Origin of the sequence: Pseudarthrobacter sp. L1SW, from assembly GCF_020809045.1 — a bacterium.
Classification (GTDB): domain Bacteria; phylum Actinomycetota; class Actinomycetes; order Actinomycetales; family Micrococcaceae; genus Arthrobacter.
On record NZ_CP078079.1, the window covers coordinates 2,336,401 to 2,391,490 of the forward strand.

Annotated in this window: 53 protein-coding genes, 5 tRNA genes, 1 other RNA gene and 1 pseudogene (2 of these 60 running past the window's edge); 26 read left to right on the forward strand and 34 right to left on the reverse strand. The window is 65.7% G+C overall.

The window, feature by feature from the left end; genetic code table 11:
* Positions 1–512: the 3' end of a valine--tRNA ligase gene (gene valS / locus KTR40_RS10730; RefSeq protein ID WP_228403681.1), read on the forward strand. The gene continues 2,110 nt to the left of window position 1, outside the view; 512 of the gene's 2,622 nt are visible here — the last part of the coding sequence; its start codon lies beyond the left edge, outside the window; its stop codon occupies positions 510–512.
* Between the two features lie 352 nt (positions 513–864).
* Here the strand turns inward: valS and KTR40_RS10735 are convergent, their stop codons facing one another.
* From KTR40_RS10735 to KTR40_RS10760, 6 genes are all read right to left on the reverse strand, one after another.
* Positions 865–1,479 (reverse strand): DsbA family protein, encoded by a 615-nt coding sequence (locus KTR40_RS10735; RefSeq protein WP_228403683.1) that lies wholly within the window; start codon positions 1,477–1,479, stop codon positions 865–867.
* Positions 1,480–1,562: 83 nt separating this feature from the next.
* Positions 1,563–2,843, reverse strand: coding sequence for an ATP-dependent Clp protease ATP-binding subunit ClpX (clpX, locus tag KTR40_RS10740; protein WP_139029456.1), 1,281 nt, complete (start codon positions 2,841–2,843; stop codon positions 1,563–1,565).
* Between the two features lie 175 nt (positions 2,844–3,018).
* The gene (locus tag KTR40_RS10745) at positions 3,019–3,678 is read right to left on the reverse strand and encodes an ATP-dependent Clp protease proteolytic subunit (RefSeq protein ID WP_139029457.1); all 660 of its coding nucleotides are present in this window, start codon (positions 3,676–3,678) and stop codon (positions 3,019–3,021) included.
* Positions 3,679–3,715: 37 nt separating this feature from the next.
* On the reverse strand, positions 3,716–4,339 hold the full coding sequence (locus tag KTR40_RS10750) for an ATP-dependent Clp protease proteolytic subunit (RefSeq protein WP_139029483.1): 624 nt from the start codon (positions 4,337–4,339) through the stop codon (positions 3,716–3,718).
* A gap of 232 nt (positions 4,340–4,571) precedes the next feature.
* Positions 4,572–5,957: a trigger factor gene (tig, locus tag KTR40_RS10755; RefSeq protein ID WP_139029458.1), complete on the reverse strand. Its 1,386-nt coding sequence runs from the start codon at positions 5,955–5,957 to the stop codon at positions 4,572–4,574.
* 81 nt (positions 5,958–6,038) lie between these two features.
* Positions 6,039–6,113: transfer RNA gene (locus KTR40_RS10760), tRNA-Pro, on the reverse strand.
* 141 nt (positions 6,114–6,254) lie between these two features.
* Between KTR40_RS10760 and KTR40_RS10765 the strand changes: the two genes are divergently transcribed.
* Positions 6,255–6,328, forward strand: a tRNA-Gly gene (locus KTR40_RS10765).
* 170 nt (positions 6,329–6,498) lie between these two features.
* On the opposite strand, the gene KTR40_RS10770 is transcribed toward KTR40_RS10765, so the two are convergent.
* From KTR40_RS10770 to KTR40_RS10780, 3 genes are all read right to left on the reverse strand, one after another.
* Positions 6,499–7,467, reverse strand: a complete 969-nt coding sequence (locus tag KTR40_RS10770; protein WP_228403685.1) for an Fpg/Nei family DNA glycosylase — start codon at positions 7,465–7,467, stop codon at positions 6,499–6,501.
* Positions 7,467–7,961, reverse strand: coding sequence for a ribose-5-phosphate isomerase (locus tag KTR40_RS10775; RefSeq protein WP_228403687.1), 495 nt, complete (start codon positions 7,959–7,961; stop codon positions 7,467–7,469). The genes KTR40_RS10770 and KTR40_RS10775 overlap by 1 nt, the downstream gene beginning before the upstream one ends.
* Positions 7,962–8,042: 81 nt before the next feature.
* On the reverse strand, positions 8,043–9,062 hold the full coding sequence (locus KTR40_RS10780; RefSeq protein WP_139029486.1) for a hypothetical protein: 1,020 nt from the start codon (positions 9,060–9,062) through the stop codon (positions 8,043–8,045).
* Positions 9,063–9,229: 167 nt separating this feature from the next.
* Between KTR40_RS10780 and pepN the strand changes: the two genes are divergently transcribed.
* Positions 9,230–11,824 (forward strand): aminopeptidase N, encoded by a 2,595-nt coding sequence (gene pepN / locus KTR40_RS10785; protein ID WP_228403689.1) that lies wholly within the window; start codon positions 9,230–9,232, stop codon positions 11,822–11,824.
* Positions 11,821–12,294, forward strand: a complete 474-nt coding sequence (locus KTR40_RS10790) for an OsmC family protein (RefSeq protein WP_139029488.1) — start codon at positions 11,821–11,823, stop codon at positions 12,292–12,294. The genes pepN and KTR40_RS10790 overlap by 4 nt, the downstream gene beginning before the upstream one ends.
* A gap of 81 nt (positions 12,295–12,375) precedes the next feature.
* Here KTR40_RS10790 and KTR40_RS10795 read toward each other — a convergent pair whose 3' ends face one another.
* Positions 12,376–13,368: an epimerase gene (locus KTR40_RS10795; RefSeq protein ID WP_228403692.1), complete on the reverse strand. Its 993-nt coding sequence runs from the start codon at positions 13,366–13,368 to the stop codon at positions 12,376–12,378.
* 117 nt (positions 13,369–13,485) lie between these two features.
* Here KTR40_RS10795 and KTR40_RS10800 point away from each other — a divergent pair, with 117 nt between their 5' ends.
* Complete coding sequence (locus KTR40_RS10800; RefSeq protein WP_228403694.1) at positions 13,486–14,175, forward strand: mechanosensitive ion channel family protein; 690 nt, start codon at positions 13,486–13,488, stop codon at positions 14,173–14,175.
* 2 nt (positions 14,176–14,177) lie between these two features.
* Positions 14,178–14,621, forward strand: coding sequence for a globin (locus KTR40_RS10805; protein ID WP_304940879.1), 444 nt, complete (start codon positions 14,178–14,180; stop codon positions 14,619–14,621).
* A gap of 13 nt (positions 14,622–14,634) precedes the next feature.
* Here KTR40_RS10805 and KTR40_RS10810 read toward each other — a convergent pair whose 3' ends face one another.
* Positions 14,635–15,294, reverse strand: coding sequence for a hypothetical protein (locus KTR40_RS10810; RefSeq protein ID WP_139029492.1), 660 nt, complete (start codon positions 15,292–15,294; stop codon positions 14,635–14,637).
* A 63-nt stretch (positions 15,295–15,357) separates the two neighbouring features.
* On the opposite strand from KTR40_RS10810, the gene KTR40_RS10815 reads away from it, so the two are divergent.
* Positions 15,358–16,338, forward strand: a complete 981-nt coding sequence (locus KTR40_RS10815) for an acyl-CoA thioesterase II (RefSeq protein WP_228403696.1) — start codon at positions 15,358–15,360, stop codon at positions 16,336–16,338.
* Between the two features lie 87 nt (positions 16,339–16,425).
* Here KTR40_RS10815 and ettA read toward each other — a convergent pair whose 3' ends face one another.
* From ettA to KTR40_RS10830, 3 genes are all read right to left on the reverse strand, one after another.
* Positions 16,426–18,108 (reverse strand): energy-dependent translational throttle protein EttA, encoded by a 1,683-nt coding sequence (gene ettA / locus KTR40_RS10820; RefSeq protein WP_139029494.1) that lies wholly within the window; start codon positions 18,106–18,108, stop codon positions 16,426–16,428.
* 52 nt (positions 18,109–18,160) lie between these two features.
* On the reverse strand, positions 18,161–18,805 hold the full coding sequence (locus tag KTR40_RS10825) for a hypothetical protein (protein ID WP_228403698.1): 645 nt from the start codon (positions 18,803–18,805) through the stop codon (positions 18,161–18,163).
* 131 nt (positions 18,806–18,936) lie between these two features.
* Positions 18,937–19,500, reverse strand: coding sequence for a single-stranded DNA-binding protein (locus KTR40_RS10830; RefSeq protein ID WP_228403700.1), 564 nt, complete (start codon positions 19,498–19,500; stop codon positions 18,937–18,939).
* Positions 19,501–19,714: 214 nt separating this feature from the next.
* Between KTR40_RS10830 and KTR40_RS10835 the strand changes: the two genes are divergently transcribed.
* Positions 19,715–19,790 (forward strand) — tRNA-Arg (locus KTR40_RS10835).
* A 145-nt stretch (positions 19,791–19,935) separates the two neighbouring features.
* Here the strand turns inward: KTR40_RS10835 and KTR40_RS10840 are convergent.
* Complete coding sequence (locus KTR40_RS10840; protein ID WP_228403701.1) at positions 19,936–21,165, reverse strand: ROK family protein; 1,230 nt, start codon at positions 21,163–21,165, stop codon at positions 19,936–19,938.
* A gap of 138 nt (positions 21,166–21,303) precedes the next feature.
* Here KTR40_RS10840 and xylA point away from each other — a divergent pair, with 138 nt between their 5' ends.
* On the forward strand, positions 21,304–22,491 hold the full coding sequence (gene xylA / locus KTR40_RS10845; RefSeq protein ID WP_228403703.1) for a xylose isomerase: 1,188 nt from the start codon (positions 21,304–21,306) through the stop codon (positions 22,489–22,491).
* A gap of 3 nt (positions 22,492–22,494) precedes the next feature.
* Positions 22,495–23,907, forward strand: coding sequence for a xylulokinase (xylB, locus tag KTR40_RS10850; RefSeq protein ID WP_228403705.1), 1,413 nt, complete (start codon positions 22,495–22,497; stop codon positions 23,905–23,907).
* Positions 23,908–24,109: 202 nt separating this feature from the next.
* Here xylB and KTR40_RS10855 read toward each other — a convergent pair.
* Positions 24,110–24,427: pseudogene (locus KTR40_RS10855) on the reverse strand (Gfo/Idh/MocA family oxidoreductase); the annotation flags it as partial.
* Positions 24,428–24,503: 76 nt separating this feature from the next.
* Between KTR40_RS10855 and KTR40_RS10860 the strand changes: the two are divergent.
* Positions 24,504–25,595 (forward strand): LacI family DNA-binding transcriptional regulator, encoded by a 1,092-nt coding sequence (locus tag KTR40_RS10860; RefSeq protein WP_228403707.1) that lies wholly within the window; start codon positions 24,504–24,506, stop codon positions 25,593–25,595.
* A gap of 162 nt (positions 25,596–25,757) precedes the next feature.
* On the opposite strand, the gene KTR40_RS10865 is transcribed toward KTR40_RS10860, so the two are convergent.
* A complete protein-coding gene (locus KTR40_RS10865) occupies positions 25,758–26,660 on the reverse strand; it encodes an aldose 1-epimerase family protein (protein ID WP_228403709.1) in 903 nt (300 codons plus the stop codon).
* A 101-nt stretch (positions 26,661–26,761) separates the two neighbouring features.
* On the opposite strand from KTR40_RS10865, the gene KTR40_RS10870 reads away from it, so the two are divergent.
* Positions 26,762–27,475 carry a DNA alkylation repair protein gene (locus KTR40_RS10870; protein WP_228403711.1) on the forward strand — a complete coding sequence of 238 codons (714 nt, stop codon included), beginning with the start codon at positions 26,762–26,764 and terminating at the stop codon, positions 27,473–27,475.
* 23 nt (positions 27,476–27,498) lie between these two features.
* Here the strand turns inward: KTR40_RS10870 and KTR40_RS10875 are convergent, their stop codons facing one another.
* Positions 27,499–28,179 (reverse strand): hypothetical protein, encoded by a 681-nt coding sequence (locus tag KTR40_RS10875; RefSeq protein WP_228403713.1) that lies wholly within the window; start codon positions 28,177–28,179, stop codon positions 27,499–27,501.
* Between the two features lie 168 nt (positions 28,180–28,347).
* The gene (mptB, locus tag KTR40_RS10880; protein ID WP_139029503.1) at positions 28,348–29,904 is read right to left on the reverse strand and encodes a polyprenol phosphomannose-dependent alpha 1,6 mannosyltransferase MptB; all 1,557 of its coding nucleotides are present in this window, start codon (positions 29,902–29,904) and stop codon (positions 28,348–28,350) included.
* Positions 29,905–30,097: 193 nt separating this feature from the next.
* Between mptB and orn the strand changes: the two genes are divergently transcribed.
* The 3 genes from orn (at position 30,098) to def (ending at position 31,585) form a co-directional block, all read left to right on the forward strand.
* Positions 30,098–30,685: an oligoribonuclease gene (gene orn / locus KTR40_RS10885; RefSeq protein WP_255708899.1), complete on the forward strand. Its 588-nt coding sequence runs from the start codon at positions 30,098–30,100 to the stop codon at positions 30,683–30,685.
* A gap of 128 nt (positions 30,686–30,813) precedes the next feature.
* Positions 30,814–30,886 (forward strand) — tRNA-His (locus KTR40_RS10890).
* Positions 30,887–31,012: 126 nt separating this feature from the next.
* Positions 31,013–31,585, forward strand: a complete 573-nt coding sequence (gene def, locus KTR40_RS10895) for a peptide deformylase (RefSeq protein WP_139029505.1) — start codon at positions 31,013–31,015, stop codon at positions 31,583–31,585.
* Between the two features lie 9 nt (positions 31,586–31,594).
* On the opposite strand, the gene KTR40_RS10900 is transcribed toward def, so the two are convergent.
* From KTR40_RS10900 to rnpB, 5 genes are all read right to left on the reverse strand, one after another.
* On the reverse strand, positions 31,595–32,392 hold the full coding sequence (locus KTR40_RS10900) for an HNH endonuclease family protein (protein ID WP_228403716.1): 798 nt from the start codon (positions 32,390–32,392) through the stop codon (positions 31,595–31,597).
* A 127-nt stretch (positions 32,393–32,519) separates the two neighbouring features.
* The gene (locus tag KTR40_RS10905) at positions 32,520–32,729 is read right to left on the reverse strand and encodes a hypothetical protein (protein WP_104998252.1); all 210 of its coding nucleotides are present in this window, start codon (positions 32,727–32,729) and stop codon (positions 32,520–32,522) included.
* A 75-nt stretch (positions 32,730–32,804) separates the two neighbouring features.
* On the reverse strand, positions 32,805–34,247 hold the full coding sequence (locus tag KTR40_RS10910) for a glyceraldehyde-3-phosphate dehydrogenase (protein ID WP_240793697.1): 1,443 nt from the start codon (positions 34,245–34,247) through the stop codon (positions 32,805–32,807).
* A 293-nt stretch (positions 34,248–34,540) separates the two neighbouring features.
* Complete coding sequence (locus tag KTR40_RS10915; protein WP_228403718.1) at positions 34,541–35,083, reverse strand: TspO/MBR family protein; 543 nt, start codon at positions 35,081–35,083, stop codon at positions 34,541–34,543.
* Positions 35,084–35,128: 45 nt separating this feature from the next.
* Positions 35,129–35,520, reverse strand: an RNA gene (gene rnpB / locus KTR40_RS10920) — RNase P RNA component class A.
* 56 nt (positions 35,521–35,576) lie between these two features.
* Here rnpB and KTR40_RS10925 point away from each other — a divergent pair.
* Positions 35,577–36,341 (forward strand): YaaA family protein, encoded by a 765-nt coding sequence (locus tag KTR40_RS10925; RefSeq protein ID WP_228403720.1) that lies wholly within the window; start codon positions 35,577–35,579, stop codon positions 36,339–36,341.
* A gap of 94 nt (positions 36,342–36,435) precedes the next feature.
* Here KTR40_RS10925 and KTR40_RS10930 read toward each other — a convergent pair whose 3' ends face one another.
* Together KTR40_RS10930 and KTR40_RS10935 are read right to left on the reverse strand one after the other, a co-directional pair.
* Positions 36,436–37,173: a zinc ribbon domain-containing protein gene (locus KTR40_RS10930; RefSeq protein ID WP_139029510.1), complete on the reverse strand. Its 738-nt coding sequence runs from the start codon at positions 37,171–37,173 to the stop codon at positions 36,436–36,438.
* Between the two features lie 121 nt (positions 37,174–37,294).
* Complete coding sequence (locus KTR40_RS10935) at positions 37,295–38,272, reverse strand: Nif3-like dinuclear metal center hexameric protein (RefSeq protein WP_228403722.1); 978 nt, start codon at positions 38,270–38,272, stop codon at positions 37,295–37,297.
* Between the two features lie 102 nt (positions 38,273–38,374).
* Between KTR40_RS10935 and msrA the strand changes: the two genes are divergently transcribed.
* From msrA to epsC, 3 genes are all read left to right on the forward strand, one after another.
* Positions 38,375–38,899, forward strand: coding sequence for a peptide-methionine (S)-S-oxide reductase MsrA (gene msrA / locus KTR40_RS10940; RefSeq protein ID WP_139029512.1), 525 nt, complete (start codon positions 38,375–38,377; stop codon positions 38,897–38,899).
* 64 nt (positions 38,900–38,963) lie between these two features.
* On the forward strand, positions 38,964–39,899 hold the full coding sequence (cysK, locus tag KTR40_RS10945; RefSeq protein ID WP_139029513.1) for a cysteine synthase A: 936 nt from the start codon (positions 38,964–38,966) through the stop codon (positions 39,897–39,899).
* Between the two features lie 39 nt (positions 39,900–39,938).
* Positions 39,939–40,523 (forward strand): serine O-acetyltransferase EpsC, encoded by a 585-nt coding sequence (epsC, locus tag KTR40_RS10950; RefSeq protein WP_139029514.1) that lies wholly within the window; start codon positions 39,939–39,941, stop codon positions 40,521–40,523.
* A gap of 79 nt (positions 40,524–40,602) precedes the next feature.
* Here the strand turns inward: epsC and gndA are convergent, their stop codons facing one another.
* Positions 40,603–42,039, reverse strand: coding sequence for an NADP-dependent phosphogluconate dehydrogenase (gene gndA, locus KTR40_RS10955; protein ID WP_139029515.1), 1,437 nt, complete (start codon positions 42,037–42,039; stop codon positions 40,603–40,605).
* Positions 42,040–42,237: 198 nt separating this feature from the next.
* Between gndA and KTR40_RS10960 the strand changes: the two genes are divergently transcribed.
* Positions 42,238–42,963, forward strand: a complete 726-nt coding sequence (locus tag KTR40_RS10960) for a FadR/GntR family transcriptional regulator (protein ID WP_139029516.1) — start codon at positions 42,238–42,240, stop codon at positions 42,961–42,963.
* Positions 42,964–43,097: 134 nt separating this feature from the next.
* On the opposite strand, the gene KTR40_RS10965 is transcribed toward KTR40_RS10960, so the two are convergent.
* The 5 genes from KTR40_RS10965 to KTR40_RS10985 all read right to left on the reverse strand — a co-directional run bounded on the left by KTR40_RS10965 (position 43,098) and on the right by KTR40_RS10985 (position 45,528).
* Entirely contained in the window at positions 43,098–43,388 is a 291-nt protein-coding gene (locus tag KTR40_RS10965; protein ID WP_139029517.1) for a hypothetical protein, read from the reverse strand.
* Positions 43,389–43,506: 118 nt separating this feature from the next.
* A tRNA-Val gene (locus KTR40_RS10970) sits at positions 43,507–43,579 on the reverse strand.
* A 105-nt stretch (positions 43,580–43,684) separates the two neighbouring features.
* Entirely contained in the window at positions 43,685–44,566 is an 882-nt protein-coding gene (locus tag KTR40_RS10975) for an NAD-dependent protein deacetylase (protein WP_370633123.1), read from the reverse strand.
* A 51-nt stretch (positions 44,567–44,617) separates the two neighbouring features.
* Positions 44,618–45,112 carry a peroxiredoxin gene (locus tag KTR40_RS10980; protein ID WP_228403726.1) on the reverse strand — a complete coding sequence of 165 codons (495 nt, stop codon included), beginning with the start codon at positions 45,110–45,112 and terminating at the stop codon, positions 44,618–44,620.
* Positions 45,109–45,528: a DUF3052 domain-containing protein gene (locus KTR40_RS10985; RefSeq protein ID WP_228403727.1), complete on the reverse strand. Its 420-nt coding sequence runs from the start codon at positions 45,526–45,528 to the stop codon at positions 45,109–45,111. Before KTR40_RS10985 ends, KTR40_RS10980 begins: the two co-directional genes overlap by 4 nt.
* 427 nt (positions 45,529–45,955) lie before the next feature.
* On the opposite strand from KTR40_RS10985, the gene aceE reads away from it, so the two are divergent.
* From aceE to KTR40_RS11015, 6 genes are all read left to right on the forward strand, one after another.
* Positions 45,956–48,697, forward strand: coding sequence for a pyruvate dehydrogenase (acetyl-transferring), homodimeric type (gene aceE / locus KTR40_RS10990; protein WP_228403729.1), 2,742 nt, complete (start codon positions 45,956–45,958; stop codon positions 48,695–48,697).
* Between the two features lie 154 nt (positions 48,698–48,851).
* The gene (locus KTR40_RS10995) at positions 48,852–50,096 is read left to right on the forward strand and encodes a CdaR family transcriptional regulator (RefSeq protein WP_139029522.1); all 1,245 of its coding nucleotides are present in this window, start codon (positions 48,852–48,854) and stop codon (positions 50,094–50,096) included.
* 88 nt (positions 50,097–50,184) lie between these two features.
* Positions 50,185–51,114, forward strand: a complete 930-nt coding sequence (locus KTR40_RS11000; RefSeq protein ID WP_228403731.1) for an ACP S-malonyltransferase — start codon at positions 50,185–50,187, stop codon at positions 51,112–51,114.
* On the forward strand, positions 51,111–52,172 hold the full coding sequence (locus KTR40_RS11005; RefSeq protein WP_228403733.1) for a beta-ketoacyl-ACP synthase III: 1,062 nt from the start codon (positions 51,111–51,113) through the stop codon (positions 52,170–52,172). Before KTR40_RS11000 ends, KTR40_RS11005 begins: the two co-directional genes overlap by 4 nt.
* A 92-nt stretch (positions 52,173–52,264) precedes the next feature.
* Positions 52,265–52,510, forward strand: coding sequence for an acyl carrier protein (locus tag KTR40_RS11010; protein WP_009359314.1), 246 nt, complete (start codon positions 52,265–52,267; stop codon positions 52,508–52,510).
* A gap of 162 nt (positions 52,511–52,672) precedes the next feature.
* On the forward strand, positions 52,673–53,908 hold the full coding sequence (locus KTR40_RS11015; protein WP_139029525.1) for a beta-ketoacyl synthase: 1,236 nt from the start codon (positions 52,673–52,675) through the stop codon (positions 53,906–53,908).
* A gap of 98 nt (positions 53,909–54,006) precedes the next feature.
* Here the strand turns inward: KTR40_RS11015 and KTR40_RS11020 are convergent, their stop codons facing one another.
* Together KTR40_RS11020 and KTR40_RS11025 are read right to left on the reverse strand one after the other, a co-directional pair.
* Positions 54,007–54,510 (reverse strand): DUF3145 domain-containing protein, encoded by a 504-nt coding sequence (locus tag KTR40_RS11020; RefSeq protein WP_041652118.1) that lies wholly within the window; start codon positions 54,508–54,510, stop codon positions 54,007–54,009.
* 242 nt (positions 54,511–54,752) lie between these two features.
* Positions 54,753–55,090 carry the 3' portion of a tyrosine recombinase XerC gene (locus KTR40_RS11025; protein ID WP_228403735.1) on the reverse strand. 589 nt of this gene lie beyond the right edge of the window, so 338 of the gene's 927 nt are visible here — the last part of the coding sequence; its start codon lies beyond the right edge, outside the window; the stop codon is at positions 54,753–54,755.

Below are 55,090 nucleotides of genomic sequence, written 5' to 3' on the forward strand. Positions count from 1 at the left end.
TGCAGATCACGGAGAGCTTCTTCTGGCAGTTCACCGACGACTACGTGGAACTCATCAAGGACAGGGCCTACGGCGCCGCGGGCGAAGCGGAACAGGCCTCGGTGCTTGCAGCACTGGCCACCACCCTGGACGCCCTGCTGCGGCTCTTTGCCCCGTTCCTGCCGTTTGCCACGGAAGAGGTGTGGAGCTGGTGGCGCAAGGGCTCGGTCCACCGCGCCGAGTGGCCGGCCGCCCTGGCGGTGCCGGATGGCGACACCACCATGCTCGCAACCGTCGGTGTTGCCCTCAGCGGTGTCCGCAAGGCCAAGTCCGAAGCCAAGGTGAAGCAGCGCACGGAGGTCCTGTCCGCCACCATCACGGCCCCTGTTGGACTGGCAGGGCAATTGAACGCCGGCCTGGCCGACCTGAAGGCAGCCTCCAATGCCCGCGAAATCTCAGTAGTGGTAGGCGAGGGTGACCTGAGCGTGACCGACGTGGAACTGGCCGCCACGGAGGAACCGGCAAAAGCCTAGCTGTATTAGCCACGCCCTGTTTTTGGGCAAAGGGGAAGCCCCATCAGCGTTTTGCCGTTGGTGGGGCTTCGACTTTTCGGCCATCCGGTGACGACTTGATGGTCTGGCAGAATCCTCGGATCTTCAGGTCTTCCTACGTTCGTCACTTGTAGCTTGCATCCTGACTTTGCCGATGGCTGCGTCGAATGCATATCACTGAATCTTTGGTTTCTACGTCCCACTTCTTTCGAAGTGGGTAAGAACTATTGTTGTCCCGCCCATCCCCATGCGCAAGAGCCCCGGCAGAACTACAAACGAGTAGTTCAGCCGGGGCTCCTGGCACTCCTGTCCGGCCCCGCCGGAGGAACCGGACCTAGTTGAATTCCGGGCGTTCGGTCCTGCTCCGCTTCAGCTCGAAGAAATGCGGGTAGGAAGCGAGCGCGGTGGTGGCATCCCAAAGCTTGCCGGCTTCCTCGCCACGCGGAATCCGGGTGAGTACGGGGCCGAAAAAGGCGGTTCCGTTGAAGGCCACCACCGGCGTTCCAACGTCCTGGCCCACCAAGGCGATGCCTTCCTCATGGCTGGCCCGGAGCTGGGGGTCGTAGGCATCGGTGGTGGCCGACCCGGCCAGTGATGCGGGAAGACCGCATTCAGCGAGTGCTTTGCTGATCACCACGTCGCGGTCCTTTTCGCCCTGTTCATGGATCAGCGTGCCCATGGCGTCGTAGAGTGCCTTGACCGTGCCCTTGCCGTGCTGCTCCTGGGCGGCGGTGATCACACGGACCATGCCCCAGGCGTTGTCCATGGATTCCCGGTAGCCCGGCTCAAGGTCGCGGCCTTCGTTGAGGACGGCCAGGCTCATGACGTGCCATTCAGTCGCGATGTCGCGGACGCTTTCCACCTCGCCGATCCAGCGCGAGGTAATCCAGGCGAAGGGGCACAACGGATCGAACCAAAAGTCGGCCTTGTTCCTTGCGGTTTCAGTCATGGGGAATTCCTTCGCTGGTCTCAGTGGCACAGGACAGCCACGACATGTAAGGGGTACTGCGGGGAACGGCGCTGTGCCAGGAGTCAGGCAGACTTACGGCGTTTGGCGACGTGGGGAATTATGGTTGGCTCGGCGCCCTTCAGGACGACGTCCTCTGTGATGACCACGCTGGCAACGTCCTCCCGGCTGGGGAGATCGAACATGACGGGAAGCAGCACTTCCTCCATGATCGCCCGCAGTCCGCGGGCCCCGGTGCCGCGCTCCAAGGCTTGGTCGGCGATGGCGTTGAGGGCGGTTTCATCAAAAACCAGCTCCACGCCGTCGATCTGGAACATCTTCTGGTACTGCTTCACCAGGGCGTTCTTCGGCGTGGACAGAATCTGGATCAGGGCGTCGCGGTCCAGGTTGGAGACGGTGGTGATCACGGGGAGACGGCCAATGAACTCGGGGATCAGGCCGAATTTCAGCAGGTCCTCGGGCATCACTTCACCGTAGGAGTCCACCTTCTTGCTGGCCTCGTTGAGGGGCGCGCCGAAACCGATGCCCTTCCGGCCGGACCTCGAACCGATGATCTCCTCCAGCCCGGCGAACGCGCCTGCCACGATGAAGAGGACATTGGTGGTGTCGATCTGGATGAATTCCTGGTGCGGGTGCTTCCGGCCGCCCTGCGGCGGGACGGAGGCGACAGTGCCTTCCAGGATTTTCAGGAGCGCCTGCTGGACACCTTCGCCGGACACGTCGCGTGTGATGGAGGGGTTCTCGCTCTTGCGGGAAATCTTGTCGATCTCGTCGATGTAGATGATGCCCTGCTCAGCCTTCTTGACGTCGTAGTCCGCGGCCTGGATGAGCTTAAGGAGGATGTTCTCCACGTCCTCCCCGACGTAGCCGGCCTCGGTCAGGGCAGTTGCATCAGCCACCGCAAAGGGCACATTCAGGCGGCGGGCGAGGGTCTGGGCGAGGTAGGTCTTGCCGCAACCCGTGGGCCCGATAAGGAGGATGTTGGACTTGGCGATCTCAACGTCGTCGTGGTGGCCGCCGTCGGCGAGGCTTCCCGACTTGGGTGCGTGGCCAGCCTGGATCCGCTTGTAGTGGTTGTAGACAGCGACGGCGAGGGAGCGCTTTGCGGGCTCCTGGCCGATGACGTATTCCTGCAGGAAGTCGAAGATTTCGCGGGGCTTGGGCAGTTCGAAGCTGCCCAGGTCGGCGACTTCCGCCAGTTCCTCTTCGATGATCTCGTTGCACAACTCAATGCACTCATCGCAGATGTAGACACCGGGCCCGGCTATGAGCTTGCGCACCTGCTTCTGGCTCTTTCCGCAGAAAGAGCACTTCAGCAGATCCGTGCTCTCGCCAATCCGAGCCATATGTGAACCCCTTAGTATCTTGCTGCCTGGCAGCCTTGCACCGTTGCTGGAATCTCCACCAGCCTGCATGGACCGGTTGTGACAACATCCACTCTAGGTCACATTCGCGTCCGAGGGTGGAAGGAAAAGGCCGGTGGTGCCAAATGATTGGCGCCACCGGCACTTTGCTTTTCGGCTACCTGGTGATTGCCTGCGGTTTGATCTTGCGGGAGTCCAGGACCTGGTCGATCAGGCCGTACGCCTGTGCTTCTTCCGCGGTCAGGATCTTGTCGCGCTCGATGTCGTTGTTGACCTGCTCCGACGTCCGTCCGGAGTGGTGGGCCAGGGTGTCCTCGAGCCAGGAGCGCATGCGCATGACTTCGGCTGCCTGGATCTCAAGGTCTGAGGCCTGTCCGCCCTGGCCGCCGGAAAGGGCCGGCTGGTGGATCAGGACGCGGGCGTTGGGCAGCGCAAGCCGCTTGCCCGGGGTTCCGGCGGCGAGCAGGACGGCGGCGGCGCTGGCCGCCTGGCCCAGGCACACGGTCTGGATCTCGGGGCGGATGTACTGCATGGTGTCGTAGATGGCCGTCATGGCCGTGAAGGAACCGCCGGGCGAGTTGATGTAAAGGGTGATGTCGCGGTCTGGATCCGTGGACTCCAGGACCAGCAGCTGGGCCATGACGTCATCGGCCGAGGCGTCATCCACCTGGACACCGAGGAAGATGATGCGGTCCTCGAAGAGCTTGGTGTACGGGTCCTGGCGCTTGAAGCCGTACGGCGTGCGTTCCTCGAACTGGGGCAGGACGTAGCGGCTGGACGGAAGATTACCGGCAGACCACCCGAAGTTGTAGTTCATGTTCTTTGCTCCTGATCTGAGTGTTCTTGGTGCCGGGTTAGTTCTGTGAAGCTGGCTCGCCGGAGGAGCCGTTGGAGGTTCCGCCACCGCCGGCCACCGAGCCGGCGTGCGCGGCGATCTTGTCGAAGAAGCCGTACTCCAGGGCCTCCTTCGCCGTGAACCACTTGTCACGGTCGTTGTCCTTGAGGATGGTCTCGACGGTCTGGCCGGTCTGCTCGGCGGTCAGTTCCGCCATGACCTTCTTCATGTGCAGGATGAGCTCGGCCTGGATCTTGATGTCCGAGGCGGTGCCGCCGATGCCGCCGGAGGGCTGGTGCATCAGGACGCGGGCGTTGGGGGTGGCGTACCGCTTGCCCTTGGTGCCGGAGGAAAGCAGGAACTGTCCCATGGAGGCGGCCAGGCCGGTGGCTACCGTGACGACGTCGTTGGGGATGAACTGCATGGTGTCGTAGATGGCCATGCCCGCCGTCACCGAGCCGCCCGGGGAGTTGATGTAGAGGTAGATGTCCTTGTCCGGGTTCTCCGCGGACAGCAGGAGCAGCTGCGAGCAGATAGCGTTGGCGTTGTCGTCACGCACCTCTGAGCCCAGCCAGATGATCCGCTCTTTCAGGAGCCGGTTGTAGATGTAATTGTCCTGGGCTGCGGGATCGACAGTCGCCATCCGGGGGGACTCTGGGTTCTGTGACATGTGTATATACCTCTCGCTGGTGACGGTGACATCACTGAAAATCACTACTTGGACACTAACCGGTTTCAGCGTTGTTTTGTTCGCGCATCCGCGGCTGTTCGCTGACGGCGCACGATCGGCCGGACCGGCGCGGAGCGGCAGGATCAAACGCAGACAGCCCCCGGATCGGATGATCCGGGGGCTGTCCACAAAGTGGCTCTGAGGCCTAGGCCTTGGCCTCTGCCTTGTCGTCCTCAACGGCTGCGTCAGCGGTCTCAGCCTCGGCCTCAACAGCTTCGGCCGCGGGAGCTTCCTCTTCGCCGCCGGGACGGACGAAGTCGCTCAGGTCAACGGCCTTGCCCTCGGTGTCGGTGACCTCGGCCTGGCCCAGTACGACGGCCAGTGCCTTGCGGCGGCGGACCTCGGAAACCATCATCGGAACCTGGCCGCTCTGGTCAATGATCTGGGCAAACTGGTTGGGGTCCATGCCGTACTGGCTGGCGGTGGTGACGATGTAGTCGATCAGCTCGTTCTGGCTGACGTTGACTTCTTCCTTCTCGGCAATGGCGTCAAGGATGATTTCGTTCTGGAAGGCACGGGCGGTGTTGGCGCGGACCTCTTCGCGGTGCTCCTCGGTGTCGTGCTCGCCTTCACCGTGTCCGTTGCCCTCCTTGAAGTGGGCCTCGAGCTGCTCTTCAACCACGGAATCCGGAACCGGAACCTCCACCAGCTCAACGAGCTTGTCCAGGACCTTGTCGCGGGCCTCGACGCCCTGCTCCACGATCTTGGAGTCGGCTGCCTGCTTGGCAAGGTCTTCGCGGAGCTCGGCAAGGGTGTCGAACTCGGAAGCAAGCTGGGCGAAGTCGTCGTTCGCCTCCGGGAGTTCGCGCTCCTTGACGGCCTTGACGACAACCTTGACCTGGGCGGCTTCGCCGGCGTGGTCTCCGCCCACAAGGGTGGTCTCGAAGATGGCGTCTTCGTCCGCGCTGAGGCCCGTAACGGCTTCGTCGAGCCCTTCGAGCATGGTGCCTGCGCCCACCTGGTAGGACAGGCCGGAAGCGGAATCAACCTCTTCGCCGTCGATGGTGGCGGTGATGTCGATGGTGAGGAAGTCGCCATCCGCCGCGGGGCGGTCTACGGACTTGAGGGTGCCGAAGCGGCCGCGGAGCTCGTCGAGGGCTTTGTCCACGTCCTCATCGGAGGACTCTGCCGCTGCAACCTCAACCTTGATGCCGGCGTAGTCCGGGAGTTCGATTTCGGGGCGGACGTCCACCTCGGCAGCGAACTTCAGCCCGCCGTCCGTTGCGGAGGGGTCCGGAACCTCGGTGATCTCAACCTCGGGGCGGCTCAGGGGGCGGATGCCGGATTCCTGCACGGCGGCCTGGTACCAGCCATTGAGGCCTTCGTTGATGGCAGTCTCCAGGACGTAGCCGCGGCCGACGCGCTGGTCGATGAGCTTGGCGGGGACTTTGCCCTTACGGAAGCCCGGGACCTGGATCTGCGAAGCAACGGTCTTGTAGGCCGAGTCGATGCTGGGCTTCAATTCCTCAAAGGGGACCTCAACATTGAGCTTGACCCGCGTGGGGGTGAGGTTCTCGACAGCGCTCTTCACGGTCTAAGTACTCCTGGGATTGTGGGATGGGTTTCTGCAAACGCAATGTTTTGTCCAGGCCGAGTGGTCCGGGCCGCAGAGTCGGGGTGACAGGATTTGAACCTGCGACTTCCTGCTCCCAAAGCAGGCGCTCTAGCCAAGCTGAGCTACACCCCGTTAGTGCACAGGCAAGTCTACGGTGATCGGCGCCCTGTTTGCACATTTGACACGTAGCCCATGGATTAGGTTTAGTTGTATCCGGCTTGAACAGCCAGCCCGGAATTGCAGGCCTGCTAATATTGCAGATGCGGTTCTTCCGGGGACGTAGCTTAATGGTAAAGCCTCAGTCTTCCAAACTGATTACGCGGGTTCGATTCCCGTCGTCCCCTCCAATCAAAAAGGCCCCTCAGCGAGGGGCCTTTTTGTGTTAAGGCTTTCGTGCCAACTCAGGGACCAGCGGCAGCACGCCGTGGAACGCCATCCCCAACTGAGTGAGCGTCGCCGCAAAAGCCCCATTAAGTGAGAGAGCGTTGCCAAAAAGCCGCATCAGGTGAGAGAGCGTTCAGGACGGCTGCTGGCAGTACGGGCACCAGTAAAGTTTGCGGCCCACCAGCTCGGCGGTCAGCACCGTGGTACCGCAGACCCGGCACGGCATCCCGTCCCGCTTGTAAACGAAGTGCGCGTTGTCCCGGGCGGGGTAGGTTTCCGACTTAGGCAGCGCCGCGGCCCTTGCAGCCCGGGCCCGGCCTGCCGCCTTGCCATGGTCGGACCAGTACTTGGGCGGGGTAGTAATGATGCGGCCGTCGGCAACGCCGTCGTTCATGACGGCCACGACGTCGCGCCACAGCCTGCGCGCCTCGGCGTCGGGCAGTGCGGTTCCCGGCAGCCAGGGATCGATGCGCCGGCGGAACAGGACCTCGGCGCGGTACACGTTGCCCACTCCGGCAATAATCTTCTGGTCCATCAGGAGCGCACCCACGGCAGTTTTCCTGCCCTTCAGGTTGGCCGCGAACCGTCCGGCGTCGCCCCGCAGGTTCCGCAGCGGATCCGGCCCCAGACGCGCCAGGACCGCATCGGCCTCAGCGGTGGTGATGGTTTCGCAGGTGGTGGCACCCCTCAGGTCAGCCCAGCCGTTGCTGCTTGCCAGCCTGACCCGTACGGCTCCCACGGGGACCGGCGGACCCGCATAGGCTTCGCCGCCGGCACCGTCGCCGCCGTCGTCCCCGTCCGCGAAGGTCTCCCGCTCCCCCACCCGGCGCGGCGCACCGATACTGGAGGAACCGGCGAACGTGCTGTCGCCGCCGAAACTCCAGGCGCCGTACAGTCCCAGGTGCACATGCAGCACCAGCGTGTTGTCGAAGTGCAGGAACAGGTGCTTGCCGTGCGCCTCGGCCACGAGCAGGGTACGCCCGTCCAGGAGCGCGGCGCCCCCGCTGAACCGCCCCTGCGGGCTGGACACAGAGAGCCGCCGCCCGCCGAATACGTCCCCGAACTGCCGCGCCAGGCGGCGGACGGAATGCCCTTCCGGCACTACTCGATGACCTCGCCGGTTGCTTCATAGGCAGCGATTTTTCCGATGCGGCGGACGTGGCGCTCGTCGTTGCTGAAGGGCTCGGCCAGGAAGGCCTCGATCAGCTGGGTGGCTTCCTCCACCGTGTGCTGGCGCCCGCCGACGGCAACAACGTTTGCGTCGTTGTGCTCCCGCGCCAGCTTCGCGGTGGAGAGGTTCCAGGCCAGGGCAGCCCGGACCCCCTTGACCTTGTTGGCGGCGATCTGTTCCCCGTTGCCCGAGCCTCCCAGCACGATGCCCAGGGCGGGCACCCCTGCCTGCTGGTCCGCCACCACGGCAAGGGCCGCGTTGATGCAGAAGGACGGGTAATCGTCCTGGGCGTCATACACCTTGGGACCGTGGTCCACCACGTCGTAGCCCTTGGCGGTCAGGTGGGACACCAGGTGGGCGCTCAGTTCCATGCCCGCATGGTCGGTGGCGATGTGGACCCGCGGGAAGGCAGGGGAAGATGTCACGAGCAGAATCCGTTCGGTTGGGGGCGCCGGCAGCCGGCCGGGACGGCGCAGGCCAGGGTCAGGACAACACGGTCAAGAATACTAGGACTCCGGCTGGCCGGGAGTTGGGGCCGCACCGCCGCCCGGCCGGGCCCGTTCAGCGACGCGGGTCAGGACCTCGGCCAGCCTCGCTGCCGAGGCAGGGCTGCCGCCGCTCACCGCCAGGCGCTGGCCGTCCGTTTTGCTGACGACGACGGCGGGCCCGCTGCTGACGAGCATGGCGGCAGTGCCGCCGTGGTGCCGGTAGCCCCAGCCGCCGTAGTCTGCGGCTTTCACGTCCGCCGCGGTGGCGCCGGAGATGGCTCCCGCCGGGACGTTCATGACCGGCACGATGCCGCCCAGCATGACTTTCAGGCCGCGGCGGTCGGCTTTGATGCGCGCGAACAGGAACGCCGCGCCCACCACGGCCAGGAGCACGAGGAGCGCGCCGAGCCAGGGAACGGCAACGGCGATGAGGGCCGAGGGGAACAGCGATGCGATGGCAATCATGACGAAGACGGAACTGCGCGCATGGACCCAGAGCCGGATATTATCCCGGGTCAGGTCAGGGTCCGCTTCCCTGGCGATGGCCAGCTGGAGGGCCCGGTCGTCGTCCGGGGACCACTGCTGGTCCGCCTTGAAGGCAAAGGCAACAATCACCCCCAGGGACACGGCCGCTCCGCTTCCGAGTGCCAGGACCGTCATGTCCACACGGGATTCACGGGCGTCTGCCAGCCCCGCCTGGCCAACAATGCCGGCTGCGAGGGCGCTTGTGACGAAGAGCGTGAAGAACAGGCCGGCACCCATCATGATCCGGCGCATCAGCACGGGCCTGTTGATGGGCACGGCCTGGAAGAGGACCAGCCAGCCGCCTGCCACGATCATCACGGCGCCCGCGGTGACATAGGCGCCGAAGGGCGCGAAGGAGGCCCCGCCGTCGTCCGTCCACCGGATGGCGAGCGGCTCCGGAAGGTCCGGCCGGATCAGGAAGGCGCACACCACGAAGGCCGCCGCCACCAGCAGCGGGAACCCCACCACAAACCGAAGGGCTTTCGTGTCCATCGACTCCATGAACTTTCCCATGATTTAACGCTACTCCCACCGCCGGCCGGCGGCTGCCCGCCTCCCGCGGCAGCCACTGTGAGCCGCGCTACTTGCCACGGGTGGGGGAATGCAAGAATGAACAGTGCCGCCGCTGGGCACGCCAGCTGCGCAGACGCAATCTTTCTGGAGGACACACTTTGCCAGGTATGAATCTGACGCGCGCTGAAGCCAGCGAACGTGCCGAACTGATCGCCGTCGACTCCTACGACGTCAGCCTTGACCTGACCCGGGGCGGAGAGGTCTTCGGCAGCACCACCACGGTGAAGTTCAGCGCGAAGCCAGGGTCCTCAACGTTCATCGACGCCGTCACGCGGACCGTGCACAGCGTCACCCTGAACGGCAGGAGCCTTGATCCGGGCACGGTGGCGGACGGCGTCAGGATCCAGCTCGCCGGACTCGAGGAACACAACGAGCTCACCGTGGTGGCCGATGCCCCGTACATGAACACCGGCGAGGGCCTCCACCGCTTCGTGGACCCGGTGGACAACGAGGTCTACCTGTACACGCAGTTCGAGGTTCCTGATTCGCGCAGGATGTTCGCCGTCTTCGAGCAGCCTGACCTGAAGGCCACGTTCAAGTTCACTGTCACCGCCCCGTCCCACTGGGACGTCATCTCCAACTCCCCCACGCCCGCTCCCGTGGAGACAACGCCCGTGGAGACCATGCCCGGGGACGACGGCGGCGCCCGCTCTGTGTGGGCTTTCTCCCCCACCCCGCGGCTCTCCTCCTATGTGACGGCCCTGATTGCCGGCCCCTACCAGTCAGTGCGCAGCGAGGTCACCAGCTCGGACGGCCGCGTCATCCCGCTTGGGGTGTTCGCCCGGAAGTCGCTGATGCAGTACCTGGATGCGGACAACATCTTCGAACTCACCCGGCAGGGCTTCGCATTCTTCGAGGCGCAGTTCGGCTGCCCCTACCCGTTCGACAAATACGACCAGCTGTTTGTGCCGGAATTCAACGCCGGCGCGATGGAAAATGCAGGGGCGGTGACCATCCTCGAGGGCTACGTCTTCCGGAGCAAGGTCCCAGACGCCCAGGTCGAGCGCCGCGCCATCACCGTCCTCCACGAACTCGCCCACATGTGGTTCGGCGACCTGGTGACCATGCGCTGGTGGAACGACCTGTGGCTCAACGAGTCCTTTGCGGAGTACATGTCCCACCTGGCGGCCGTGGAAGCCACCTCCTTCACCAGTGCCTGGACCACGTTCGCTTCCGTTGAAAAGTCCTGGGCCTACCGCCAGGACCAGCTGCCCACCACGCACCCGATCTTTGCCGAGATCAATGACCTGCAGGACGTGGAGGTCAACTTCGACGGCATCACCTATGCCAAGGGCGCGTCCGTGCTGCGGCAGCTGGTGGCCTGGGTGGGGCCCGACCAGTTCATGGCCGGCGTGCGCGAGTACTTCGCCAAGCATTCCTGGCAGAACACCGAGCTGCGCGACCTGCTGGTGGAACTGGAGAAGGCCAGCGGCCGCGACCTGGACGGATGGGGCCGGCAGTGGCTGGAGACCGCTGGCGTCAATACCCTCAAGCCGGAACTCGAGGTGGACGGCGACGGCAAGCTCACGTCCTTCGCCATCCTGCAATCCGCCGTGGACGAGTGGCCCACCATCCGTCCGCACCGGCTGGCCGTGGGGTTCTACAACCTCAATGGCGCCGGCAAGCTTGAGCGGGTGCACCGCGAGGAGCTGGATGTCGACGGCGGACGCACCGAGGTGCCCGGGCTGGTGGGGCTGGCCCAGCCGGACCTGGTCCTGGTCAATGACGACGACCTCGCCTACGCCAAAGTGCGGCTGGACGAAAAGTCCCTGGCGACGGCGACCGCCCACCTGAAGGACTTCAGCCACAGCCTGCCACGGACGCTCGTGTGGAACTCCGCCTGGGACGCTGCCCGCGACGGCGAGACCCCGGCGCGGCGGTATGTGGAGCTGGTCCTGGCCAATGTGGCCGCGGAATCGGACTCCTCGGTGATCCTGGTCCAGCTGCGCCAACTGGCAACCGCCCTGAACTTCTACGTGGCCGAGGAGCACCGCGAGCAGACGGCCTCGGCCGCCGCGGACCGGCTGTGGGAGCTGGCGTCCGAGGTGCCTGCCGGCTCCGATGCCCAGCTGCAGTTCGTGAAGTCCTTTGCCCTCCTGGCGGGCAGTGAAGGCCAGCTGGACACGGTGGCCGGCCTCCTGGACGGCTCACTGGTCCTGGACGGGCTGGCTGTGGACCAGGACCTGCGCTGGGAGCTGGTTACCTCGCTTGTGGTGGGCGGACGCCTCGGCCAGGACGGGATCGACGCCGAGCTCGCCCGGGACAACACCTCCAGCGGCCAGAATGCCGCCGCCCTTGCCAAAGCCGCCATCCCCACAGCGGAGGCGAAGGCCGCCGCCTGGGACGCCATTGTGGTCAAGGGCGAACTCTCGAATGCACTGCAGGGCTCGGCGGTCACCGGCTTTATGCGCGTGCTCGACCGGTCCCTGCTGGAGCCCTACGCCGAAAAGTACTTCGAGGCAGTGCCGGGGATCGTGGAAAGCCGCACGCACGCACTGGCCCAGCAGATCGTCGTCGGGCTCTACCCTGCGCTGCTGACCACCCAGGCAACCGTGGACCGGACTGACGGCTTCCTTGCCGCGCTTCCGCCCGAAAGTGCAGCGCTGCGGCGGATGATGCTTGAAAACCGCGACGGCGTTGCCCGGGCATTGCGGGCACGGGCCGCTGATGTCCTTCCCGGCGAAGCGGCGCCTGCAGTATGAGCCTGCATGAGCACCGCTACGAGCTGGCCATCCAGTGGACGGGCAACACGGGCAACGGGACGGCGTCCTACCGCGGCTACTCGCGGGACCACGACATCCTCATTCCCGGGCTCCCGGTCCTCAAGGGCTCCGCGGACCCCACCTTCCATGGCGACCGGGAGCGATACAACCCGGAGCAGCTCCTCCTGGCGGCATTGGCCCAGTGCCACATGCTCTCGTTCCTGCATGTGGCGGTCAAGCACGGCGTGGTGGTCACGGACTACCGGGATGAGGCCCTCGGGCTGATGAAGCTGAACCGGGACGGCAGCGGGCAGTTCGAGCGCGTAACGCTCCGGCCGCAGGTGACCGTAGCGGACGCGGCGCACGTGGAGCTGGCCGGCCGGCTCCACCATGAGGCGAACCAGGTGTGCTTCATTGCCCGCAGTGTGAACTTCCCGGTGGAGCATGAACCGGTGACCCTGGCGCCCTGACGGCCCAACTGGGTAGCGCCAAGTGTCGTTTTGGGACCCCATACCGACACTTGGCGCTACCTGGTTTCGGGGCGGGCGGACTCAAAGGCTTCGAAGCAGCTTCCTGGCGAGCCGCGCCTCGGTTTCCGGCGCCAGCCCGGCTTTCCGTTCGCGGTCCAGTCCGCGCCGGCGTTCGTCCGCCAGGGTGTCCGCCAGTGTCTCCTGCCACGGCCGGAGCCGCAGCCCGGCAGCCACGGCTGCCCGGTTGCTCCGTGCCATGAAGCCCCCGTGCCCTGGCGGGAGCCAGAGCGGCAGGGAGTCCGGACCGGCCCAGTAGTTGACGCCCTGGTCCGCCAGCCAGTCCTCTTCCGCCGGGAGGACGTCACCCTGGTGAGCCGCCGCGTCCCGTGAGGCAGCCAGGTACGTCCCGAACGACACCTGCCCGCCCACTGCATTCAAGGCTCCGGCCACACCCGTTTCTGCTGCCCGGAGGATCCAGGCAGCAAGGTCGCGGACGTCGATGGCCTGGGTCGGATGGTGGTCGATGGCGGGGACCACCACCGGCTTGCTGTTCATGGCGAAGCGCGCGGGCCAGTAGCCGTAGCGGTCCGAACTGTCCCCCGGACCGGCTATCAGGCCTGCGCGGCACAGGTGGGCTTTCCCGCCTGCCGCTTTGAGGGTGGCGGCCTCGATCGCCGCCTTCGATTCGCCATAGTTCTTCGGGGTAGAGGGGATGCCCGGATCCAAGGGCTGCAAAAGGGGCGCCTCTTCAGCCGCGTTCGGGAGCGACGCGTCGGCATAGACGGAGCAGCTTGAGACGAACGTCCAGTGGGCCGCCCGGTGGGACAGGGCGTCCAGGGCCCCGATTGCGGTGACAGGGTCCCGGGCCACCTCAACCACCTCGTCCCACTCTCCCTGGGCACCGGTGTAGGCGTCCGCACCTACCGAACGGTCCTCCCGAAGCCACCTGGCTCCTGGCGGCGGTGCGGCGGCGGAGCCGCGGGCAAGGCACGTCACCCCGTGTCCCGCCGCCACCCCCTGTCGGGCAATTTCTGCGGACAGGAAGGCCGTTCCGCCGAGGACAAGAATGCGCATGTTCAGACGCTACGGCGATACTGTTGAAGGAGAACAGAGCCTTCCGCGCCGGGCGTAACCGGCGCCGCGGCACCCCTTCCCGGCCCAGCCGAAGAACAGCAGGAGCACTTCCCCCCTATGGTCAGCACGTTGTCGATCCTTCCTCCCACCGCCAGCCAGCCGGACGGCATCAGCATCACCGGCATCGTGATCAGCCTCGGCGTGGGCGTTGCCATCTGGCTGGTGGCCACGTTCGTGATTTCCCGGATCACCAAGCGCGTGGCGTCCGGCAGCAACTTCTTCAAGCGGCCCACCTTTAAATGGGCAGCCCCTGCCTTTAGGGCTCTGGACCATGAACGGCGCGTCCAGCGTGCGGAAACCATCGGCTCGCTGCTGAACAGCGTGGTTGGCGTGCTGGTGGTCATCATCACCGGCATGTACGTGCTGCAGAACCTGGACATCAACATCGCCCCCCTGCTCACCAGCGTGGGCATCCTGGGTGTGGCCATCGGCTTCGGCGCCCAGCAGCTCATCCGGGACTTCCTGGCCGGGATCTTTATTACCATTGAAGACCAGTACGGCATCGGCGATGTGATCGAAACCAGTGAGGTTGTTGGCGTTGTGGAGTCCATGGGCCTGCGCATCACCCGCGTGCGGTCCGACGACGGCGCCATCTGGTACCTGCGAAACGGTGAGATCCTGCGCGTCGGCAATCGCTCCCAGGGAACCTACGTGCCCCTGCACGAGTCAGAGGACGGGACCACCGACCAGGCAAGCGACCACGGTGCTGCCGAACCCAAAAAGACTGAACAGAAGGCCGGAGAGTAGCCATGAGCATCCCCATCGAACCGCAACGGCCGCAGCTGATGCAGAACGATCCGTTCAGCAAGCCGGACTACACGGACAGTTTCTACGACGCCGTGGGCGGCCATGAGACGTTCGTGAAGCTGATCGATGTCTTCTACGACGGCGTGGCCACCGATCCGCTGCTGCGGCCCATGTATCCGGAAGAGGACCTGGCGCCCGCGAAGCGCCGGTTCCTGATGTTCCTGGAACAGTACTGGGGAGGGCCCACCACCTACGGCGAAGAGCGCGGGCATCCCCGCCTCCGCATGCGGCACATGCCGTTCAAGGTGACGCCGGAGGCCAAGGACCGCTGGCTCTTCCACATGCGGACCGCCGTGGACGCACTGGACCTTCCGCCGCTGTATGAGGGAACCCTGTGGGACTACATGGAGCGTGCTGCGCTGTCCATGGTCAACAGCCCCGGCTGATGTATAACCGGCGCTAGAGCAGAGCACTTCCGGTCCGGGCCAGCACGTGGCCGCGCGTGCCTGTAAGGCGGAACCAGCGCCCTGCCCGGTAGAGCTTCTGGTCGCCATCAGCCAGGAACCCCAGCGCGAGGGCGGCGAAAGCAGCCCCGGCCGGCAGGCCCGATTCGTCCAGTTCCCTGCCCCAGACAGCGGCCCGTGCGTTGTTGACGATCAGCGCACCCGGCCTGTCCGGCACGATGCCCGCCACTTCCGCCATGCCTGCTTCGGCGGCTTTTCTCAGCGCCGCATCGCTGCGTGAACCCAGGAATTCCCACCCGCTCCGGGGGGCGCCCACCCCGGTCCAGGACTCGGTGACAGTGGACGGCGGAACCGGCAACTCGACGTCGTCCTCTCCCGCCCGGGCGAGGCGGTCCAGGACGGCGGACAGGGAGACGGTCACATCCGTCGCGGAAGGTTCCGCCAGCGCCATGGTGCGCAACCCCAGGATGGTGGGAGTCGATTCGCCCAGGAGCCTGGGCCGCAGCACGCAGACGTACGCGGCGAGAACGGAACCTGCGGCTTGAAGCCGGATGGCGCCGTCGTCAATGGACTTGGCGCGCGTGGCGAAGGTCTTCAGGTCAGCAAGATCGCGGGGATCGGCGAAGCGGAAGGACGAAGTGAGGAGATCAGACACACCAAGAACACTACCCGGTGGGCCTTTGTTGAGCAGTGCCGGGGTGCCGTCTAGAGTCAAACCATGACTGAAGCCGACGCCGAGATCCTGGCGCTCCCCAGCGGGGACCCCACCTCATCGCTCATCTCGCTCCTTGACCTTGGTGAGCTGGAGGGTGCCCGGACGGACGAGGACATTTTCCTGGGTCCGTCCCAGCAGCAGCCCCATCACCGGGTGTTCGGCGGCCAGGTGCTGGCGCAGTCGCTCATCGCGTCCATCCGGACAGTGGACCCGGAGCGTTTTGTCCATTCCATGCATGGCTACTTCCTGCGCCCTGGCGACGCGAACAAGCCCATCACCTTCGGTGTCCAGCGCCTCCGGGACGGCCGGTCCTTCTCCGCCCGGCGGGTCCACGCGTACCAGGAAGGCGTGCCCATCCTGTCGATGATCGCGTCCTTCCAGGGCGAGGACGAAGGCCTGGAGCACGAGTCCGTCATGCCTGCCGGCATTCCCGATCCGGAGTCGCTGCCCAGCACCGCCGACCTGCTCGGCAAGTTCGACCATCCGGTGGCGCGGCACTGGGCCTACGAGCGCCCCTTCGATATCCGGCACGTGGATCCGCCGCTGTATGTCTCGGCCAAGGGCAAGCGTGAAGCGCGGAATGCTGTGTGGATGAAGACCTTCGGACCGATGCCGGACAATCCCAACCTGCACCGGGCAGCCCTGGCGTACGCCAGCGACTACACCCTCCTTGAGTCCATCCTGCGGCGCCACGGGCTGAGCTGGATCACTCCGGGTATGAACGTGGCAAGCCTGGACCACGCCATGTGGTGGCACCGGCCCGCCCGAGTGGATGAGTGGCTGCTGTATGTCCAGGAGTCACCCAGCGCCCAGGGCGCCCGTGGACTCGCGACCGGCAAGATCTTCAATCAGGCGGGGCAGCACGTGGCCTCGGTGGCGCAGGAGGGCATGGTGCGTGTACCCACTGACCTGAAGAACAAGGTTGTGGGCGCCTTCCAGTCGAAGCTGATGGAGCATCAGATCCGCAAGGCCGGGCGGGACTAGCAGCATTCCCCGCCCGGACACCAAGGAGGCCGGCACCCTGGTGGGTGCCGGCCTCCTTGTTTTGCTTTGCCCCGGGGCGTTTCGCGTTTAGTCGCGGGTGAGGCGGCGGTGCGTGACGCGGTGCGGCTTGGCGGCGTCCGGGCCGAGGCGCTCCACCTTGTTCTCCTCGTAGGATTCGAAGTTGCCCTCGAACCAGTACCACTTGGAGGGATTCTCCTCGTCACCTTCGTAGGCCAGGATGTGCGTAGCCACCCGGTCCAGGAACCAGCGGTCGTGGGAGACCACCACGGCGCAGCCGGGGAACTCGAGCAGAGCATTTTCCAGGCTGCTGAGGGTTTCGACGTCGAGGTCGTTGGTGGGCTCATCGAGGAGCAGCAGGTTGCCGCCCTGCTTGAGGGTCAGCGCCAGGTTCAGGCGGTTGCGCTCACCGCCGGAGAGCACGCCGGCCTTCTTCTGCTGGTCCGGGCCTTTGAAGCCGAAGGCGGCGACATAGGCACGGGACGGCATTTCGACGTGGCCCACCTGGATGAAGTCCAGGCCGTCGGAGACAACTTCCCACAGGGTCTTGTTGGGATCGATGCCACCACGGCTCTGGTCAGCGTAGGAGATCTTGACGGAGTCGCCGATCTTCAGGTCACCGCCGTCCAGTGGTTCCAGCCCCACGATGGTCTTGAACAGCGTGGTCTTGCCCACACCGTTGGGGCCGATGACGCCCACGATGCCGTTGCGGGGCAGGCTGAAGGACAGTCCGTCGATCAGGGTCCTGTCCTCAAAGCCCTTCTGGAGGTTCTTGGCCTCCAGCACCAGGCCGCCAAGGCGGGGTCCCGGCGGGATCTGGATCTCTTCGAAGTCCAGTTTGCGGGTGCGGTCGGCCTCTGCGGCCATTTCCTCGTAGCGGGCAAGGCGGGCCTTGGACTTGGTCTGGCGGCCCTTCGCGTTGGACCGGACCCACTCAAGTTCCTCGCTGAGGCGCTTGGCCTGCTTGGCGTCCTTCTTGCCCTGGATCTCCAGGCGGGCGCGCTTCTTCTCCAGGTAGGTGGAGTAGTTGCCCTCGTAGGGATAGAGGTGGCCGCGGTCCACCTCAGCGATCCATTCCGCCACGTGGTCCAGGAAGTACCGGTCGTGGGTGACGGCGAGGACTGCGCCGGCGTAGCTGGACAGGTGCTGTTCAAGCCAAAGCACGCTTTCGGCGTCCAGGTGGTTGGTGGGTTCGTCCAGGAGCAGCAGGTCCGGCTTCTGCAGCAGCAGCTTGCAGAGCGCAACGCGGCGGCGTTCACCACCGGAGAGATTGGTGACGTCGGCGTCCGCGGGCGGGCAGCGGAGGGCGTCCATGGCCTGCTCCAGCTGCGAGTCCAGGTCCCAGGCGTCTGCGGCGTCGATGGCTTCCTGCAGCTGTCCCATTTCCTCGAGGAGGGTGTCGTAGTCAGCATCGGGGCTGGCCATTTCCTCGGAAATTTCGTTGAAGCGCTGGATTTTGCCGTAGATCTCGCCAACACCCTCCTGGACGTTGCCCAGGACGGTCTTTTCCTCGTTGAGCGGAGGCTCCTGGAGCAGGATTCCCACGGTGTAGCCGGGGCTCAACCGGGCCTCACCGTTGGAGGGAGTGTCCAGTCCGGCCATGATTTTGAGGATGGTGGACTTACCGGCACCGTTCGGGCCCACAACACCGATCTTGGCGCCAGGGAAGAAGGACATGCTTACGTCGTCAAGAATGAGTTTTTCGCCAACGGCTTTGCGGGCCTTGGTCATTGTGTAGATAAATTCCGCCATGGTTCCAAATCTAGTGGGTGGGCAGGCATATCTCACATTCCGCCCAACAGGCTTACGAGCCTACAAAGCACTTCCCGCTGGCCAGCACGGGCAACACGGTCACTGTCACGGCGCCATCGCGGACCTGGCCGATCACACAGTCCTTTCCCTGGAGCACCGCCGCCTCAATGGCATCCGCTTCGAGGCCAGTGGGAGTGCGGCTCTGCGAAACCTGCAATACCGCAGGTGCGATTCCCGCCCCCGTGAGGGCTTCTGTAACTTGCGAGGTTGCCGGTTTTGGCGACCCGGCGGCCAGCCTGCCCAACGCCTCCGTCACGGTTTTTTTGGCCGTTTCGGTGGCGGCTGCCGCAGCCGTGGTGGATGCCGGCCCTGATGTGTCTGCCAGCTGTCCGGCCACGGTTTCCGTTCCTGCAGCCGTTGTTCCTGGTGTTGCGGGCACTGCTCCGGCTGATGCCGCAGAAGTTGATGTTACGGCAGTTGCCTGCCCGGCGGCAGCCGGCCTCTCACCCGTGGGTGCACCGCTGACGCATCCGGCCAAACCTGCCGCCAGCGCTGCTGCAGCGGCAGCCGCCGTCAGCCGGTGCGCGGCGCTGGGCCTGATACCTCCGGAAGGGGCACCTCCGGGAGCGTTGGCTGCGGGAGTCGCCGATGACGCGCCGGCTGTTGAGTTCTGCCGGTGGTCAGGGGTGTGCCGCATGATGTCATTCTGCCATGCGGGCTGGTCCCGCCTTCGCAACCTGGGCGGGCAGTGCACGGCCGGGGGGGTGCCGCGGCACTGCCCGCCAAGGAACCGGGGAAACCGTTTGATGGGGGACGCTGAAATGAAAGCTAGACTCCGGATTCGGCGAGTTCCCCCGTCTCCAGGTCCAGTGGCACGAGGTCGCCGTTGCTGTCCTCGATGTAGGCCGCGGCAGGATCCCCGCCGCCGTCGTGATCCTCGTCGCCGTCCTCCGGCTCGTCGAACGTCCCCTCTCCGCCGGTACGGTGTTCGCCGTCGAGCGGAGACTCCCGCTCCACAAGCGAGAGAAGCGGCTTCGTGGACGAGCGGGTGAAGTTGGCCGTGCCCCACGTCAGATCGTGGCCCACGGCGTCAGCGTCGATCGTGTGCGAGTAATAGACCCTGCCGTCCCTTTCCCAGCTGCGGATTTTCAGGGTGCCCACCACAATGACGGGCTGGCCTTTCCTGATGCTGCAGCCCATGCTGCCCGCCAGGTGGCGGTAGCCCTGGACCAGGAACCAGTTGGTGTGGCCATCCACCCACATGCCGGATTCCTTGTCGCGCCGGCGGGAGGTGGAACCGATCCGGAAAGAGGCGGTGGCCACTCCCCCTGGGGTTGTGGCGCTCTTGATCTCGGTGGCAACGAACCCCCGAATGGTTATGGTGTCGCTCATCTTCACGTCCTGTCGTCAATGGTGGTGCCCTAGCAGGCAAGACCAGCATGGCGCCGGTGCCGGCCCGCGGGGAGGCAGGGGTTGGCCTATGTGCATAACCTGCGGCTGCGGTTGCCTGTGGAGGATCAGTGGGCCCCCGCCGGTCAGTGACTACGCCGGGACTTCGGGCAATGTAAACTTTTTGAGGCGCCGGATTTCAGCTCCGGAATCCACTGCCTCAGTAGCTCAGGGGATAGAGCAGCGGCCTTCTAATCCGCCGGTCGGGGGTTCGATTCCCTCCTGGGGCACCAGACGGCAAACGCCCCGGTTCACGGACCGGGGCGTTTGCCTTCCCGCGCCACTGCCCAATCGCTGTCAGTCACCAAAAAGGCCCCGCAGGGAAGTCCCGATAAGTGGCAGCCCAACGGGTGTTAGCGCCACTTCAGGACTGCAAGTTCAGGACTGCAAACGGTGCGGGGCTTCCACCAAGGCGCGGACCACGCTGCCGGCAGCACCCAGCAGGGCCCCGGCGTCCCCGACCGCGGAGGTGGTGACGTGCCCGGGGGAAAGCGCCCCCGGAGCGTACTTCGCAAGGCTTTCCAAGAGCGGCCCGCGGAGCCACTGGTCGAGGACTGCGAAATGGCCACCAAGCACCACAGCCCTGACATCCACCACGCGGGACGTCGACGCCACTGCCACTCCCAGTGCCCGCCCGGCCCGCCGGACAGCGAGCAAGGCAGCCTGGTCCCCAGCGCCGAGCGCTCCCAGCAGGTCGGACATACTCTCGGACCTCGACCGTCCCTTCGCGGGTATGCCGGCAGCAGAAAAAATGGCATCCTGCCCCGCGATCGTCTCCAGGCACCCCGTCCCGCCGCAGGAGCAGAGGGCCCCCTCCGGCTGGACCACGATATGGCCCACCTCCCCGGCGTTGCCCTCCGGGCCGGTGAAAAGCTCCGAATTGATCACCAGGCCGCCACCGACGCCCACCTCGCCGGATACAAAGAGGAAATCGCGCGTGCCGTGGGAGCCGTGGGCCAGTTCCGCTAGCGCAGCAGCATTGGCCTCGTTGAAGAGGGAGACCCCCAACGGCACACCAGGAAGCAGCCGCTCCATGTCCAGCTTTGTGTCCTTCCAGCCAAGGTTCGGGGCTGTCCTCACCGTTGAAGTGCCGGCTTCCACGAGGCCCGGGACGGCCAGTCCTGCGCCCAGGACCTCAACACCCGAGGCCGCGGCCGCCTTCCGCACCTCCGCAGCAAGCGCTGCCAGTGCGGACAGCACGGGCTCGCTGGCGCTGTCCCGGTTGTCCCGCTCCCGGATTTCCTGCACAACCAGGCTTCGGGAAAGGTCCGTCACCCCGGCGGCAATGTAGTCGACGTTGATTTCCAGGCCCATGACACCCCGCGCAGGGTTCAGTTCCAGCCCGACCCCCGGCCGGCCCCGCTCCCCCTGCCGGCTCAGGCCCACCTCGCGGAGCAGGCCGGCACCCAAGAGGTCCAGAACGATGCTCGAAACAGAGGCTTTGGTCAGCCCGGTGGCCGCGGCAACCTGTGCCCGGGTGGGATTCATTCCGGCCGGGGCCTGCGCCACCCGGGCAAGGACCAGTGCGAGGTTGTTCCTCCGCACATCCGCCATGTTTCCCGGGCTGGCGGCCTCGGACGGTGCAGTGGCAGCTGCGGTACTCGCCATGGCCTTCTCCTCCGACTGGTAGCGGGGCCGTCCCACACGAGCCCTTTCGCTATTGACCCTAGCGTAATCACGCTTATATAGTTCAAGCGATAAACTAAAAGTGCCGTAACTGGCGGCAACCGAGTGCAAGGACGCATCATGGCTATTTCCCCCACCCCTGCTGACAAGTTCACCTTCGGCCTCTGGACTGTGGGCTGGACCGGTGCGGACCCGTTTGGTGTCGCGACCCGTGCCGCCCTGGACCCCGTCGAGGCGGTGCACCGCCTGGCCGAGCTGGGCGCGTACGGCATCACGTTCCACGACAACGACCTGGTTCCGTTCGACGCCAGCGCCTCGGAGCGGGACCTGATCCTGAAGAATTTCAAGGCAGCCCTGGCCGAGACCGGCCTGAAGGTGCCCATGGTGACCACCAACCTCTTCAGCCACCCGGTCTTCAAGGACGGCGGCTTCACCTCCAACGACCGCTCGATCCGCCGCTTCGCCCTGGCCAAGGTGCTGCGCAACATCGATTCGGCCGCCGAGTTCGGTGCCGAAACCTTTGTGATGTGGGGCGGGCGTGAAGGCAGCGAATACGACGGCTCGAAGGACCTCGCCGCCGCGCTGGACCGGATGAAGGAAGGCGTGGACACCGCCGCGGCCTACATCAAGGACAAGGGCTACAACCTGCGCATCGCCCTGGAGCCCAAGCCCAACGAACCCCGCGGCGACATCTTCCTCCCCACCGTCGGGCACGGCCTGGCGTTCATCGCCCAGCTCGAGCACGGCGACATCGTGGGCCTGAACCCCGAAACCGGGCACGAGCAGATGGCCGGGCTGAACTTCACCCACGGCATCGCGCAGGCGCTCTGGGCCGGCAAGCTCTTCCACATCGACCTCAACGGCCAGCGCGGCATCAAGTACGACCAGGACCTCGTCTTCGGCCACGGCGACCTCACCAGCGCCTTCTTCACCGTGGACCTGCTCGAAAACGGCTTCCCCGGCGGCGGCCCCCGGTACGAGGGTCCCCGGCACTTCGACTACAAGCCCTCCCGCACCGACGGCTACGACGGCGTCTGGGAATCAGCCAAGGCCAACATGGCCACCTACCTGCTCCTCAAGGAACGCGCCCTCGCCTTCCGCGCAGACCCCGAAGTCCAGGAAGCCCTGGCCACCTCCGGCGTCTTCGAACTCGGCGAAAGCACCCTCGCCGCCGGTGAAACCACCGCGGACCTGCTCGCGGACGCCACCGCCTTCGAGGACTTCAACGCCGACAAGGCCGCCGAACGCTCCTTCGCGTTCGTCCGCCTCAACCAGCTCGCCATCGAACACCTCCTCAACGCCCGCTAACCCATGGCTCTTGTAGCAGGCATCGACAGCTCCACCCAGTCCTGCAAGGTGGTGATCCGCGATGCGGACACGGGAGAGTTGGTCCGGCAGGGCAGGGCGGGCCACCCCGACGGGACCGAAATCCACCCGGACCACTGGTGGGCCGCCCTCCAGGAGGCAGCCGGACAGGCAGGCGGACTGGAGGACGTCGCCGCCATCTCGGTGGGAGGCCAGCAACACGGCATGGTCTGCCTGGACAGCGACGGCCAGGTCATCCGGCCCGCACTGCTCTGGAACGACACCCGCAGCGCAGGTGCGGCCGCGGACCTGATCAAGGCGGCAGGCGACGGCGATGCAGCCGCCGGCGCCCGCTACTGGGCCGGTGCCACGGGCACCGTCCCGGTGGCCTCGCTGACACTGACCAAGCTGCACTGGCTGGCCGCCAACGAGCCGGAGAACGCGGCCAGGGTTGCCGCGGTCTGCCTCCCCCACGACTGGCTGACCTGGCGGCTCATGGGCTATGGCCCCGGGAGCGGCGAGGCAGGGCTGGCGGCCCTGAGGACCGACCGCTCGGACGCTTCGGGGACGGGCTACTTTTCGACGGCGACGGGCGAGTACCTGCCGGGGCTCCTGGAGTCCTCGCTGGGGCACATCCCGCTGCTGCCCGAAGTGGTAGGCCCACTGGAGGCCGCCGGCAGGTCTCCGGAAGGCGCCCTCCTGGCCGCCGGGGCCGGGGACAACGCGGCGGCGGCCCTGGGTGTGGGCGCCCGCGTGGGTGATGTTGTGATGTCGCTGGGCACCTCGGGGACGGTCTTCGCCGTGTCCGACACGCCGGCCGCCGACCCGTCCGGGCTGGTGGCAGGGTTTGCCGACGCCTCGGGGAACTACCTGCCGCTGGTGTGCACCTTGAACGCTACCCGCGTTTTTGACGCCACCGCTGCCTTGCTGGACGTCAGTATTGCGGAGTTCAACGAGCTGGCGCTGGCGGCCGAACCAGGCGCGGGTGGCCTCACCCTCGTCCCCTACTTCGACGGCGAGCGCACGCCGAACCTGCCGGACGCCACGGGTTCCCTGCATGGCATCACCCGCGGGAATTACACCCCGGCAAACCTGGCGCGCGCCGCCGTCGAAGGCGTGGTCTGCTCGCTCGCAGACGGGTTGGCCGCCCTGCAGGAACAGGGCGTGGAAGCGCGCCGCATCATCCTGGTGGGCGGCGGAGCGCAGTCAGCGGCGGTCCAGGCGGCGGCAGCGCAACTGCTGGGCATCAGCGTCACCGTGCCCCGCCCGGGAGAATACGTGGCCGACGGCGCCGCCCGCCAGGCCGCCGCGGCACTCACCGGAAAATTTCCGCAGTGGGCACTGGACGCCGTCGACCTCCCTGCAGGGCAGGACGACGGCGGCGTGCTGGCACGCTACCGCCGCTGCGCCTCGATGTAGGCCTGACGTATCCACGCAAAAGGACCCGGACCTCACTGTGAAATTAACAGCGCGGTCCGGGTCTTTTCATGTGGGGCGCAGGTCCTGCCAGTTGTGTAGAACGTGGCAGGAGCCTGGGGTCTGGACAGGACATGCAGAGGTGTCAGGCGCACGGTAGGACAAGCTCCGCGCAGCGCTTCCTTCACCGTGGCCAGGACGGTGTTGCGCCCGCAAAGGTTTCGCCGGAGGGCTTATCGGTAAAGATGTGTTTGCCGGCCTGCATGGCCTTCTTCAGCGTGGCGGCGCGGAGGCTGGTCATGGAAGCGTCAAACACGACGTCGATGGTGGGGTCGTTGATAACGGCGCCGAGGTCGGTGCTCCACTCCGAGGCCTTGTGCTTTTCGGCCAGTTCCCGGATCTTGCTTCGTTACGGCCCACCACAATGGGCTCCTGCGTCCGGGATGGGAAGGATGGACCGCAGCAGGTGCCCGCGGTAGCCTATCCGGCCGGTGATGCCGTTCGCCCATCCGACAACTGGCAAGCGCTTTCCGAACCTGGCCCGAAACTGCCATACTTGGTTACGCCTACTGACCCCACAAACCCGACCAGGAGACGCCGTGGCTGCAAGCACCCTTACCGAGGTTGCGCGGCTGGCCGGGGTATCTCCCGCCACTGCCAGCCGGGTCCTCAATGGTTCCGCACGCAAGCCGGGCCAGGACATCGCGGACCGGGTCCGCCAGGCAGCGGACTCGCTTGGATACATTCCCAACGCCCAGGCCCAGGGGCTCGCCAAGTCCAGTTCCGGCCTCATCGGCTTGATTGTGCACGACATCGCGGACCCATATTTCGCCGCCATCGCCCGTGGCGTCCTGGAGGCCGCCCGGGAACAGCGCAAGTTGGTGCTGCTGGCCACCAGCGGCGGGGCGCCCGCGGAGGAGCGGGAGGCCGTGGCAGCCTTCGCCGCACGGCGCGCCGATTCCATCGTGGTCGCCGGCTCACGCTCGTCCCGGGAAGAGGACCGGGACGGCAACGCCGGGCTTGCAGCGGAACTTGACCGGTACTGCCGCAACGGCGGCAAGGTGGCAGTGGTGGGACACCCGGTGGTAGGTGCCACCGCTTCCGAGGGCTACCACGTTGTTGCCGTGCCGAACCAGGAGCTCGCCGGCGCCCTGGCAGCTGAGCTTGCCGCCGGATGGGTTGGCGATTTCGTCATCATCGGTGGCCCTGAGGGCCTGTTCACCTCGGATGACCGGATTCGCGGCTTCCAGGAAGGTCTGGCAAAGGCCGGCCGGGGCCCTGCGCAGGTACTGCGCACGTCATTCAACCGCGCTGGGGGCTACGATGCCGGCCTCAAGCTGGCTGCCAGGATCAAGGCCGGGCGGACGGAGGACGGCGAGGCCCCTGCCGCCGCGACGATGTGCATCTTCGCTGTCAACGACGTGATGGCCATCGGCGCCTCGGCCGCCCTGCGGGCTGAAGGGCTCCGGGTTCCGCGGGACGCCAGGATTACCGGATTTGATGATATCGAGACCCTGCGGGACTTCCGACCGGCCCTCTCCACGGTCCGCCTGCCGCTGGAAGACATCGGCCGGCTTGCCACCCGGGCGACAGCCGGCGCGGCGGGCAGCAACGATGGCCAGGAGACCGGGGATCCACAGCCCGTGAAGGGCGAAGTCACCCTTCGCCGCAGCACGGAGGCAGTGGCCTGAGCATGGCGTCCGGGCTGGGAAGCTGCACGTCTCTCCCCATGGGCGGCTCGGACTGGGCCTTGCGGCCGGAGAGCCGGGGCCGGACCAGTGGACGGCTCCGTGCGCGGCCTGGCTTGCGCGGGCAGGCTGGACGTCCCGGTTCTCAACCGCCTGCGGCGCGGACTAAGCCAGGGCCCGGATAGTCCAGGACGCCGAGTGCGACTCCCCCGGTTTGAGGTGCAGCAGGTCCACCCCCGAGTTGTAGGCGTCCGGCGGGCAGGTCATGGGTTCAACCGCCAGGCCCAGCCTGTCCGGGGCCACCGGCTTATCGGCCGTATGGATCTGGACCCACGGCAACTCCGTGCCCCATTCCAGCTCCACACCCGTTCCCGCGGGGTCCTGCACGCGCACCCTGGCCAGCCCGGACGCGTCGCGGGAAATGCCGGTGAAGGCATGGTCGATCTTCACGGGCCCCAACCGCCGGGGTCTGCGGAAATCAAAGCCGCGCTCTTCCACGCCCTTCATGCCGACGGGGAGCAGCCGGTCCGGCGTCACCTCAAGGAACTCGCGCGCCGGCACTTCCAGCGTCCATTCGTCCAGCCCATTTGGACCGGCCACCAGGTACGGGTGCGGGCAGGCACCATAGGGGGCACTGGCGGCCCCGGTGTTCACCGTCCTCACCGTGCTGTGCAACCCATCGGGATCCAGCGAGTAGGACACGGACACTTCAAGGTCCGATGGGTAATCCGGGCCCGCGCTGATGGTGCACGCGAGAACCACCCGGTCCTCAGCCGCCTCCCGCACCTCCCAGGTCCGCTCCGTGGCGAGGCCGTGCAGCGCCGCACCCCGCTGGGGCTCGTTGATCGCGGCCTGGTAGGCCGTTCCGGCGTAGGTGTACCTGCCGTCAGCCAGGCGGTTGGGCCAGGGGACGCAGATGACCCCGCGGTAGTCGGGAATCCTGCCGTCCGGGCCAAAGCCCACCACCAGGTCCCGGCCGTTGTGCTGCAGCTCCCGGAGGGCACCCCCGCGCGCTGTGACCACGGCGGTGTAGGGGCCGCTGGCGATGCTGTGTTCCGTGGATGGCATGAAGATCCCCTTTGACGCCGAGTTTCTTGTGAGCGCTAACCAGCCTAACGCATGCGCCTGCCCGCGCACACGGAAACCTTCCCGCTGGCTAAAGTTGCACCATGGCCGAAGAAGGCGTGGTTAACAGCCAGGTACTCTCTGCCATCCGCGGTGCGCTGCGCGAACGGGCAGACCCAGTGCGGGGCGCCGGCGCGCAGGCCTACATGAAATCTGCCCTGCCCTGCCTGGGTGTGCGTGTCCCCGAAGTCCGCCGGATCGCCGCCGCGGCCGCTGCCGACAGCCCCTTTACGTCAGCCGTGCAGCTGCGCGGCACCGTCCTTGAGCTATGGCGGAACGCCATGGCCCGCGAAGAACGGTATGCAGCCATCGACCTGACCGCGGACCCCCTGGCCGCCGGGGACATGCTGATGCTGCCCGTCTATGAAGAAATGATCCGCAGTGGCGCCTGGTGGGATGTGGTGGACCCGGTAACCACCCGCCTCTGCGGCCTGCTGCAGGCCAACCGTGCGGAGATGTCAGCAATGCTGCTTGGCTGGGGCACCGATCCGGACTTTTGGATGAGGCGGGCTGCCATCCTCTCGCAGCTGGAGGCGAAGGCCGCCACTGATTCCGGGCTGCTGGCCCGGATCCTTGAAACAAACATGGCAGACCGGGAGTTCTTCATCCGGAAGGCAATCGGATGGGCCCTGCGCGAGTATTCAAAGACGGCGCCGGAGTGGGTGGCGGCCTTCGTGGCAGAACACGCGGCCACCCTCAGTCCCCTGTCCCGGAGGGAAGCCCTCCGGCGGCTCGCTGTCCCGACACCTGGCATATAACGGCAGCCTGCAAGCACCCTGGGTCAGGGGGACGTTCCGGACCGGGATCGCTTTGACGGTTCCGCGGCATGCCAGGCCTCCAGCCTGTTACTTGCCCTGGCACCCGCAAGGGCAAGGATCACACCGCCGAAGGCCATCGCCATGAGCGCGTACACCACGGATGCGGGTGGAGTTCCCCACATGGCGTGCATCACCAGCGTGCCCGGCACCAGCCCGAGGTAACCCGCCACACCGGCCCCCAGCGCCCACGGCCATGCCTTCGCCATTGCCCGGGTGCCCGGTCCCGGCGGCCGCGAAGGTGCCTCCAGCCTGGACACCCCAATGCCCAGGATGATTCCCAGCAGCGGCGGGCCGAAACCGCCACCGACCGCGAACAGCAGCAGCGAGAGCCCAATCAGCACCAGGGGCCCCTGCCGGCCGTGTATGCCGGCCACCGCCCAGGCGGCGAAAACCCCTGCAGCCACCACGGTCGCGACGCCCGACGCCAAGAGGTCCGACAGCACCGTAAAGGCCGGCTCCCCGTCCAGGATTCCGAACGCCTCGTTCCCGGGCCAGGAACGGAACACCGGGCCACCAGGCGCCACGGGGCCCTGGAGGATCTCGCCAATCCCGTGTTCCATGCCCGCCAGGGCCGCCAGCAGCCCGAAGACGCCCACCACGGTGCGCAGCGCCCTGCCTGGCGGCGCGTGCCGCGAACCCTCCATCCGGCGCCTCCTTGCCATGCGGGATGATTCGACCCTATGGCCGGCGCACCGCGGACAGCAGGGTCCAATGGCCCGGCAAACAGGACGGACTTCACGTCAGGTTCCCCCAACCCCAACCAGGTAGCGCCAAGTGTCGTTCTGGAGCTTCAAAACGGCACTTGGCGCTACCTAGATGACGGGGCGTTCGACGACGGCCTCGTGGGTCTTGCGGAACAGCCGGCGGGTGCGGGGGTCCCAGAAAACCAGGTACAGGCCGAACAGCAGGCCGGTCACCGCAGCGGCCACCCGCGCCAGTGCCAGCGCAAAGCCGAGGTCCTCGGTCTGCAGGTACGGGAAGACTTCCAGCTGGTCCGAAATGGCGTAGATCATGAAGAACGAGACAACAAAGTAGAGCGCCTTGACCTGCCAGTCGTTCCTGATGCCGGTTATTGCGAACAGGGGTATCAGCCAAACGACGTACCAGGATTGGATGATCGGAGCGAGGAGGACCACGGCGGCAAACGCGAGAGTGAGGCGGCGCATCAGCCGGTCATAGTCCCCACGGAAGATCTGCCAGGCAACAATGCCCACGGCAATAAGCTTGCCCACATTGTGCACAACCCCGGCCAAGGCGGCCCCGTCCAGTCCAAACGGATTGGCCAGCGAGGCAACCACCATGCCGATCAGCCCCACGGGCGCGTACCAGATGGAGATGCTTCCGGGGGCGGAGAGCCCGTTGACCCAGCCGAAGCCGAAACCGTTCACCAGGCTCATCAAGGCCAGGATTCCGAGGCTCAGCCCAGCTGTCAGGCCCCAAAACGCGAACTTGCGGAGCCAGCCTGCGTCCTTGCCAGCCCATAGGAGCCCGATAAACGGCAGGAAGACAATAGTGATGGGCTTCACCGCAATGGAAAGGGTCACCAGGACAATGCCGCGGACCAGCCTGTGCGTCGCGGAGTAGTAGAGCCCGGCCAGCGCCAGCCCGATCATCAGTGCGTCATTGTGGACGCTCGCGATGAAGTTCGTCAGGAACAGCGGGTTCGCGGCGGTGAGCCACAGGGCCCGGTGCGGGTTGACGCCGTGCAGCTCGGCCAGCCGTGGAACATAAATGACACACAGGATCACTCCTGCCACGGCCACCAGGCGGAAGAGCATCACGCTGGCCTCCGGCTGTACGTTCGTGGACCAGACGACGAACTGTTCGATCCACAGGAACAGCTGGCCGTAGGGTACGGGCGCTTCGGTCCACATCTTGTCCGCGCCCAGCTGGAAGTAGTTGGACAGCGCCGAGATGCCGTTCTCGTAGGGGTTGAACCCTTCAACCATCAGCCGGCCCTGTCCGATGTACGCGTAAACGTCGCGGCTGAAGAGCGGCACGCTGAACATCATGGGGAGGCCCCAGGCCACAACGGCCATCAGGGTAGCTTTGCGGGCCTGCCCGCCCCACACCCTGACCCGCTGCCCCAGCCTGAGCCAGGCACGGACCAGGAGCATGCCTCCCACGGCCAGCAGGACAATCGAGAGGGCAACGCCGACCGCTTCGGCGCGCATCCAGATGAACAGTGGCATCCTGCGGAGTTCAGAGACCGGGGCAAGCCAGCCCACGCCCAAGGACCCGATGAGCATGAACATGGACCCAACGAAGCCGGCAAGGAGCGGGGACCGGGGATTATCCACTTCGGCGCCGCCCGCTGCGGCAGTGGCGGCGGGCGCCGCCTCCCCCGTCGCAGGCACAGGCGCCGTCATTTCAGGATTGTCCAATCTATCTCGTCTGCGGTTTCGCCCGGCGGCGCACCGGCCGGCCGGGGCGCATTCCCACGGGAGCGGCATGACCCGCCGCGTCTTCGAAATCCTAGCATCGGACGGTGGCCTGGAGGTGTAACGGTAGGCTTGTCCGGTGCCTATATCTAACGAACGAATCGTCTGGATCGACTGCGAAATGACCGGCCTGGACATCAAGAATGACGCCCTGATCGAGGTGGCGGCGCTGGTCACCGACTCCGAACTGAACATCCTCGGCGACGGCGTCGATGTGGTCATCAAACCGGATGATGCCGCAGTGGCCCAGATGAGCGATTTCGTCCGGGACATGCACACCAAATCGGGGCTCCTCAAGGAACTGCCCCACGGCAAGACGATGGCCGAGGCGGAAGCCGCCGTCATGGAGTACATCTCCGCATGGGTGCCGGACCCGCGCAAGGCGCCCCTGGGTGGCAACTCGGTGGGCACTGACCGGGTGTTCCTGTCCCGGGACATGCCGGCGGTGGTTGAGCACCTGCACTACCGGGTGATCGACGTCAGCACCATCAAGGAACTTTCCCGCCGCTGGTTCGCGAGGGCGTACTTCCAGTCGCCGGCGAAAAAAGGCGGACACCGCGCCCTGGGGGACATCAAGGACTCCATCGACGAGCTCCGTTATTACCGGGAAGCCGTATTCGTGCCCGCGCCGGGACCGGACAGTTCAACGGCCCAGCGGATTGCCCGCCACATCACGTCCGCCGGGGACACCGGGCAGCAGGAAGGGTAATCTGCGTCACCTTCGACGGAATTTTGGGCGAAAACCCCAAAAGTGGACAAAGCACCCCTGAAGAGCAGGTAAGCTATATGAGTTGCCTTTCCAGAGCGCCGGTCCGCCGGTAAATCTGCAGGCACATGGTGGGCTTAGCTCAGTTGGCAGAGCGCCTGGTTGTGGTCCAGGAGGTCGCGGGTTCAACCCCCGTAGCTCACCCTCACGGGACGGTATGTGCAGCCGTCCAAGAAGGAGGCCGCACCGGATATCCGGTGCGGCCTCCTTCGTTTTTTCACCGTCGCACACTTGCACCTCGCACGAGATACCGCTGAAGGACCGCTGAAGATGACCGTTCTGCCAATCACCATCTGGGGAGAACCCGTACTGCACCGCCGCGCTTCCGAGGTTGAAGTGTTCGACGACGAGCTGCGGACCCTGATAGCGGACATGTTTGAAACGAATGACGCCGCCAACGGCGTGGGGCTCGCAGCTCCGCAGATAGGCGTGGGCAAGAGGATCTTCGTGTACAAGTACGCCAACGACGATGGCGCCCCGCCCACGGGCGTGCTGGTCAACCCGGTCCTGACCCTGTCAAAGATTTCCGGTGCGGTACCGGACCCGGATGAGGAAGAGGAAGGTTGCCTGTCCTTCCCCGGCGGACAGTATCCCCTGAAGCGCGCCGAGTGGGCACGCGTTGAAGGGTTTGACGGTTTTGGACAGCCCGTCAGGTTCGAAGCCACCGGCTGGTTTGCCAGGATCATCCAGCACGAATATGACCACCTGGACGGAAAGCTCTACGTCAACCGGCTGATGGACCGCTACGCGCGCAAGGCCATGAAGCAGGCCAAGAAGAGCGGCTGGGGAGTTCCCGGACTGACCTGGATGCCGGGCGTCGACCCTGACCCGTTCGGCCACTAAAGCAGGCGGTCACCCCGCCGCAATGGTGGACTGGCCCGGGCAGGACACCAGCACGCGCTTCATGGCGTCCTTTTCCGCCTCAGTGACCCAGAGTCCGTAGGCTGCCTTGACGGATATTTGGCGGGCCACATAGTGGCAGCGGAAGGACTTGTTCCTGGGAAGCCACGTTGCGGCATCGCCGGCACCCTTCTCCTCGTTTGCCGGGCCGTCCGCGGCGATGAGGTTCAGCGGATCGTTGGCAAGGCTTTGGCGCTGTTTGGCCGTCAGCCCCTGGGCGCCCTTCTGCCAGGCGTCGCCCAGGGCCACGACGTGGTCTATCTGGACTGCGCGGCTGCTTTCGGAGCCGCGGCGGAAGTCCATGGACTGCCCGGTATAAGGCTCCCGGATGGTGCCTGCTGCCACCTTGCACCTGGACCCCTCCATGAACACCACGGCGGTGAGGTCACGCCGGAGCATGTCGTTGCGGGTGTCGCACCCGTTCCGGTCCACGTCCAGCCACGCCTGGCCGAAGGCTTCGCGGTCGTAGTTGTCCTTGGCGGCGCGGCCCTTGACGGCGAGCCCCTCCAATGCGGCGAGGGCACTGCCCGGGGGCACCGGGCGCACTGGCACGACAGGCTTCATCCAGGCGGGATCAAAGACTGGGGCCTCCGCGGGACCTGCGACGGCGGGCTCCGCCAAGGCAAACTGGCCGGCAGTAAAGAACCAGGACAGGGCCGCCAACGCCGCGGCGGCAGCCACTGCCAGGATGCCCCATGCCTGCCGGGAGCGACGGCGCGCACTCCGATAGGCAGACCAGCTCACAGTCATGGGGCTCCAGCCCCTCCGGCGACATCATGCACCAGAAGAGCCTAGGCCACCAGCCTGCCCTCCCCACTGTTTTCCACAGTGTGGAGGGCAAGTGGGCGGCGCTGGCGGAAGTATTCCGCCGCGGGGCTTACTGCTCCCGCATCACCCGCCGGAGGTCCTCCTCGGCGATTGCCAGCAGTCCTTCCAGCTGGCGCACCCGGTCCTCTCCGACGTCGCCCGTTTTGTACGCGGCGCGGGCGCCCTCCAGCAGCCGGACGGCCTCCTTATGGTTGGCTTTGGCCACGTCGAGGGCGTGCTCAAGGGTTGTCTCGTGCTGAAGTGTCGAATCTTTGTCCATGCCACCAGTGTGGTCCCGTTTCCCGGCTGATTCCAGCACCATCAGCCGGGAAATCGCGGGACCGGCGGCCGGAACCTAAACGGCGATCGCAGCCAGGGCCGCGGCGGATTCCTTTGCGGGGAAGGAAGGCGGGTTAACCCCGGCCATCTCCTCCATGACGCGGACCACCTGGCAGCTGTAGCCGAACTCGTTGTCGTACCAGACATAGAGCACAAGGTTCTTGTCCGTGGACACGGTGGCCAGGCCGTCCACGATGCCGGCCCGGCGGGAACCGACGAAGTCAGTGGAAACAACTTCGGGTGAGTCGATGTAGTCGATCTGCTTGCGCAGGTCCGAGTGCAGCGACATCTCACGCAGGTAGTTGTTGACCTCGTCCTTGGTGGTCCCGTTCTCCAGGCTCAGGTTCAGGATGGCGAGGGAAACATCCGGGGTGGGGACGCGGATGGAGCTGCCGGTCAGCTTGCCCAGCAGTTCGGGCAGGGCCTTGGCCACGGCCTTGGCGGCGCCGGTCTCCGTGATCACCATGTTCAGTGCTGCCGAGCGGCCGCGCCGGTCACCCTTGTGGAAGTTGTCGATCAGGTTCTGGTCGTTCGTGAAGGAGTGCACCGTCTCCACATGGCCGTGCACGACGCCGAACTTGTCGTTGATTGCCTTCAGCACCGGCGTGATGGCGTTGGTGGTGCAGGACGCGGCGGAGACGATCTGGTCGGTGTCCTCGATGGTGCCGTGGTTGATGCCGTGGACGATGTTCTTGAGATCGCCCTTGCCCGGGGCGGTCAGCAGGACCCGGGCCACGCCCTTGCTCTGCAGGTGCTGGGACAAGCCCTCCCGGTCACGCCAGCGTCCGGTGTTGTCCACCACAAGGGCGTTGTTGATTCCGTAGGCGGTGTAATCGATGGTGGCGGGGTTGTCCGAGTAGATGACCTGTACCTGCACGCCGTTGGCCGTGATGGTGTTGGCCTCCTCGTCAATCCGAATGGTCCCTTCGAAGGAGCCGTGGACCGAGTCGCGGCGCAGGAGGCTGGCGCGCTTGGAGAGATCGTTGTCAGCACCTTTGCGGACCACGATGGCGCGCAGGCGGAGGCCGTGTCCGCCGCCTGCCTTTTCGATGAGGAGGCGGGCCAGGAGCCGGCCGATCCGGCCGAAGCCGTAAAGCACCACGTCGGTGCTGGTGCGGTCATCGCCGCCGCGCTTGCCCACGACGTCGGCAAGTTCCGCCCGCAGGAATTCTTCCAGCGTGGCGCCGTCGCCTTCTTCCTTGAACTTCTGGTTCAGCCGGGCGATGTCGATGGCAGCGGCACCGAGCTCGAGTCCGGCCAGGGTGTTCAGCAGGGGCGCCGTCTCCTCCAGGAGAAGCTCGTCCTTGCTCATCCGGCGTGCAAAGCGGTGCGCCTTAAGGATGTTCATGGTGGATTTGTTGATCAAACTCCGGCCATGGATGCTGGTGACCACGTTGTTCTCGCGGTACAGCCGGCCGATCACCGGAATCATGGCCTCGGCGAGGGCCTCCCGGCCCATCCACGTATCAAGACAAGAATCTGACGTCTGGCTCACAGAAATACCTTCCTCGGTTCAGCCGTGTACGTCCTCGTACACGGATGTCGGCCACCACATGTTGTGCAGGGGCCCCCGCGCCTGCAGGGGTCGGCCCCCAGGCGCCTGGATCGCGTGCAAAGAAAAACCGCCGGCTGCGAAGGCAACCCGGGCGGAAGAACTCCTGCGTCCGGTCTCCATTCTAAGTTGGCCAGCTACCCCTGACCGGCCGGAACCACGTGAAATCACTCACAGGGAAGGGCCTTGCGTCCGGGGAGTCAGTTGTGGATGGCCGAATAGAGATTGAGGCTGGACGAAAACACCACCCAGGAAAAATAGGGCAGCATCAGCAGGCCCGCAGCCGGGCTCACCGGCCCGAACCGCACAACGAGGAATGCAAGCGAGGCCGCAAGCCCGGCTATGACACAGAAAGCGGCCCAGAGGGCAGCAGCACCAAACACCGGAAAGAGCCCGAAGAAGGCCAGCGGCCATGCGGCATTGAGCACCAGTTGGACCAGATACCCGGCCAGGGCACCTCCCCTCAACTCCCCTTTCCGCCAGACGAGCCAGGCGGCGACCGCCACCCCCACGTACAAGAGCATCCACATGCTCCTGAACATCCAGCCCGGCGGCATCCAGGGGGCCTTGGCCGATCCCGCGAACCAGCCAGCCGAATGCAGGATGATGGGGACTGACGCGAGGGCCCAGGCAGCGGCGGAGAGCGCAAGGAACCCGGCCAGGGCAACGGCCTGCTGTGCGCGGGCGGGACCCCGCGGTTCGGCGGCTCCGTCGCCGGAGGGCGGGTCAATATTTGCGGGCACGGTTCAGGATCCCCAACACAACTCTCAAGGTCAAACCGGACGGGGTGGATGGGTTGACCGATACGCCGGGTTCTGTGCTCCCGCCCCGTTGCCGGTGCGGGAGTAGCGGCCATCCATCTACGAGCGCCGTTGCCGGCGCCCTCCAGCGGCCTACCCGGACACTCGGGCGGGCAGCCCTCAAACGTGTCCTGTCTGGCCTTGCTCCGGGTGGGGTTTACCTAGCCTTCCCGGTCACCCGGGAAGCTGGTGGTCTCTTACACCACCGTTTCACCCTTACCTGGTTCGTGCCGCTTTCAAACCGGCGCGACCCAGGCGGTCTGTTCTCTGTGGCACTGGCCTGCGGGTTACCCCGAGTGGGCGTTACCCACCACCCTGCCCTGCGGAGCCCGGACGTTCCTCGAGCCACTTGCGTGACGCGCGGCCGCCTGGTCAACCCATCCATGTCCAGTCTACCGGGGCGCTGCCACTTTCCCTCCGCCGGTAGGATCGGACGGTGCTGATTCTGCTCCCCCCTTCCGAAGGCAAGACACCCGCGGTCCGTGGTTCCGCCGTCGACTGGCCTTCCCTCAGCTTCCCGGAGCTGAACTCCTGTCGCGCCAAGGTGCTGGACGCGCTGGGGACGGTGAGCGCGCATGACGATGCCCTCGCGTTGCTGGGGGTGGGGGCCTCCCTGAAGGACGACGTCGAGCGCAACACCCGGCTCCATGGCGAACCGGCGGCCCCTGCACACCAGATCTACTCCGGCGTCCTCTATGACGCGCTGGGCTACAAGACACTCACCCCCGTGCAGCGGCGCAAGGCAGACGAGTCGGTGCTGGTGATTTCCGCGCTCTGGGGCGCCATCCGCTTCGGCGACAGCGTGCCCGCCTACCGCCTGTCCATGGGGACGGCACTGCCCGACGTCGGCCGCCTCGCCTCGTTCTGGAAGCCGCACCTGTCCAGTGCGCTGGCGCCGCTTGCCGAGGGACACCTGCTGGTGGACTGCCGCTCGAGCACCTACTCCGCGGCGTGGGCCCCGCCACCGGCGCAGACAGTGGCGGTCAACGTTTTTACGGAGGTGAACGGCGTCCGGAAGGTGGTCAGCCACTTCGCCAAGCACACCCGTGGCGAACTCGCGCGGCACCTGCTGGCGCGGCGGGGCAAAGCTCCAGCAACGCCGTCGGACCTTGCCAGGGCCGCCCGGGAAGTCTGGCAGGCAGAGCTAATGGACGGTTCCGCGCGGAAACCCCACGCGCTGAACATCATCCTGCCGGGCTGATTCCCCTGCCGCTCCCCAACTAGGTAGCGCTAAGTGTCGTTATGAGCCGCCAAAACGACACTTAGCGCTACCTAGTTGGGTCAGGTTGGTTGGGTCAGGCCCACTCCTCCGAGCGGACCAGAATGGCGCCGGAGTCCGGGCAGAAGACGATGTCGTCCGCGGCGGCTGCCTTGATCTCGGCCAGGTCGCCGGGGCTCAGCTTCATGCCCGACGCCTCGGACGTGCCGTGGAACAGGCGGGCGGCACCCACACCGCGCTTGGCGAGCGTTTTTTCGTACACGGCCAGCACGCCGGCATCGAGGCCAGCGGCAAATTCGTCGCGCCGGGCGCGGAGGCCGCCGGCCTCCGCCTCCACTTCAGCAAGGGCTGCGTCGAGCTCGGCCCTGATTGTGCCGAAGGACCCTTGGATATCGTCCACGATCGCTTGCTGTGCCGCCTGCCGCTCCCGCAGCGAATCGAGCCGCTCCATGACCTCAAGCTCAATATCTTCAAGGTCCGAGAGGCGTTTATTGAGCGAGGCAATGTCCTTCTGCAGCGCCACCAGGTCCTTGGACAATCCGGTGCCGCTGTTCAGCCGCGCCTCGTCCCGCTGGATCCGCGAGGCCACCTGTTCCACGTCCGCCTCGGCCCGCTTAAGTTCGGCCTCGGCGTCATGGACAGCCACCTTCGCCGCGCCCAGCTCGCCGTTGGCAACAGCCAGCGCCGCCTCCAGGTCCTTGATGCGGGGATCGGTTTCCAAGGAGCGGCGGCGGTTGGCGAGCGACTTCAGCTTTGCGTCCAGCCCCTGCAGTTCGAGCAACTTCAACTGTTCCGCCGGTGCTGCCTTCGCCACTGTTACCTCCGCTTGATCCCTACCGGCCGGGGCCGGGCACCTGACCGGCGCTTCCTAGACTCTAGCGCCTGGCCTGCTCCCCTGCCTCGCTCTGCTCGCCCGGGGACCCTTCACGCCAGGCTTAGCCCGGAGTCAGGATGAAGTCCCAGGGATCGCTGTTGGTAGTGCTGACCTGGATTTCAACGTCATGGCCCTGGTCGGCGAGGACATTGCCCAGCGCAGCCGCAGCGGCAGGCAGCCACAGCCACTCGCTGGCGAAGTGGGAGACATCCACAAGGTAGGGCCGGCCGTTCAGGGCAGCCTCCCTGGCTTCCGACGCCGGGTGGTGGCGGAGGTCGGCGGTCACATAGACGTCCGCGTTGCTGGCCCTGACCTCACTAAAGAGGGAGTCCCCGGCACCACCGCACACGGCGATGCGACGGACCAGGCCGTCCTTGTCCCCGGAAACCCGCACTCCCCCGGCTACGGAGGGGAGGATCCCGAACACGCGGGCTGCGAAGTCGCCCAGGGTCATGGCTTCCGCCAGGTCCCCCACCCGCCCGATGCCCTCTTCAGGAAGGCCGTTTGCTGCCACAGTCAGCGGGACGGCGTCCTGGAGGCCCAGCGCATCGGCGAGGACGTCGGACACGCCGCCGACGGCGGAATCACCGTTGGTGTGGACCGTCAGCAACGCGGTGCCGGACTCGATCAACCGGTGCACGGCCCGGCCTTTGGGCGTGGTGGCCGCGACGGAGGTGACGCCCTTCAGGAGCAGGGGATGGTGGGTGATCAGCAGTTCCGCGCCCCACTCCACGGCCTCTTCAATGACTTCCAAGGTAGGGTCGACGGCGAACATCACCTTGGTGACGGGCGCTGAGGGATGGCCTGCAACCAGTCCCACTTCGTCCCAGTTCTCTGCAAGGGATTCCGGCCACAGCTCTTCCACCGCCAGGAGCAGCTCGCCCAGGGTGGGCGCCTCTGCGGGCTCCGCTGCCCCCTGCCCGGCTGACGGTGCGCTGCCGCCGCCGGTCCCGTCGTCGTGCCCGTCGTCGTGCTTGACGCCGTGATCGACGCCGTCGCCGTTGTTTGGGCCGGTAACGTCGGTGTCCGCAGGTTCCATAGTCTTAGTTTTACCCCATCGGGCCAGCCGCGCCGCACGTTTACAAGCCCCACCCACGGACGGCCCGGGAATCTTCCCGTGCCCCCAACCATTGAAGAGGTCATGAAAACTTTTGTTTTAGGCGGAGGCTGCTTCTGGTGCCTCGACGCCGTTTACCAGAAGACCAAGGGAGTCACGTCGGTGGTGTCCGGCTACACCGGGGGCCACGATCCGCAGCCGGACTACTATTCGGTCTGCAACGGCACCACCGGCCATGCCGAGGTTGTGGCCGTGACGTTCGACGAGGAGACCATCCCGGAGGAAGTCATCCTGGACATGTTCTTCGCACTGCACGATCCCACCACCTTGAACCGCCAGGGCTACGACGTCGGCACCCAGTACCGTTCGTCCATGTTCTACGAGACCACCGAAGAGAAGATCCTGTTCGAGGAAGCGATTGAACGGAACCAGGCGTTGTGGGCCAACCCCATCGTCACCGAGGTGGTCCGGCTCCCCCGGTTCCATATTGCCGAGGAGTTCCACCAGGACTATTACGCCAAGCATCCCGAGCAGGGGTACTGCCAGGTGATCATCAACCCCAAGCTCGCCAAGGCCAGGAAATATTACTCTGCATGGCTTAACGCTTAGCCACGGTTACGCGGCCTCGTTAGGCTGACCTCAGTATTCACCCCTCAAAGATAGGCGTATCTACATGGCACGGATCTATGACGATGTAACGCAGCTGGTCGGCGGAACCCCGCTGGTCAAGCTCAACCGGCTCAGCGAGGGCCTGGACGCCACCGTCGCCGTCAAGCTTGAGTTCTACAACCCGGCCAACAGCGTCAAAGACCGCATCGGCGTTGCCATCGTCGATGCCGCCGAGAAATCAGGTGCACTGAAGCCCGGCGGGACCATTGTTGAAGGCACTTCCGGCAATACCGGCATCGCCCTGGCCATGGTGGGCGCTGCCCGCGGCTACAAGGTCATCCTCACGATGCCGGAGACCATGTCCACCGAGCGCCGGGTCATGCTGCGCGCTTTTGGCGCCGAGATCGTCCTGACCCCGGGTTCCGAGGGCATGCGCGGCGCCGTGGAGAAGGCCCAGGAAATCGTGGCCAACACCGAGAACTCCATCTGGGCCCAGCAGTTCGCCAACGAAGCCAATCCTGAGATCCACCGCAGCACCACGGCGGAGGAAATCTGGGCTGACACCGACGGCGCCGTGGACATCTTCGTTGCAGGCGTAGGCACCGGCGGAACCGTCACCGGAGTCGGCCAGGTCCTGAAGGAGCGCAAGCCCGGCGTCCAGATCGTCGCGATCGAACCCAAGGACTCCGCCATCCTCAACGGCGGCGCACCCGGCCCGCACAAGATCCAGGGCATCGGCGCTAACTTCGTCCCCGAAATCCTGGACACCAACGTCTACGACGAGGTCCTCGACGCCACCCTTGAGGATTCCGTCCGCGTGGCCCGCGAGCTCGGCGTCAAGGAAGGCATCCTGGGCGGCATCTCCTCCGGCGCCATTGTCTGGGGTGCACTGGAGCTGGCGAAGCGTCCCGAAAACAAGGGCAAGCTGATCGTGGCTGTTGTCTGTGACTTCGGCGAGCGTTACATCTCCACCGTGCTCTATGACGACATCCGCGGCTGATCAGTCCGCTGTTCGCCCGTTTCCTGTAGAAAGAACTTTGTGGGCTTTTTCGCAAGACTAAAGGAAGACCTCGACGCCGCCCGGTCCCACGACCCGGCGGCTCGAGGTTCTTTTGAGAACTTTTTCGCATACTCCGGTCTGCATGCCATCTGGATCCACCGGCTGACGCACCGGCTGTGGCAGAACCCGGGCCTGCGTTTTCCTGCCCGGTTGCTCTCGCAGCTGGGCAGGTTCCTCACCGGCATAGAGATCCATCCGGGTGCCACCATCGGCCGCCGCTTCTTCATTGACCACGGCATGGGCGTGGTCATCGGGGAAACTGCGGAGATCGGTGAGGACGTGATGATCTATCACGGAGTCACCCTGGGCGGCCGCTCCCTGGCCCGCATCAAGCGCCACCCCACCATCGGTGACCGGGTGACCATCGGCGCCGGGGCGAAGATCCTGGGGCCGATCACCATTGGCCGGGACAGCGCCGTGGGCGCCAACGCCGTGGTGGTCAAGGACGCCCCGCCCGAATCGATTGTCACCGGCGTCCCGGCCAAATGGAGACACCGGGACGCGCAGCGGGAAACCAAGCCCGCCGTGGACCCGGCTGAATACGACATCGAGTACCGGATCTAGCAGTAGCAGGTACAGCAAAAGGCGGGCAGTCTCCCGGAGAACCGGGAAACTGCCCGCCTTTGTCATGCGGCGGCAAGTGCTAGTGCGTGTCCACTGCTTCGATCTCGGACTTGTCCTCGCCCCAAAGGGTGTGGAATGTACCCTCGGAGTCGACGCGGCCGTAGGTGTGGGCTCCGAACAGGTCACGCTGGCCCTGGATCAGGGCGGCAGCGACGCGCTTGCGGCGCAGGCCGTCGTAGTAGGCCAGGGAAGAGGAGAACACCGGAACGGGGATCCCCAGCTGGACGGCGGTGGCCACGACACGGCGCCAGGCAGGCAGTGCACCTGCGATGGCCTCGGTGAAGGCCGGTGCGAACAGGAGGTTTGCGGGCTTCTCGTCGGCGGCATAGGCCTTGGTGATGTCCTTGAGGAGCTCTGCACGGATGATGCAGCCTGCGCGCCACAGTGAGGCAATCTCGTCCAGCTTGAGGTCCCAGCCGTACTCCTTGGCCGCGGATGTCAGCATGTCCATGCCCTGGGCATAGGAGACCAGCTTGGAAGCGTACAGTGCCTGGCGGACGTCCTCAACGAAGGTCTCGGGGATCTCCACCGACGCCTCGTTGCCGGCCAGCAACTCCTGGCCCAGCTTGCGCTGCTCCGTCTGCGAGGACAGGGCGCGCGCGAAGACGGATTCGGCGATGCCGGAAACCGGCGAGCCGAGCTCCAGTGCGGAGATGACAGTCCAGCGGCCGGTGCCCTTCTGGCCGGCTGCGTCCACCACGACGTCGACGAACGGCTTGCCGGTCTTGGCATCCACGTGGCCCAGGACCTCAGCGGAGATCTCGATCAGGAACGAGGAGAGCTCGCCCTGGTTCCATTCCGAGAAGATCTTGGCCTGTTCGGCCGGCTCAATGCCGGCACCTGAACGCAGGAGGTCGAAGGCTTCGCCGATGACCTGCATGTCGGCGTATTCAATGCCGTTGTGGACCATCTTGACGAAGTGGCCGGCGCCGTCGGTTCCCACCCAGGCGCAGCACGGTTCGCCGTCCACCTTGGCTGAGATCTTTTCCAGCAGCGGGCCCAGGGCCTTGTAGGACTCCTTGGAACCGCCGGGCATGATGGAGGGGCCGTTGAGGGCGCCCTCTTCGCCACCGGAAACGCCAACGCCCACGAAGTGCAGGTCCTTCTTGGCAAGGGCCGCTTCGCGGCGGCGGGTGTCCTCGTAGTGGGAGTTGCCGGCGTCGATGATGATGTCGCCCGGTTCCAGGAGCGGCTCCAACTGTTCGATGACCGAGTCAACGGGCTTTCCTGCCTTGACCATGATCAGCACACGGCGCGGCTTTTCCAGGGAATCGACCAGTTCCTGCAGGGTCTCCGTCCTGACAAAGTCGCCTTCGGAGCCGTACCTTTCCAGCAGGGCGTCGGTCTTCTCGACTGAGCGGTTGTGCAGGGCAACCGTGAAGCCGTTCCTGGCCAGGTTGCGGGCGAGGTTGGCGCCCATCACCGCGAGGCCGGTGACACCGATGTGTGCAGACATCAAAACTCCAATTCGTACTTTGCGCGGATGTGCAGGGCTCCCCTTGGTAGGGAAACACGTTGCAGACCAAGGGTCTGAATAAAGCATATATATTCGGGAGGTCACAGGAAAGTAACGCCCACGTTATGGAACCGTTTGTGTCGCTTCGGCCCCTGGCGGCTGCCTTCCGGCGAACCCGTTCACACTAGGCTTAGCTGCATGACCAGCAGCCTGCACCACCGTGCCATAGAGAATCTTGGCACCCGAATTATCTCAGGGGAGCTGCCTGCCGGCCATATTATGCTCGCCGAAAAACTCGAGGATGAACTCGGGGTATCCCGGTCAGTGATCCGTGAAGCCGTCCGTGTACTGCAGTCCCTCGGACTCGTGGAGACCACCAAGCGGGTGGGTATCCGGATATTGCCCCCGAGCCGCTGGAATCCGTTCGACCCCCAGGTCATCCGCTGGCGCCTGGCCAGCGACGCCCGCGGCGCGCAGCTTCGGTCACTTGCCGAGCTGCGCTCCGCCGTGGAACCGGCCGCAGCCGAGCTGGCCGCCCAGAACGCGCCGGCGCCGCTGCGGCTGGAGCTGGTGGACGTTGCCCGTGCAATGCTCGACGCCGGACGCAAGGGTGATGTGCCCCGCTTCCTTGAGCTGGACATCCAGTTCCACTCGCTGTTGCTGTCCGGTTCGGGCAACGAGATGTTCGCGAACCTCATGGGCCAGGTGGCGGAGACCCTGACGGGCCGGACCGTGCACGGCCTGATGCCGGACCACCCGCACGAGGCCGCCCTCCAGTGGCACGTGGATGTGGCGGAGGCAATCGCCCGCAGCGATGCCGCAGCCGCACGCGAAGCGTCAGACAAGATCATGAGGCGGACCATGTCCCAGATGTCCGACACGTGGACCGAGCAACCCCGCGTTTTCATTCCGGTGGAGCGCTGACATCCGTACGGCGACTTTTTGTTTCCAGGGGTTCACGGTATATTCAACTCAGGCCCTCCACCGCGGCATCCCCCAATAGTCGCGGTGGAGGGTTTTCCAATGCCCGGAGGACACCGCGTGCCGGCGGGATACGGCTATGCAGCGTCCGCAAGTGCCTCCCTGAGCCGCCAGCCCCCACCCAGCCCGTCCCGCTCAAGGAGCATCGTGGTAAGGGCGGAGCCGGCGTTCCTGCCCAGCCGCACTTGAAGCTGCAGGACCTCGACGTCCACCCGGCTCAGGCCCCTGGGCATCCTGCGGTGGGTCTCCCACCAGCTGACCCGCTCGAACCACCTGACCGGCTCCGCGCCCACGGCCCATTCCCTGCCACTGCAGAGCACCGCCGCCGGCAGCCCATCCGTCCCCGTCCGCACAATCACGTGTTCCATCCCTGCAAGCTATGGCAGGGGTCGGACATTCAGGGAAGGGCCTGCATTAGGGGCCAAGCGGAAGCAACGCAAAAGCCCCGCTGCTTCCGCTTGGCGGCGGAAGCAGCGGGGCTGCTTGTGGGTCCTACCGGGATCGAACCGATGACATCCACGGTGTAAACGTGGCGCTCTACCAGCTGAGCTAAAGACCCAAAGTGGCCGGACCGGGCACTGCTGCGCCCTGACCAACGAACATAGACTCTACCCGATCCCCGCCGCCAAATGCGAATCGGCCGCGGATGTGCCGGCTTCGGGCCCTACCCCGCCACGGGCGGGAGCTCAGAAGCGAGCCACGCCAGCGATTCGCTGACGCCGGCTTCCAGCTTGATGGTTGCCTTGTCATCCCCACGGGTGGCACCCCTGTTGATGATGACCACCGGTTTGCCCTCCTTGGCGGCGTGCCTGACGAAACGCAGGCCGCTCATCACCGTCAGTGACGATCCCGCAACAACCAGGGCTGCGGCGTCATCGACCATCCGGTACGAGGTTTCCACCCGGTCCTTGGGCACGTTCTCACCGAAGTACACGAAGTCAGGCTTCAGTATTCCGCCGCAGGCGGGGCAGGCCGCCACAACGAAGCTGCTGATCAATGCCTGGTCTTCCACGGTGGAGTCGGCGTCCGGCGCCATCTCCACCAGGCCCGTCCGCACCGCCCGTTCCAGGAAGTCGGGGTTCAGCTCGCCAAGGATTCCTGCCAGCAGGTGCCGGGTATAAGTCCGGCGGCACTCCAGGCAGACCACCTGGTCATACCTGCCATGAAGGTCGACGACATTGGTGCTGCCGGCGTCCTGGTGCAGGCGGTCCACGTTTTGGGTGATGAGGCCGGTAAGGCGCCCTCGGCGTTCCAGTTCTGCCGCGGCGAGGTGGCCTTGGTTCGGATCGGCGCGCCGAAGGTGTGACCAGCCGATGTGATTTCTGGCCCAATAGCGCTGGCGGTTGGCGGCCGCCTTGACGAATTCCTGGTAGGTCATGGGCGAGCGAGGGGGCGAACCGGGTCCCCGGTAGTCGGGGATCCCCGAGTCGGTACTGAGTCCGGCCCCGGTGAGCAAGGCGAAACGGTCCCCTGCCAGCACGTCCCTGATCCGAACCAGAACTTCAAGTTCTCCTGCGGATGGGGGTCCGGGAGGCACAGGCGGCATGCTGGCGAAGCCTGTGAGGCCTACACCAGGCCGCTGCCCGCCCACGGCGCGTCAGGCCTTGTCCAGCCCGGCAAGTGCCGTGCGGTATTCCCCGACGTCCCGGGCCTGGCCCCGCGGATTCACGACGCTGTATCGGATGGTTCCGCCGGCATCGATGATGAAGGTGCCCCGCCGCGCCATGCCGCTGTCGGCGTCGAACACTCCGTACAGGCTGGCGACGGCACCGTGCGGCCAGAAATCGGCCAGCAGGTCGAAGCTGTACTGTTCCTGGGCCCCGTAGGCCCGGAGGCTGAACTTGCTGTCCACGGAGACGGCCAGGACGGTGGCATTCGCATCCTCGAACAGCGCCAGGTTATCCCGTAGTTCGCAGAGTTCGCCGGTGCAGATGCCGGAGAATGCAAAGGGATAGAACACAAGGACCACGTTCTGGCCCCGGAAGGAGGACAGCCTGACCGGCTCGCCGTATTGGTTGACGAGTTCAAAATCAGGCGCCGCCCCACCGACTGCGGGGACAGCTACGGAAGCAGCGGCAAGCGCCGCCGTCACTTGTTCTTCCTGCTCACCAGCCGCGTTGCGCTCCAGTCCTTGGACACGCCCGCGGAGGTAGTAACGTGCAGCCCCGCGGTTGGCGCCGCCTCCTGGATGTCAGCTGGGGAGACATATCCGTCCCTGCCGGACTTGGGAGTCAGTACCCACACGACGCCGTTCTCACTCAGTGTGGTCAGCGAATCCATGAGGCTGTCCACCAGGTCTCCGTCGCCGTCGCGCCACCACAGGATGACTGCGTCAGCCACGTCGTGGTCGTCCTCGTCGAGCATCTCGGAACCCGTGAGGTCCTCAATATCGTCACGCAAGTCGAAATCGACGTCGTCGTCGTAACCGAACTCCTGAATCAGATCCCCGTTCTTGAAACCCAATTTTTCCGCCACATTTACCGAAGTGGCGGCGTCGGCCTCGCTCACGTGTACCTCCAATGCCTCATATATGCAGTGCGCATAGTGATTTCCATTACTCCCAAGCCAACACCCTTTGTGCCTGAGCTTCAAGCTGCCGCCCCCGTGATGCGGCATATTCTGCGTCACATCGGGTCCGTCCAGCCCGCTGCCCAGCGGCTTTTCGTCACACAACCAGTATGACGGCGAAATACAACTGGGCCGCCCAAGCCGCGGCTACGCATCGCGTAAGGGACAGAGTTAGAGTGGCAGGTGACAACTATGCCTGCGGGGCAACAACCCTGTAACTCCAATGCAGTCGTAGGAAAACTAGGACCCTGCCCGGCACACATGACCGGGCTGTTGTAACCGATACGTCGCACACGGCGTACGTTCGCCGGGCGGTCACCCTGCCCGGCCTGAGTGCGCCACCAATGCGCGCAAAGAGAGGTTGGACGTGGCTGCAGGAGAAGATACCTCCCATATCCTCAGCGGGTTGACTAACCAGCTGCCTGATCGTGATCCGGAAGAGACTGCCGAGTGGGTTGAGTCCCTGGATTCATTGATCAAGGAACAGGGCACCGAGCGTGCCCAATTCATCATGCGGAGCCTGCTGCAGCGCGCCGGCGCGCAAAGCGTCGGGGTGCCGATGGTGACCACCACCGATTACGTGAACACAATCCCGGTGGACCAGGAAGCCGAATTCCCCGGCAACGAGGAGTACGAGCGCCGCTACCGGGCCTACATGCGCTGGAATGCAGCGGTGATGGTCCATCGTGCCCAGCGGGCGAACATCGGGGTGGGCGGACACATCTCCACCTACGCCGGCGCCGCCACCCTGTACGAGGTTGGGTTCAACCACTTCTTCCGCGGCAAGGACCACCCCGGCGGCGGGGACCAGGTCTTTTTCCAGGGCCACGCCTCACCCGGTATGTACGCCCGCGCGTACATGGAAGGCCGGCTGTCCGAGGAGGACCTGGACGGGTTCCGGCAGGAGAAGTCCCGCGAGGGCCACGCCCTGTCCTCCTACCCGCACCCGCGCCTGATGCCGCACTTCTGGGAGTTCCCCACTGTGTCCATGGGCATCGGGCCGATGAACGCGATCTACCAGGCGCAGTCCAACCGGTACCTGCACAACCGCGGCCTGAAGGACACGTCGGACCAGCAGGTCTGGGCATTCCTCGGCGACGGCGAGATGGACGAGCCCGAGTCCCGCGGCCTGCTCCAGCTCGCCGCGAACGAGAACCTGGACAACCTCAACTTCGTGATCAACTGCAACCTCCAGCGCCTGGACGGACCGGTCCGAGGCAACGGCAAGATCATGCAGGAACTTGAAGCGTTCTTCCGCGGTGCCGGCTGGAACGTCATCAAGGTCGTCTGGGGCCGCGAATGGGATGACCTCCTCACCAAGGACACCGACGGGTCGCTGGTGAAGATCATGAACGAGACCCCGGACGGCGACTACCAGACCTACAAGGCCGAATCCGGCGGGTTCGTCCGCGAACACTTCTTCGGCAAGACCCCGCAGACAAAGGACATGGTCGCGGACCTTACCGATGACCAGATCTGGAACCTGAAGCGCGGTGGCCACGACTACCGCAAGGTCTACGCCGCGTACAAGGCAGCCACCGAATTCAAGGGCAAGCCCACCGTCATCCTGGCCAAGACCGTCAAGGGCTACGGGCTCGGACCGCACTTCGAGGGCCGCAACGCGACCCACCAGATGAAGAAACTCACCCTGGACGACCTGAAGAAGTTCCGCGACCACCTGCGGATCCCCATCACGGACGAACAGCTCGAAAAAGACCTGTACCAGCCGCCGTATTACCACCCCGGCAACGACGCTCCTGAAATCAAGTACATGATGGAACGCCGCGCCGCCCTGGGCGGCTCGGTCCCGGAGCGCCGGTCAAAGCACCAGGCGATCGAGTTGCCGGACGCGAAGTCCTACGAGGTGGCCAAGCGCGGCTCGGGCAAGCAGCAGGCCGCCACCACCATGGCCTTCGTGCGCCTGCTCAAGGACCTGATGCGGGATAAGAACTTCGGCAAGCACATCGCCCCGATCATCCCCGACGAGGCACGCACCTTCGGGATGGACGCGTTCTTCCCGACGGCGAAGATCTACAACCCCAAGGGCCAGAACTACCTCTCCGTGGACCGGGACCTCGTCCTGGCCTACAAGGAATCGCCCGCGGGCCAGCTGATCCACCCCGGCATCAACGAAGCCGGTGCCGTGGCGGCGTTCACCGCGGCCGGCACCGCGTACGCCACACACGGCGTGCCCCTGGTCCCGGTCTACGTGTTCTACTCCATGTTCGGCTTCCAGCGCACCGGCGACGCCTTCTGGGCCGCAGCAGACCAAATGACCCGCGGCTTCATTATCGGCGCCACGGCAGGGCGGACCACGCTCACCGGCGAAGGCCTCCAGCACGCCGACGGCCACTCCCCCCTGCTCGCGTCCACCAACCCGGCAGTGGTCACCTACGACCCCGCCTACGGCTACGAAATGGGCCACATCATCCGGGACGGCCTTGAGCGCATGTACGGGCCTGATTCGGAGGACCGGAACCTCATGTACTACCTCACGGTCTACAATGAGCCGATTATCCAGCCTGCAGAGCCCGAGGAGCTGGACGTCGAAGGCGTCATCAAGGGCATCTACCTGCTTGCCCCGGCAAAGATCGACGGTCCCCGGACCCAGATCCTCGCCTCGGGCGTGTCCGTGCCGTGGGCCATCGAGGCGCAGCGGATCCTGGCGGAAGACTGGTCGGTCTCGGCTGACGTCTGGTCCGTCACGTCCTGGAACGAGCTGCGCCGCGACGGCCTCGCCGCGGAAGAGGAAGCCTTCCTCAACCCCGGCGAACCCGCCCGCGTCCCCTTCGTGACCCAGCAGCTCGAGGGAGCCACCGGCCCCGTCGTCGCCGTCAGCGACTACATGAAAGCCGTCCCTGACCAGATCCGGCAATTCGTCCCCAACGAATTCGCCACCCTTGGTGCCGACGGCTTCGGGTTCTCAGACACCCGCGCCGCAGCCCGCCGCTTCTTCAAGAACGACACCCACTCGATCGTGGTGCGTTCGCTGGAGATGCTCGCGCGCCGCGGTGAGGTGGATTCCCAGGCTCCGATCAAGGCGATTGAGAAGTACAGGCTTCACAACGTCAATGCCGGCACCACCGGCAACGCCGGCGGCGAGGCCTAGCTCCTCACCCCAGCAGAACCGCGACGGCGGCTCCCTCCGAAAGGCGGGGGCCGCCGTCGTCCGTTTCGGCCATGGTGTTGTGTGACGCAGGGCAATGCGGATTGTAGCCTTTGCACAAATGGAGGTTGTGGGGCGCTGCCCGTATGCTCAAAGAATGCCAGCACCTGCCTCCCCGTCCGCCAAGCGCAAACCGTCCACGCCCAGGGTCACGCCGGAGAAGTCCGAAACCCTGAAGAAGCTGCGGGCAAACGTTGGCCAGCTTTCCACCACCACCATGCGCGAGCTGGAAAAGTCGCTGCCCTGGTACAGCCGGCTCAGCTCGGACGAACGCTCGGCGCTCGGCATGGTGGCCCAGAACGGCATCGCCGCCTTTGTCACCTGGTATGAGCGGCCAAGCTCGCCATCGTGGATCCTGACGGACGTCTTCGGAACCGCGCCCACCGAACTGACCCGGTCCATCAGCCTGCAGAAGGCGCTGCAACTGATCCGGATCGTCGTCGAGGTGGTGGAGGACCAGGTTCCGGTGATTGCGCCGGAAGCCGACCAGCCGGCATTGCGCGAAGCCGTGCTGAGGTACTCGCGGGAAGTCGCTTTCGCCGCCGCCGACGTCTACGCCCGCGCCGCCGAATCCCGCGGTTCCTGGGACACCCGGCTCGAAGCCCTGATCGTCGATGCCATCCTTCGCGGGGAGAACACGGACGCCCTGCGTTCCAGGATCGCGGCACTGGGTTGGAAGGCCCAGGAACGGTTCACTGTCATGGTGGGCAATTCACCGTCGGAGCCCAGCGCCAGCTACGTCAGTGAACTGCGCCGGATGGCCGGCCGTTATGCGGAGGACGCGCTGGTGGGCATCCAGGGCGACCGGCTCATCCTCATCCTGGGCGGCGTCCAGGACCGGGAGACCGCCTATGTGAAGCTCAGTGAAATGTTTGCGCCCGGGCCGGTGGTGTACGGCCCTGAAGCCGGTTCCCTGCTCGAGGCCAGCGGCTCGGCCCAGTCGGCGTTCGCCGGGCTGACAGCGGCCAGGGCGTGGCCCTCCGCGCCGCGCCCGGTCGCGGCCGACGACCTGCTCCCGGAGCGGGTCATCTCCGGGGACGACGCCGCGCGCCGTTCCCTGGTCAAGAACATCTACCGCCCGTTGCTGGCGGCGTCCAACGGCCTGGTGGAGACCTTGGGAACCTACCTGGAACTGGGCCATTCGCTGGAGGCCACGGCCCGGGAACTCTTCGTCCATGCCAACACCGTCAGGTACCGCCTCAAGCGTGTTTGTGATGTTACCGGCTGGGATCCGCTCCTCCCCAGGGAAGCCTTTGTCCTGCAGGCTGCGCTCGTAGTGGGCCGTCTTTCGGCGCCGCCGAAAGCTGCCGCCGAGCGCCTGCCGTCCCGGAATCAGCCCTAAGTCGTTGTAGACTTCCTACAACCTGACCCCGTGAGCTTGGTGCGGACAAACACCGCTGGATCACACAGTAATTTGGAAAGCTGGATACGTGCTTGCAATAGTCTGCCCTGGACAGGGCTCACAGACCCCGGGTTTTCTGGCCCCTTGGCTGGAACTGCCCTCGGTGGCAGGCCACCTGGCCTCCTTGAGCGAGATCGCAGGCATTGACCTGACCGCCCACGGGACCACCTCGGATGAAGAAACCATCAAGGACACTGCGGTGGCGCAGCCCCTGATTGTCGCGGCCGGCCTTGTTGCCGCCGCTTCCCTGTTCGACGTCGAGCTCAGCTCCCTTCCGGTCATCCTCGCCGGCCACTCCGTTGGTGAAATCACCGCCTCCGCCCTCGCCGGAGTGCTCACGGAGCAGGAAGCCATGACCTTCGTGCGGGAACGTGCCAACAGCATGGCAGCGGCCGCGTCCGTCACTCCCACAGGCATGAGCGCCGTGGTGGGCGGCGACCCCGCCGAGGTCCTTGCGGCCATTACTGCCGCAGGCGCCACCCCCGCCAACGTCAACGGGGCAGGCCAGACAGTTGCCGCCGGCACGTTTGAACAGTTGAAGGCCCTTGCCGAGAACCCGCCCGCGAAGGCCCGGGTCATTCCCCTGAAGGTAGCCGGCGCGTTCCACACCAGCCACATGGCGCCCGCGGTCAGCGCCCTCAAGGCGCTGCAGCCGCAGCTGAAGCCGCAGGCACCGAAGGTGCCGCTGCTGTCCAATTTCGACGGCGGCGAAGTCACCGACGGCGGTGCCGCCGTCGACAGCCTTATTGCCCAGGTTTCCCGCCCGGTCCGCTGGGACCGCTGCATGGAAACGATGGTTGGGCGCGGCGTCACCGGAGTGATTGAACTTGCCCCCGCGGGCACCCTGGCCGGCCTCGCCAAGCGGGGGATGCCCGGCGTCAAGACCGTAGCCGTCAAGACCCCCGATGACCTTTCCGCCGCCCTGGCGCTCTTCGCAGAACTGGAGGGAGACGCATGAGCGTTCCCACGCTGAAGCAGGCTCCCATCCAGGAGCACACCCGCATCCTTGGACTGGGCGCCTACCGGCCCGACGTCATCGTCACCAACGAGGACGTCTGCCAGTGGATCGATTCCTCCGACGAGTGGATCCGCCAGCGGACCGGCATCGTGACGCGCCACCGTGCTCCCGCGGACGTCAGCGTCATCGACATGGCGGAGGGGGCCGCGCGCGAGGCCATGGAAAAGGCCGGCATCGAGCCTTCCCAGCTCGGCGCCGTCATCGTGTCCACGGTGACGCACCCGTATGCCACCCCTTCTGCCGCGGCCAGCCTGGCTGACCGCCTCGGCGCGACCCCGGCTCCTGCCTTCGACATTTCAGCTGCCTGTGCAGGCTACTGCTACGGGATCGCCCAGGGTGACGCCCTGGTCCGCTCCGGCGCCGCCAAGTACGTCCTGGTGGTGGGAGCGGAAAAGCTTTCCGATGTCATCGACAACAGGGAACGCACCATCTCGTTCCTGCTGGGCGACGGAGCGGGCGCCGTCGTCATCGGCCCCTCGGACACCCCCGGAATCGCCCCCTCTGTCTGGGGATCGGACGGCAGCAAGTGGGACGCGATCGGCATGACGCGCTCCATGCTGGATGTCAGGGACCTTGGCATGGCCGCCCGGCAGTCCGATTCCACCGGCGACCTCGCCCTCCTCGAAGAGGCGCAGGAGCTGTACCCCACCCTCCGGCAGGACGGCCAGACCGTCTTCCGCTGGGCGGTCTGGGAAATGGCCAAGGTTGCCCAGCAGGCCCTCGATGCCGCAGGCATCCAGGCGGAGGACCTGGTGGCCTTCATTCCCCACCAGGCGAACATGCGCATCATCGACGAGATGGTGAAGAAGCTGAAGCTGCCGGAGGGCGTTACAGTGGCACGGGACATCGCTGACGCAGGCAACACCTCGGCAGCATCCATCCCGCTCGCCACGCACCGCCTGCTGCAGGAAAACCCGGAGCTAAGCGGCGGACTGGCCCTGCAGATCGGTTTCGGCGCGGGGCTGGTCTTCGGCGCCCAGGTAGTCGTCCTTCCCTAGGAACACCCCGAGCAACGCCCCCATCGGGCCGCATCCGCGGCCCGGACCATTTCCGGCAGCACCTGCCGGCAATACAAGAAAAGGAGCCATCAATGGCTAGCAACGAAGAGATCCTGGCCGGCTTGGCTGAAATCGTCAACGAGGAAACCGGCCTGGCCCCCGAGGCCGTGGAGCTGGACAAGTCCTTCACCGAGGACCTGGACATCGACTCCATCTCCATGATGACCATTGTGGTCAACGCCGAGGAAAAGTTCGGCGTCCGCATCCCCGACGAAGAGGTCAAGAACCTCAAGACCGTCGGCGACGCCGTCAGCTTCATCGCCGGAGCGCAGGCCTAGCCAAGGCTTCCGCCGTTACGGCATGGCAGGGCTGCCGGTCCGGATGACCGGACCGGCAGCCCGCCGCATTTTTCCGGCACCTTCCACTCGTTGGACCGTGGCCGATCATCAAAACGCGGGACCTCCGGAAGACGGGTTCCCCACCGACGAAAGAGTGATCCCATGACACGCAAAGTAGTCATTACCGGTCTGGGTGCCACAACGCCCATCGGCGGCGATGTACCCACGATGTGGAACAACGCGCTCAAGGGGGTCTCCGGTGCCCGCACCCTGGAGGACGACTGGGTGGCCAAGTACGAGCTGCCCGTCCACTTCGCTGCGCGCTGCAGCACCCCTGCCCTGGACGTGCTCAGCCGTGTAGAAGCCAAGCGCATGGACCCCTCCACCCAGTTCGGCGTTATTGCCGCCCGTGAGGCCTGGGCCGATTCCGGCATCACCGACTTCGACAAGGACCGCCTCGCTGTTGCCTTCGCCACCGGCATCGGCGGCGTGTGGACCCTGCTGGACGCTTGGGACACGCTCAAGGAAAAGGGCCCCCGCCGGGTCCTGCCCATGACCGTTCCCATGCTGATGCCCAACGGCGTCGCCGCTGCCGTCAGCCTGGACCTGGGTGCCCGCGCGGGCGCCCACACTCCCGTCTCGGCCTGCGCCTCGGGCACCGAAGCACTGCACCTGGGACTGGACCTGATCCGCTCCGGCAAGGCCGATGTGGTGATGTGCGGCGGCGCCGAAGCTGCCATCCACCCGATGCCCCTGGCGGCTTTCGCATCCATGCAGGCACTTTCCCGCCGGAACGACGATCCCCAGGGGGCTTCACGCCCCTACGACACCGCCCGCGACGGCTTTGTCATGGGCGAGGGTGCAGGCGCCCTGGTCCTGGAAGCCGAGGAACACGCGCTGGCACGCGGTGCCCGCATCTACGGCGAACTGGCCGGAACGTCGGTCACCGCCGACGCGTACCACATCACGGCTCCCGACCCCGCGGGCCTGGGCGCAACACGCGCGCTGAAAGCTGCCATGTTCGACGGCAGGATCCAGCCTGAGGATGTCGTGCATGTCAATGCGCACGCCACCTCCACGCCGGTGGGCGACAAGCCTGAATACACCGCCCTGCGCGCCGCCCTCGGCGCCCACGTGGACAATGTGGCGGTCTCCGCCACGAAGTCACAGATGGGGCACCTCCTGGGCGCCTCCGGTGCGGTCGAAGCCGTTCTCACGGTGCTCGCCGTGTACGACCGGAAAGCACCCGTCACCATCAACCTCGAAAACCAGGACCCGGAAATCCCGCTGGACGTCGTCACGTCCGCCCGGGACCTGCCGGCCGGCAACATCGTGGCGCTGAGCAACTCGTTCGGCTTCGGCGGCCACAACGCCGTGATTGCGGTCCGCAGCGTCTGACGCCGATCCCGCTGACAAGAGGAGGCCCCGCCGGTTGGCGGGGCCTCCTCTTTGCTATGGAAAAACGAAGCTATGGAAAAACGAGAGGTCGACGGCGGTCAGCCCACCTGGTGGAGCCAGCGTACGGGAGCGCCCTCGGCAGCGTGCCGGAACGGTTCGAGTTCCTCATCCCACGCTTCGCCCAGGGCAAGGGAGAGTTCGTGGTAGACGGCGGCGGGGTCACCGGCACCGGACTCGTAGGCGTAGCGGATCCTGTCCTCTGACACCATGATGTTGCCGTGGACGTCCGTGACGGCGTGGAAGATCCCAAGCTCAGGGGTGTGCGACCACCGCCCGCCATCCACACCCTGGCTCGGCTCCTCCGTGACCTCATACCGAAGGTGCGCCCAACCACGCAGGGAGGACGCGAGCTTGGAACCCGTGCCGGGGGCGCCAGTCCAGGACAGCTCCGCACGGAACATTCCAGGCGCGGCCGGCTGAGGGGTCCACTCAAGATCCGTCCGCTTGTCCACGACGGATCCGATGGCCCACTCAACATGAGGGCACAAGGCCGTAGGGGCCGAGTGAACAAACAGCACACCGCGGGTCATTGCAACAGACATTCCATCCTCCATAGCTATAGGTACGTCTTCCCCAACGACCTCTGCCTGGATGGAACTGCTGGTGCCTGCACTGCGGCGGCGGTTCCTGCCTTCCTATTCAGATGTATCAGATAAAGCTGTGTCCGGACTTGCCGTGACGCGGGAAGCCGCAAGCTTCACGCAGGACTTGAAAGTTACCGGACGTGGTTCTCATTGTGCCGTACCCCACGAAATTACGCCAGTGCGATTCATGGCGCCGTGGCTTATGCCCTGGGGTGGGCCTGCTGGTAACTCTGCCGCAGCCGGTCCACCGAGACATGGGTGTAGATCTGGGTGGTGGCCAGGCTGCTGTGGCCGAGGATTTCCTGTACCGCGCGGAGATCGGCCCCTCCGTCCAGCAGGTGCGTTGCCGCGGAATGCCGCAGGGCGTGGGGCCCGGATGCCGAGGTATCGCCAAGCCCCGCGAAGAGGCTGTGGACCATGGCCCGGACTTGACGCTGGTCCACCCTGCCCCCGCGGGTGCCCAGGAAGAGGGCCGGCCCGCTGCCGGCCCTTGCGAGCAGGGGCCTGCCGCGCCGCAGCCAGTCGTCCACCGCCAGGG

What these genes read in the sequence shown, in the direction of transcription:
- KTR40_RS10735 (WP_228403683.1), bottom strand. Translation starts at nt 1,479, where the DNA reads ATGACTGAAACCGCAAGGAACAAGGCCGACTTTTGGTTCGATCCGTTG.
- clpX (WP_139029456.1), bottom strand. Translation starts at nt 2,843, where the DNA reads ATGGCTCGGATTGGCGAGAGCACGGATCTGCTGAAGTGCTCTTTCTGC.
- KTR40_RS10745 (WP_139029457.1), bottom strand. Translation starts at nt 3,678, where the DNA reads ATGAACTACAACTTCGGGTGGTCTGCCGGTAATCTTCCGTCCAGCCGC.
- KTR40_RS10750 (WP_139029483.1), bottom strand. Translation starts at nt 4,339, where the DNA reads ATGGCGACTGTCGATCCCGCAGCCCAGGACAATTACATCTACAACCGG.
- KTR40_RS10780 (WP_139029486.1), bottom strand. Translation starts at nt 9,062, where the DNA reads ATGGGAAAGTTCATGGAGTCGATGGACACGAAAGCCCTTCGGTTTGTG.
- pepN (WP_228403689.1), top strand. Translation starts at nt 9,230, where the DNA reads ATGAATCTGACGCGCGCTGAAGCCAGCGAACGTGCCGAACTGATCGCC.
- KTR40_RS10790 (WP_139029488.1), top strand. Translation starts at nt 11,821, where the DNA reads ATGAGCCTGCATGAGCACCGCTACGAGCTGGCCATCCAGTGGACGGGC.
- KTR40_RS10795 (WP_228403692.1), bottom strand. Translation starts at nt 13,368, where the DNA reads ATGCGCATTCTTGTCCTCGGCGGAACGGCCTTCCTGTCCGCAGAAATT.
- KTR40_RS10800 (WP_228403694.1), top strand. Translation starts at nt 13,486, where the DNA reads ATGGTCAGCACGTTGTCGATCCTTCCTCCCACCGCCAGCCAGCCGGAC.
- KTR40_RS10805 (WP_304940879.1), top strand. Translation starts at nt 14,178, where the DNA reads ATGAGCATCCCCATCGAACCGCAACGGCCGCAGCTGATGCAGAACGAT.
- KTR40_RS10815 (WP_228403696.1), top strand. Translation starts at nt 15,358, where the DNA reads ATGACTGAAGCCGACGCCGAGATCCTGGCGCTCCCCAGCGGGGACCCC.
- ettA (WP_139029494.1), bottom strand. Translation starts at nt 18,108, where the DNA reads ATGGCGGAATTTATCTACACAATGACCAAGGCCCGCAAAGCCGTTGGC.
- KTR40_RS10825 (WP_228403698.1), bottom strand. Translation starts at nt 18,805, where the DNA reads ATGCGGCACACCCCTGACCACCGGCAGAACTCAACAGCCGGCGCGTCA.
- KTR40_RS10830 (WP_228403700.1), bottom strand. Translation starts at nt 19,500, where the DNA reads ATGAGCGACACCATAACCATTCGGGGGTTCGTTGCCACCGAGATCAAG.
- KTR40_RS10840 (WP_228403701.1), bottom strand. Translation starts at nt 21,165, where the DNA reads ATGGCGAGTACCGCAGCTGCCACTGCACCGTCCGAGGCCGCCAGCCCG.
- xylA (WP_228403703.1), top strand. Translation starts at nt 21,304, where the DNA reads ATGGCTATTTCCCCCACCCCTGCTGACAAGTTCACCTTCGGCCTCTGG.
- xylB (WP_228403705.1), top strand. Translation starts at nt 22,495, where the DNA reads ATGGCTCTTGTAGCAGGCATCGACAGCTCCACCCAGTCCTGCAAGGTG.
- KTR40_RS10865 (WP_228403709.1), bottom strand. Translation starts at nt 26,660, where the DNA reads ATGCCATCCACGGAACACAGCATCGCCAGCGGCCCCTACACCGCCGTG.
- KTR40_RS10870 (WP_228403711.1), top strand. Translation starts at nt 26,762, where the DNA reads ATGGCCGAAGAAGGCGTGGTTAACAGCCAGGTACTCTCTGCCATCCGC.
- KTR40_RS10875 (WP_228403713.1), bottom strand. Translation starts at nt 28,179, where the DNA reads ATGGAGGGTTCGCGGCACGCGCCGCCAGGCAGGGCGCTGCGCACCGTG.
- mptB (WP_139029503.1), bottom strand. Translation starts at nt 29,904, where the DNA reads ATGACGGCGCCTGTGCCTGCGACGGGGGAGGCGGCGCCCGCCGCCACT.
- orn (WP_255708899.1), top strand. Translation starts at nt 30,098, where the DNA reads ATGACCGGCCTGGACATCAAGAATGACGCCCTGATCGAGGTGGCGGCG.
- def (WP_139029505.1), top strand. Translation starts at nt 31,013, where the DNA reads ATGACCGTTCTGCCAATCACCATCTGGGGAGAACCCGTACTGCACCGC.
- KTR40_RS10900 (WP_228403716.1), bottom strand. Translation starts at nt 32,392, where the DNA reads ATGACTGTGAGCTGGTCTGCCTATCGGAGTGCGCGCCGTCGCTCCCGG.
- KTR40_RS10905 (WP_104998252.1), bottom strand. Translation starts at nt 32,729, where the DNA reads ATGGACAAAGATTCGACACTTCAGCACGAGACAACCCTTGAGCACGCC.
- KTR40_RS10910 (WP_240793697.1), bottom strand. Translation starts at nt 34,247, where the DNA reads ATGGGCCGGGAGGCCCTCGCCGAGGCCATGATTCCGGTGATCGGCCGG.
- KTR40_RS10935 (WP_228403722.1), bottom strand. Translation starts at nt 38,272, where the DNA reads ATGGAACCTGCGGACACCGACGTTACCGGCCCAAACAACGGCGACGGC.
- msrA (WP_139029512.1), top strand. Translation starts at nt 38,375, where the DNA reads ATGAAAACTTTTGTTTTAGGCGGAGGCTGCTTCTGGTGCCTCGACGCC.
- cysK (WP_139029513.1), top strand. Translation starts at nt 38,964, where the DNA reads ATGGCACGGATCTATGACGATGTAACGCAGCTGGTCGGCGGAACCCCG.
- gndA (WP_139029515.1), bottom strand. Translation starts at nt 42,039, where the DNA reads ATGTCTGCACACATCGGTGTCACCGGCCTCGCGGTGATGGGCGCCAAC.
- KTR40_RS10960 (WP_139029516.1), top strand. Translation starts at nt 42,238, where the DNA reads ATGACCAGCAGCCTGCACCACCGTGCCATAGAGAATCTTGGCACCCGA.
- KTR40_RS10965 (WP_139029517.1), bottom strand. Translation starts at nt 43,388, where the DNA reads ATGGAACACGTGATTGTGCGGACGGGGACGGATGGGCTGCCGGCGGCG.
- KTR40_RS10975 (WP_370633123.1), bottom strand. Translation starts at nt 44,566, where the DNA reads ATGCCGCCTGTGCCTCCCGGACCCCCATCCGCAGGAGAACTTGAAGTT.
- KTR40_RS10995 (WP_139029522.1), top strand. Translation starts at nt 48,852, where the DNA reads ATGCCAGCACCTGCCTCCCCGTCCGCCAAGCGCAAACCGTCCACGCCC.
- KTR40_RS11005 (WP_228403733.1), top strand. Translation starts at nt 51,111, where the DNA reads ATGAGCGTTCCCACGCTGAAGCAGGCTCCCATCCAGGAGCACACCCGC.
- KTR40_RS11010 (WP_009359314.1), top strand. Translation starts at nt 52,265, where the DNA reads ATGGCTAGCAACGAAGAGATCCTGGCCGGCTTGGCTGAAATCGTCAAC.
- KTR40_RS11015 (WP_139029525.1), top strand. Translation starts at nt 52,673, where the DNA reads ATGACACGCAAAGTAGTCATTACCGGTCTGGGTGCCACAACGCCCATC.
- KTR40_RS11020 (WP_041652118.1), bottom strand. Translation starts at nt 54,510, where the DNA reads ATGTCTGTTGCAATGACCCGCGGTGTGCTGTTTGTTCACTCGGCCCCT.